Source organism: Sphingobacterium lactis (assembly GCF_051951495.1).
Classification (GTDB): domain Bacteria; phylum Bacteroidota; class Bacteroidia; order Sphingobacteriales; family Sphingobacteriaceae; genus Sphingobacterium; species Sphingobacterium lactis_A.
This window is the reverse complement of the sequence record NZ_JBNHAS010000002.1, coordinates 576714-634384: the sequence shown is the minus strand read 5'-3', so window position 1 is coordinate 634384 and position 57671 is coordinate 576714. Positions and strand designations below refer to the sequence as shown.

Here is a 57671-nt window from a genome sequence, read left to right as displayed (position 1 = left end):
CCACTAAGCTAGGAATAGACAACTACATGTAAGAGACTCTAATTTTAAAAGTTTTATGAAACCTAAACTATTATTTTTCTTAATTTCACTGACTACATTCATTAGTTGCTCAAAGAACGAAGAAGAAGGTTATTATGCTATTGAAACAATGACAAATACGCTAGACGTTCCTGTCAAGGTAGAATTAGGAAGAGTAACCGAAATCTTATCAAAGAACGATCTGGATTTCAATAAGAACTTGAAATTTGGGTTGATATCAATTATTAATCCCAAACAAACAGTTAACATAGATTCTACATTTGTCTGTACTAAAAATTGTAAAGGATTAATTAAGGCAATAAATCCTGAAAGAAGAACTCTTTTTTTAAGGCTATCCTACAACGACAAGGTAAAAATTGACACCAATTGTCAACACCACTATGTTTCCATTGGAATAATTCAAAATTGTCAGGAAGACAAAAAAAATTATTTCAATAAAAATTATTGGGATTCTAAAAAAGACAATTCAGGCAATATCATAAAAAACTTCAGGTTAGATAATAGTTATTTAACGAACGCTGAATAAATACAAAATAGGCTAAAAATGGTTAATTCAATTTAAATGGTCAGTTAGAGAAAGGAAAATAGAATAACTATATTTATTATGTATTATAGATTGAACAGACTCAAACAATCTTAATCAGAATCTAACTAAATTATGATCATGGGATTACCGAAATTTAAATTCAGTCCGAATGCCTATAATCTTAATATTTTTGTCGAGGAAGTGGGGATTTGCTCTGCATGCAATGAAGAAAGGCATCTAAAGTATAACAGTTCGATTTACAGTATTGAAGAGCCAGAATATACCATATTGCTTATTAAAACTCCCGGCTTTGTAATCTTTTATTGTCATAGCTACTCAAATTTACTAAAAATAATTTTAGTCAACGGAAGTCTATTTTCTTTGACTATACCTTTTTATAGTCAAAGATTGTGTTTAATTTTTAACATGGAAAATACAACAAACCGGAATAGGGTCAAGAAACTAAATCCCTAAGGAGAAATCGATCTTTGGAAAAAATGGCTTAACGACATTAAAGAGTAGCTTTTTCAGATAACACTACACAATAGGCTAAAAATATTGTCTGCAAATATCGAATAATAAATGATCCGACTCTAACAGCTTGGGGATCAGTTTAGTGCCATAAAAAAGGAGACTACCATTATCTGGTGTCTCCTTTGTAGCGGGGAGCAGGATCGAACTGCCGACCTCAGGGTTATGAATCCTGCGCTCTAACCATCTGAGCTACCCCGCCGTTTTTCGGTATGCAAAGATAGTAATAAGCAACAACTTTCAAAGAAAATTTAAATAAAAATATGCGCTTTTTAGCCCTGTAACCACCCTCAACTCCCAAACCTATTTATAATCAAAAAGATAGCCTATTGCATCTTAAAGTAAGCTTTGTCCTAAAATGTTCCCTAAAACTGCTTTAGCAGGATGTTAATAAGCCCCCTTGTGTTAAAAAAAAGATGATTACTATTTTTTTAATAACGGAATAAATCATTATTATTACAGAAAGTCGGGTGCGGGGGGCACTCGCAAACCTTGATTACTAACAATATTTTAAAACGATCTACTTAGAAATAATATATGTCAGATAAAACTAAATTAAACCTTGAATATGTATTGAATTCTTCACCAAGGATTTTGTTCCCATATCTACAGGAGCCTAACGAGTTAGCGCAATGGTTTGCTGATGACGTCAACTTCCATGATGGGATATACGAATTTATTTGGGACAACGAATCACATCGTGCTAAACTAATCTCTGTTAAAGAAAACAAGAGTGTGAAGTTTAAGTGGTTGGACGATGAACCTTACTACTTTGAAATTGAAATTATTCAAGATGAATTGACCAATGATGTAGCATTAGCTGTTACAGACTTCGTTAAAGATGATAACCTCGAAGACAGAAAACAAATTTGGAATAACTCCATAGGATATTTACAAAGAGTTATTGGAGCTTAAAGCTTTTCTCATATACCCGATAAGCATAAACCCCTTATCGGGTATATTGTTTCTAAACCGAAACAAACTACATCTAACCGGAGCAAAACCCATCCAATTTCCCCTATCATTAACGCTTTTATAACATTTAAAGCCTGATAAAAAATGTATCTTTGCAAAAATCCACAGCAATTTTATCATTGGAAATAAGGATTAGGCGAACAACAGCATGAAAAAAATTCATTTATTGATATTACAAGCATTCATCAAACCATTCTTGGTGACATTCTTTATTGTGATGTTTGTCTTGCTGATGTTATTTCTCTTCAAATATATCGATGACCTGATTGGTAAAGGTTTCCAATGGTATGTTATTTTAGAGTTGCTGAGTTACCAAAGTGCCGTTCAATTAAGCATGGCCCTTCCCCTATCCATGTTACTATCGTCCATTATGACTTTCGGTAATTTGGGTGAGAGCTATGAGTTGGTCGCTATTAAGGCTGCGGGAGTATCCTTACGTAAAGCAATGACCCCGCTCTTTGTAGTAGTGGGACTTTTCAGTGCTGGATCATTCTTCTTCTCCGATTACATCCTTCCTGTGGTCAACTTGAAAATGGGATCCCTATTATACGATGTTCGCAAGAAAAAAGCCGATTTCTTAGTAAAACCAGGTGTATTCAACAGTACTATCCCTGGCTATTCTATTCGTGCTAAAAGCAAAAACGAAGATGGAACAATCCTATATGACTTGATGATCTATGAGCACCCTTCAGGAGGAACGGCAAATAATGTCATCTTCGCAAAAGAAGGCTATATCCAGAACTCAGCTGACAACAAATACATGTTGCTGGAGTTAATAGATGGTGTTCGATATGAGGATAAAAATGTCGAAAACGCTAAACGATACGATCCTAGACAACAATTCACGCGTTTTCGATTCAAAGAAACGACCAAGAAGTTTGACATGGAGAGCTTTGCCTTCAATCAGACAGACAAGGACTTGTTTAAAGATCACCATCAGATGTTGAACCTAAGGCAATTGAAGCATTACTCCGATTCCAATAGGGTTGCATTAGATAGTATCTCAAAAGTAAATTATCTGGAAGGAAAGCGCTATATCAATTTCTTCTCACCATATTATCACGAGAATAAATCGAAATTAGTACCTGCTAAGGTTAACCTTACTGACCTGGAGAAAATGACAGACCGTAGATCGGCTATCAGTAATGCTATAGGACAAGCAAGACAAATCAAAGAGAATGCGGAGATAAGGAAACAGGATTACTTGCCTTATGCCGATAAGGATATTAAATACGATATTGAGTGGCATAGGAAATTTACGCTCGCTGTATCTTGTCTTCTGTTATTTGGTATTGGAGCACCTTTAGGCGCCATCATCCGTAAGGGTGGTTTAGGGCTCCCAGTCGTCATGGCAATTATTTTCTTCCTGATCTACCACGTCATAGCAACAGTGTCTGAGAAAGCCGCAAAAGACGCTAGCTTGGCTCCTATGTGGGGCATGTGGATGGCAATTATTGTCCTTACCCCATTAGCCATATTCTTGACGTATAAATCGACAACAGATTCTAAACTATTTGATGCCGATCAATATAAAATGAAGTTAGAGGCTCTCTGGAAAAAGATAGTCGCCTTCTTCAACAAAAAGAAACAAAATAATGAGTTAAGCAAGTCTTAACTCATTATCCTGCTTTTATATTTATTTAAGACCCTCCTCGAACTCGGCTTTGCTCTTCCGAAGGTCTCTTATCTTTACTAGACCCTTTCAATTCCTTTCCAAGACGTAGGCTTAAGGAGAAGATAAACGTCCGTGAATCCAAATTAAAATGCTGATTCATTCTTACAGAACCCACATTGGATGTGGTTCGATATTGCATGGTTTTAAACAAATCATTTCCAACTAATTTTAAAGTCAGCTTATCGTTCATTAATTTTTTCTGCACACCCAAGGATACAAATCCAGTAGGTTTTCTTTCAAATACCCCATCTGACTCTGCCGAATTAAACTGTCCATTCAACTCTACTGTCCACTGCTTGGGCAAGGCAAAGCTATTATTCGATTGCACACTCATGCTCCAACCCCGATTATCAATGACATCCTGATTATAGGCTCCGAAATAATAATTCTCATACAAACTCAAATTGTTAATGCTCGTCCATAGATTAAAAGGCTTAAAAGAGTGATTCAAATTCATCCCCTTATTCTTAAAACCCTTAACATTGGCAACAGTACGAATAGTCAAGTTCTCCTCTGGTACCTGTGTTAAAACAGAAGTCATTACATCCTTCACATCGGTATAAAAGAAGGAAAGGTGTAAATTATTTTTAAAACTATAGTTCAACTCATAGGCATTCGCCAATTCGGGTTGTAACAAAGGGTTTCCCACGAAATAGACAAAGGCATCCACATAATATCGAAAGGGATTCAAATTATCGTAATCTGGTCTGTTAATCCTCCTACTATAAGAAAGTTGCAGCTGATGCTGATCGCTTATTTTTTTACCAAGACTTAAACTCGGAAACCAATTTGTATATTTTTTAGGATTTTTTAATTGACTGGTCAATTGATTCCCTAATGCATCGGTATGCTCCATACGCAAACCTGCTTGCAGACTCCAATCAAGTGCCTCCATACCATAGTTCAAATAAGCAGCATGCAATTGTTCCTCATACAAGAAGTGATTGCTTGTCTGTAGATCTTTCACCCACTCATTCGCCCGCAATGTATCATTGATTGCATTATTATCTGCATCTACGAAACTACTCTTCACACCAAGTTCCAGTTGATGCTTATTGGATAGGTGCATCAAATAATCTGCCTTTGCCACAAGTAGTCTAGTTGTTGAGGGAGTTTTATTCCTTCGTTTGGACAGATAAGGATTTTGCGTAGCGGTTTTTTGAAAGTCAGCTATCAACAATTGATCAGCATCAAAGTCAGCTTTCATCACATCGATATCAACACTTAACTGATCATCCTTACTGTTCATGCGCTGTTGATAGCCTAGACTTAGGTTATGATTGTCCCATTTACTTAGATTAGCATTATCTGTCAAAGAATTGGAAGTCATTTGCCCAGTATTCAACAAAATGTTATTATAACCATGATTGAAGTTATTATAAGTTCCAAACCCAGCAGACCAAAGGAAATATAGATTGGTCCTTTCATTCGGCATAAAATCAACACCAACCTTGAGGTTGTTGGTTTTTAGTGGTTCCGTTGTTTTGGAGTATTGCTCAGACCTTCGCGACTCAAAAAAGCGATCAAAAGTTCGATATTCTTCTTCACCTCTATAGGCATGCTCATAAGAGCCTTGAAAATTCCATGAATTTACTTGTGCATTCATATTGACTCCAGCGCCATAGCGTTCCTTTCTTCCAGCACCTCCAAAACCATTCAATGAAAGGTTAAACCCCTTTCTCTTCTCGGTCTTCATCACGATATTGATGATCCCACCTAAGCCTTGTGCATCAAACTTTGCTGAAGGATTGGTGATCAACTCCACGCTCTGTAAGGAGGAAGATGATGTTCCCCGCAATAAGGTCACTAATTCCTTCTGCGATAAGTAGGACAGTTTGCCATTGATCATGACCGCAACATCGGATTTCCCACGCATGATGATGTTGCCATCATCATCCACATTGAGGCCAGGTGAGCGTTGTAATATTTCCAAGGCAGTCAACCCATCTGATAGCACCGAATTAGCCACATTGATGACCATACGATCTGTCTTCTGTTCAATTAGCGGCTTCTTAGCCTTAATGGTGATCGCATCTATCACCTGTAAATCTGGATACAAAGTAACTTGAAATAAATCCGTCCATTTATTTTCCGCTACAATTCCATTTAGCGTTGTATCCTCATAACCCAGGTAACTTAATCTGAGCAAGTAATTTCCACTTGGTAAATTGATTGAAAACGAACCATCCGTATCGGTTGAAAGCTCTTTTACGAGTTGACTTTTATTATTTTGAACTTGAATACTTACTTGAGCCATTGGCTTATTGTCCTCATTGACAACCTGTGCTTTTATTCCCGATTGCGCATAAGTCAAGCTGGATAAAAACATAAAAAACAAGAATAATTTCTGATGTAATAGCATAGTTTAATTAGTTTTGGCATAATAAAATCTTGTTTTTTCATAGTATAGTTGTTAATTCGGTACAGGTCTTTTTTTCTTCTTTCTTCTCCCCCACCAGATTTAGAAACCTGTGATTGGCAATGATGTCCCGATAATTCCTGCAAGAAAGGTAGACAGCTTCCCAATTGCCCCCAGGATTGGCCCATGTGCAGTTGCCAAATGGTATTCTCCAGGGAAGCTTTCAATGTAAAAATTTCATACCATACTTATTTAGAATTATTATAAACAACTGCGCAAAAGTATTATTTTTGATTCCGTTGAAATAACAGATAAGGGATAAACGATAACAAATGCAGGATAATTTAAAGCGCGTAGTACTAGAAGATCTATTTGGAAAAACCATCCAAACGGACATGTACCAGCAAGATGATCCTAAGAACAACCTGCATGGATGGAAGAAAATACAGGTGGAAAATTCATGTTTCGATGGTCAGGTCTGGTCCTCCCAATATTCGGATTTACATATTCTCTATTTTGAATGGAACCTGGATAATCCCTTTCAACTATTAGTTCAGCATGGCAAACCTCTTATAAAAGTGCAGTTTGAACTCGAAGGTCACTCCTATTTTCACAATTACCATGGTGAACCTATTGAAATACCGGCAAAGCATTTCCAATTCATCTTCTTGGAGAACACGAAAGGCGAGTTAACTTATACACAATCCAGAAAAGTATTGGAGTTGTATTTTAAGGAAGAGTTCCTACTTGCCTTGCTGCATTCTCAAGGATATGATAAAGACCAATTGATCAATCATTTCAAGTTGAGCAATTGTACGCTTTTCCGAAAGGCAAACCTTATTCAACCTCAACAAGAGATAATCATTCACCAATTACTGAACCATAACTATAGGTCTGATTTCGCCATTGATTTCATTAAATCCAAAGCTATTGAACTACTGCTATCTGTTTTCTGTGGTGCTTGCAATCGTATAAAAATTGTGGAATGGCCTGAACAAGATCTGCGTATTCTGGAGGAAATAAAATCCTTCTTAAACATCAATTTTGCGCAGGACTTACACTTAGCTCAAATTTCCCGACAATTCGGAATCAATGAATTCAAACTTAAAAAGGCCTTTAAGGACCTCTACTCGGAGACGGTATTTGCTTATATCCGAAGGCAGCGGATGGAATATGCACAAGGTCTTTTATGGAAAACCAATCTAGAAATCAAAGAAATAGCTTTCCTTGCTGGATTCAAGTATCCACATCATTTCAGCAAGCTATATTTTGAACATTTCGGTATTCGCCCTAAGGAGATGCGTAATGCAACAAATAGCAGCTGCAAAAATAGCTAAGAGGCGTTCAATAAGCACATTTATGACAACTTACTTATAAATAAGTCCCAATTTACCGTTACCTTTGTACACTTATTTGAAACAGATGGATATCAAATTGAACACGATTGAAGAAGCAATCGAAGATATAAGAGCAGGAAAAGTAATTATCGTAGTTGATGATGAAGACCGCGAGAATGAGGGTGATTTCGTTACTGCCGCTCGTAATGCTACCCCTGAAATCATCAATTTCATGGCTACTCATGGCCGTGGTCTTGTATGTGCTCCATTAACTGAAGAACGTTGTCGTGAGCTGAACTTAGGCCTGATGGTCAACCAGAACACAGCAGTCTATGAAACAAACTTTACGGTTTCTGTAGATTTACAAGGTTATGGTTGTACTACTGGTATTTCCGCATCTGACCGTTCCAAAACGATCAAAGCCTTAATTGACCCTAATATCCGTCCTGAAGAATTAGGACGCCCAGGACATATTTTCCCTTTAATTGCTAAAGATGGTGGTGTATTGCGCCGTACCGGTCATACAGAAGCATCGGTCGACTTAGCTCGCTTAGCAGGATTTGAACCTGCTGGGGTATTGGTGGAAATCTTGAAAGATGATGGTGAAATGGCTCGACTTCCCGACTTAATTAAAGTTGCGGAACGCTTTGACCTGAAAATCATCAGTATCGAAGACCTTATCGAATACCGCTTAAAACACGACACCTTAATCCAAGAAGAGGTTGCTGTAGATATGCCAACGCTATGGGGCGACTTTAAAATGAAAGCTTTTACACAGAAAAACACTGGTGAACAACATTTAGCTCTTTACAAAGGCGAATGGAAAGAAGATGAACCGGTATTAGTACGTGTGCACAGCTCTTGTGTTACAGGAGATATCTTTGGATCTTGCCGTTGCGATTGTGGACCACAATTGCATAAAGCAATGGAAATGATCCAACAAGAAGGAAAAGGTATTATCGTCTATATGAATCAAGAAGGTAGAGGTATCGGTCTGATCAACAAATTGCACGCATACAAATTGCAAGAGCAAGGTGTTGATACCGTAGATGCAAACCTTCAATTAGGATTCAAAGCAGATTTACGTGATTATGGTGTTGGAGCTCAAATCTTACGCTATATGGGAGTTACCAAAATGCGCTTGATGTCCAACAACCCGACTAAACGTGCCGGATTAATTGGTTATGGTCTTGAAATCGTAGACAATGTGCCTATTGAAATCCAACCCAACCAATACAACGAAGAATACTTGAAAACTAAAAGAGATCGCATGGGTCATACCCTAAGCAATCTGTAAACATATAAAATGGAGGTCGAAAGCCTCCATTTTTATTTAATTCAATTGTGACTTACTGGTCACTATTTTAGAAAAACATTCCTTCTCAAAGGATGTTCTCATTAAAAATACAGTATCATGAAAAACTCCCTTCTTATAGAGAAAGCTTACCACAATGGCGCTTTTGTGGATTCAGACAAAACTTTCGAAGTCATTAACCCTTCTACACTCAAATCCATTGGTTCTTTGCCCGATCTAACGGTAAAGGATTGTCAGAAATATATTAAAACCGCACATAAGGCTTTTAAGAGCTGGAGCACAACCCCAGTTGGAGAACGCTGTAAGATCGTTCGTAAGCTCTTCAATTTGATTAATGAACATAGAGATGAAATGGCGGAGATCATGACCTTAGAGAGCGGGAAACCCATCAATGAGTCACAAACTGAAGTAGACTATGCTAACTCCTTTATGGAATGGTTTGCCGAAGAAGGAAAAAGAGCCTATGGAGAGACCATACCATCATTAGCTGGAAATGCTCATCTACAGACCATCAAACAAGCAGTTGGAGTGGTAGCTGCGATTACACCATGGAATTTCCCTTTGGCGATGATCACCAGAAAAGTAGCTCCTGCATTAGTAGCTGGATGTACCGTGGTATTAAAACCTGCTTCTCAAACTCCTTTTTCTGCTATTGCGCTAGCTAAACTGGCGGATATGGCCGGGCTACCTAAAGGCGTTCTAAATGTCATTACCTCCAAGGATAGTAAGGGAATAGGAAAGGAATTAGCTACTAGCGAACTGATTCGTAAAATATCGTTCACCGGATCTACCGAGGTCGGAAGAACTTTAATGGAACAAGCGGCATCTACCATCAAAAGAATATCCTTAGAACTTGGTGGAAATGCACCTTTCCTGGTGTTTAACGATGCAGATATCGACAAAGCGGTTACTGGTGCTATTGCCGGGAAATTCAGAAATACCGGTCAAACATGTGTTTCCATCAATAGATTTTATATACAGGAAGCAGTATATGACGAATTCTGCTCCAAATTAACCGCTGCCGTTAAGAAATTACAAGTAGGCGATGGTTTAAAGAAAACTACCCAAGTAGGGCCATTGATTAATCAGGCAGGCCTGGATAAAGTAATGGAGCATGTGGAAGATGCTATAGCCAAAGGAGCAAAAGTAGAAACCGGTGGAAAAGCAATAAAAGGATTGTTCTATGAACCTACTGTTTTATCCAATGTTAGCCCGGACAGCTTGGTGGCAGAGGAAGAAACTTTCGGACCAATCTGTGCCTTGTTTAAATTTAAGACGGAAGAGGAAGGTATAGCTTTAGCGAACGATACTCCATTTGGATTGGCAGCCTATTTCTTCAGTGAAAATGTAAGACAATGTTTCCGAGTTGCCGATCAGTTAGAGGCTGGAATGATTGGAATAAATGCTGGACTGATTTCCAATGCTTCTGCCCCATTCGGAGGAGTAAAGCAATCTGGATTAGGTAGAGAAGGGTCGAAATATGGCTTGGAGGAATACCTGGAAATAAAATATCTATGTTTTGGAGATTAATGTAAATCTCCAAAACATTACCAAATATGATATCTTACACCGAACATCAAGTAATTGGGTTCGGTTTTTTCATTTTTAAATTGATATTTCAATTTGTATCCCGCGTAAATAGAAAGATCGACTTCGGGGAAGTAATAACTTAATCCTGCTTGACCTACAGCCTTGGTAAAGTTTTCCTTACGACGTATCGGTCCCTCAACTTCACCATCTTTCGTGAACTCATAAGTATAAAAATCCTGACTGATACCAGGCCCTAAGAAAATATTGAACTTTGATTTTTCTTTGTTGAAGATTTGAACCAGGTAATCTGCTCCCAAAGCGATATAATCACCGCGACCATGGACTTGAGCTTGCAGCGACTGCCTGACATCCAGATCATAGCGCCCTTGAACACCAAAACTGGCATCGTAAGCAGCATCTTCCAATTGCACATCACCATAAAAACCAAATGCCCATTTATGGTCCTGCGCCTTTGCCGATGCCAAAAAACATAGGCCAATACAGAGTGTTAAAAGCTTCTTCATATAATTTTCTTATTAAACAGCTAACTAGTCAACTTGTTCACCTTTGGATTTTCTATATCGTTTATAGAGTTTTACCAAAATCATTAATACTACGGCCAATCCTACCAATCCCGCTACAGCAACGACCCACCCTAAGGCAGATTTTAACACCACTAGGAAGACTATTGCAAAAAGTATGATGGTAGAAACCTCATTCCAAAGTCTTAACTGGGTAGATGTCCATGTGGAAACACCATCCCGAAGTTTATGCATAATTTTTTGAGATATAAAGTGGTAAATGATCAATAAGACAACAAAGCTCAATTTCACATGCATCCAACCCATACTCAATAAACCCGGACTAACATACAGCATAACCAATGCAGAAAGAATCACCAAGTACATGGAAGGCGTGGTAATAACCCACCACAAACGATTTTCCATAATGATGAATTGCTTATGCAATACCTGATATTCCAAATCAGATTTCTGCTTGGCCTCTGTATGATAAACAAATAAACGAGGCATATAAAACAATCCAGCCATCCAGCAAACTACAAAGATAATATGGATCGATTTCGCGTATAAATAAAGCATTTTATGGTAATAAACTTCAAAAATAGGAATATTATATCCAAAAATGGTTAAGTGACACAAGTTTTGAAAATCTAATGATATACTAGAAAACTCCAAGGAAAGCATATACATAATCGTAGAATCAACATGTTTATTAAATAGAATTGAAGAGCTAATCCTTACAGGTTTTGTCTCACTTCTAAAATCTAATAGCGAAGCGGTCTCCCATCTATTTTTAAATCGGGCAGACATTCCGCTGCGCTCAGTGCTGCCCCTACGCGTGGCGGGCTATTAGTTGGTTAGATAACTGTATAGGTAGCACGTTAGGTAGGGGCAGTACTGAGCGAGTTTGAAGAGGGGGTTTAACCACGATGAAAACGAGCGGAATGTCTGCCCGTAATTTGTTTTGAAAGACAATAGACAACAGAATTCAGATATCAGACAACAGAAACAGATTGGAGGGTGTACTTGATGGCGGGCGATGCATGCATCGCCCCTACAAACAATCGTGATTTTATTATCCCTTACAACTAAAACCGTAGGGTCGAAGCATGCTTCGACCGCTTTTTCATTACTACCCTACTGATAGAGCCTTTCTTTTTCTGTTGTCTTTTGTCTGTAGTCTCATCGTCTCTCACAGGGGTTTTATTCGTCACTTATTCGGATCTCCTTCGGAACTTGTTCGGAACTCCTTCGGATCTCGTTCGGTTCCGACCGAACGAGATCCGAACAAGATCCATACTAGATCCGTGGAAATTCCTTGAGAGTCACGAAGCAAACTGGAGGAAAACACGAGGTTGAAAGGACCTCAAGTAGAAGGAATTTTAAAGGAATAGAAGACTATAAAATTCTTTCGGAGGAATTGGGTTCTATGAAAGAAATGCAGTTGAAAAAAGTGGTCAAGGTTTTGGGGAAATGTATTTTGGGGGAATCCCTTATTTTGCTGGAAAAGCAAGAAAGCTGAACCAGTTGGGGTTCAGCTTTCTTTTATTTTAGTAGCGGAAATCTTTGATGACCTCTACGGCATATTTTACATTATCAAATGGGATGTCTGGCATAATTCCATGTCCCAAGTTGAAGATAAATCCTTCTTCACCACGCATACGTTCAAAAAGATCAAGGATTTTCTTTTTGATAACTGCCTTATCTGCATATAATACGAAAGGATCTAAGTTACCTTGAACAGCCATTCCTTTTGGCAAGGATTTTTTAATGTTCAACAAATCAGCATTCCAATCTACGGATACAACATCCGGTTTTGTTTCCGCCATCAAAGGTGCAAACACCGAGCTTCCTTTACAGAAAGAGATGACAGGCACATTTTGACGATTTAAGTTTTCAATGATGTACTTATTGTATTTGTGAGCGAATTCTTGGTAATCATTCCAGGATAATGCCAAAGCCCAGCTATCGAATAATTGCAGGGCATTTACACCGGCCTCAATCTGCATATTCAAATAAGCGATGGTTACATCGGCAATTTTCTGAAGGATATAATGTGCTAATTCAGGCTCATTGTTCAACAAGGTTTTGGTTAATTTGAAATCCTTAGAAGAACCTCCCTCAACTAAATAGCTCAAAATAGTGAAAGGAGCGCCGGCAAAACCGATCAAAGGCACTTTTCCATCTAAGCGTTGTTGAATAACTTGAATAGCATCGCCTACGTATTGTAATTTATCCAAACAATCTACGGAAAGGTTTTCAGCATCCTTTAAGTTTCTAACCGGGTTAGCAAAACGCGGCCCTACACCTTGCTCGAAGGAAAGGTCACCTCCCATTGCCTCTGCTGTTACTAAAATGTCTGAGAACAAAATGGCAGCATCAACACCCAATAGATCAATCGGCAACATGGTTACATCTGCCGCAATCTCTGGTGTTTTGCACATTTCCAAGAAAGAATATTTGTTCTTAATTTCCCAATATTCTTTCATAAACCGTCCTGCTTGACGCATCATCCATACAGGAGGTCTTTCCGTAGGCTGCGATAATGCAGCATGGATCAGTAGATCATTCTTTAAATTGTTCACTATATATGTTTATTTACTTCGTTTCTAATTTTTTCAATAATGGATACTTGTCTGGCAGTTAGTTTTAGCTTCTCTGCTAAATCCAGGTAGGCGACTACACGTTCGTAATCTTGCTTACGCAGATTAATATTTGCCAAATTGATTAAGACCATTCCCTTTTCGTTATCCTTGCGCCAAGGCAATCTGGACGCTAATTGAAAATGGTATTCCGCCTCTTCAATGCGTTCCTCTTTCAAGGCGATATTGCCCATCATAAATTCATAAAAATTACGGCGCCCTTTACGCAATTGATCCGGATTCTTGATCTCGGCCAATAGCGATTTTGTCCTTTCGTAATCTTGCTTATGGAATGCCTGGGTTGCTAGGTAAACAGTACCTTCCTTGAGGTAACTCCATACCAAATAAGCAATCCCTCCAAAGATATATACGGCAATGTTGTAATGCTTAGAATAGATCGCATACAATAGAAAAGCAATCGCTATGGCGATTACTATTTTACGAGCATTGTTCGTCATCGTCCTTAAATCTTTCCCTTAGTGTTGGTTATCTGTAAACTTATACCCTACACCACGGATAGAATGGAAATAGATCGGATGTTTCTGATCAGGCTCAAAATACTTACGGAAAGTAAGGATAAAGTTGTCGATCGTACGTGTTGATGGATAAACATCGTAGTTCCAAACTGTTTCTAAGATCTGCTCACGCGAAACCGCTTCATTTCTACGTTCAATCAACAGCTTCAACAACATGGTTTCTTTCTTGGTTAAAGAGGAAATCGTTCCGTCAGCATGATGCAATTCGAAAGAATTGAAGTAGATGGTTTTATCACCGATGGTGTAAGAGTTTAATTCCTTTAAATCATCACCCTTCATTCCTCTACGGATAAGGTTGCTCACACGAAGGATTAACTCTTCCAGATTGAAAGGTTTAACTAAATAATCATCAGCTCCCTTTTTCAAACCAGTAATACGGTCTTCTGAGCTATTCTTGGCAGTCAAGAACATGATCGGAACTTCAGAATTCTGTAAACGAATGGTTTCAGCCACTTGGAATCCGTCAATCTCAGGGATCATCACATCCAAGACAATCAGGTTAAAGCGTTCTTCTTTGAACAGCTTTAAGGCTTTCTTGCCGTCAGTAGCTGTCGTTACACGGTAGCCTTCAAGCTCCAAATTTAATTTGATGGCTTCCAAAAGATGCTCTTCATCTTCAACTAATAGTATACGTTGTTTAGCTTGCATAGTTTTCAAATGTTACTTCAAAGATACTTCCAGAAGGTTTATTATCCTTAACGCGAATGGAAGCACGGTGTTTTTGTAATACTGTCTTCACGATATATAACCCTAATCCAGTACCTTTAGTTTTACGGGTAGCTTCGCTTCCTACTCGGTAAAACTTATTAAATATAAGTTTTTTTTCTTCATCAGGAATCCCCTCACCATGATCTTCTACCGAAAAAAGCAGGTTTGCACCCTCCTCTTTTAGCTTGACAAAGACTGTTGCACATGGTGGTGAATATTTTACGGCATTCTCGATGAGATTGGTGATCACATTGGTGATAGCAAATTTATCGGCCTTAATTTCAATATCCGGTTGAATATCGAATTTGATAACCTGCGATTTGCAAGCATTCTTCTGCAATCGGTCAACTACCTGCGTAATCAATTCAGACACATTGAACACTTCTTTGGGAAGTTGATAGGCACGATTCTCCAATTTGGTGGTTAATAATACATTCTCCACTAAATCATCCAAACGCTCTATATCTTTCAAAGAATTTGCTAAAAACACCTTTTGTTGCTCACGATCCAAATCACGTTTTAGAATAGTTTGGATATAAAGCTTCACCGAAGCCAATGGCGACTTCAGCTCATGGGTGATGGCTAATAGAAAATTCTGCTGTTGTTGATTGTATTCATGTTCTTGTTTGACATGTTTTTTCAAACGGAATGCCCCCCAGATGAAAATTAGAAAGAAGATTAAGCCCTCTCCTATAATCATACCTTTACGATCTGGTTCAAATTTGATCAATACAAATCCCCACCAAAGCAATTGGGTAATGGCGTAAAAGAACAAGAAATAAAATAGGAATAAAGCCTTTTTCATACGTATTATTTCAACCGCAAATGTACTTAAATACTGATGGATAAGAAAACAACCAAAATAATATGACAGTAGCCTTAGAATAGCTTTTGAGCTTGCTACACAAAGCCCGTATATTTGTGCATGTTTAAGGACAAACAACATCTATTTTTCGATCTAGACCACACAATTTGGGATTTTGACCGCAATGCCGAGGAGACCTTACACGAGCTCTATGGTAAATATAGTTTCAACGAACTTTTTCAACAAGAGTCTTCGGATTCTTTTATCGAAACTTATACGGCCAATAATCACCGTCTTTGGAACTTGTATCACCACGGTAAAATCGACAAAGCAACCCTGCGTAAAGCACGCTTTGCAGATACTTTTAGTCAATTGGGTGTAGATCCTTATATGTTTCCTGAAGCCTTTGAAGAGGAATACTTGGAGATTTGTCCAACTAAGACAAACCTCTTTCCCAATGCGCATGAGACTCTATCCTACTTGCAAGACAGGTATCAGCTGCACTTGATATCAAACGGATTCAAGGAAGCCTGCGAGAAGAAATTGGCACACAGCAACCTATCTCCTTATTTCAAAACTATTGTCATATCGGAGATTGTAGGTATCAACAAACCTGATCCCCGTATTTTTCAACATGCACTGCAAAACGGTGAAGCGAAGAAAGAGGAGGCGGTCATGATTGGTGATAATTTGGATGCCGATGTTAGAGGCGCGATGAACGCCGGCCTGGAAGCGATTTTCTTTAACCCCCTACAACAAGAAAAACCCGAGGATGTGAAACATATGATTCAGGATCTTGGGGAATTGCAGCGGATATTTTAGGGGAGACATCAGACGATAGATAATAGATAAAAGACATCAGACGACAGACATCAGACGAGAGACGACAGACATATATGGGGATATGGGTGGGGAGTTCTAATTTAGATAGAGAGGATTGAAGTAGAATTTTCCTGTTGTATTTCAGGCAAAAGTTAATTTTAAGGTAATATGGAATGGTTAGATTTATAAAAAGCTAACCATTTTTATGTCTGGAGAATTACCTTTTAGAAAATCAGCAAGAGCGAAGTGGTGGGATTATGATAATATGGCAAGTTATTTTATAACCATTAATATCAGGGATGCTCATCAAGTTTTTGGGATGATCAAAAATGAACAAATGATATTATCCGAAATAGGATTACTAGCTGAACGATATTGGAAAGAGATTGATCAACATAATAAGAATGTACGTGTAGACTTATTGCAGATTATGCCAAATCATCTGCATGGAATTTTATGGTTAAATAAATGTGATAGTGGTTTGAATACGCGGTCGATGCATGCATCGACCCTACATAAAACCTTAAAATCCCAACATCAAATGATCTCCCCTCCAAAAGAGTCAATCTCTACTGCGATTCGATCGTATAAATCTGCTGTCTCTAAGAATGCAAAGATTTATTGTCCAGATTTTAAATGGCAAAGAGGCTTTTTTGACAGAATAATTAGGAATAGTACAGAATATGAACAGATTAAAGAATATATTTTAAATAATCCAAAAAAATGGAAAACTATATGATTGATGGTGCTAAGACCATCGATTAACTGTAGGGTCGATGCATGCATCGACCGCTTAATCTACCATCTACAATCCTTCATCTGTCGTCTACTTAATCACCTTCTTCAACAACTTCGTGTACACATCTGCCAGCTTTTGCATTCCAATGTCATTTGGGTGAGTATAATCAACCGTACTATTGATATCCATACCGATGTCTTGTGAGCTCACCCAATAAAGGTTTTTATCGCCTTTTTTGATGAGGCCTTTGATGGTTTTTTCGGCAACAGCTGAGCTTGCGGCAAATTCCTCGTTGGTATGTTGGTTTAGAACATCCTTTAGCTGGCTGGAGCTGTGTGCTGTCATGATGATTGGTGTGTTGGGGTGATCCTTACGGAGTGTCCTTACGGCATTTTCAATCAAATTGGTTAAAGTATCTGCTGTTCGAGCACCTTTTAAGGCAAGGTTAGGAATACAATCCAATATATATACAGCAGGGTCCATTCGATTGATTAAGTCCAAAATGGGTTGTTCCAATCGACCGTTTCCTGAGAATGCTAAATTAATAACGGGTTGATCAAAGTTCCGTCCTAACATGTTTGTCCAACCTAGTCCTGGTCGGGTGGCACATGCTCCCTGCGCTATGGATGTTCCATACACCACAATGGGTTTCTTTTCGTTGGACTTAAAACTGATCGCTTCTCCAGTCTTGGTTCCTATTTCCATCCATTTCACATGGTTGTAAAGTGGCAGATACAGTCTGTATTGGTATTCAGGGTGTGAACCTATGTTCAAGAAGTTATAGGTGATGGTATCCTTAAAGCTGAATTTTCCATGTGCCCATTTCCAGGATTTATTCTTAGGATCTTGAGCATATAGATCCAATCCACTCACACCAGTTGCTGGCATGTGGCCCATTTCCAATTTATCTTTTACCGTATAGCGAACGTAGATGTTCTCTGCTGGCGTACTAAACTCCACATACACTCCTGCATCTTGTTGGCCAAGATACCATACAGGTTCTCTTACATCTTGCTTTAATGCTGCGGGTAGACGATTGTAGCCATCGGACTCTTTAAGCTCCTTAGAGCGCCCTAAAACAACTTGCTCAGTAAGCGGGTTTCTCCAGGTAATTTCTTGTGCTGAAGAAATAAAAAAGCTTAGAAAAAAAAGAGAGCCCATCAAGCTCTCCTTACTGTATTTCTTTAGTTTAATCATTACAATACTTTTACTGTGATATTTTTCAACCATACATCGTCACCATGATCTTGAAATCCAATGACTCCTGATTTACTTTTACCACCAACATTATTTAATAACTCAAATGCTAAAGGCCATTTTGCTTGCGAGAACTTGCTTGCTTGTAATAGTTGTGTCCATTCAGGAGTCCACAACTCATATTCTACAACCTTCTCGTCATTTTGAAAATGTGTTACCTTGCCTTTATTCACTACAATCTTTGCACGGTTCCATTCACCTGCAGGAAAAGAGTTCTGCGGTTTCGCAGGAATCATATCGTATAATGATGCCGATTTTCTGTTTCCATCAACGCCCATTTTAGCATCGGGGTGATTTTGGTTATCTAGCAATTGATACTCAGGACTGGAAACATAAATAGGTTGACCTTTTACCTCCTTAGCTAAGAAAAACACACCTGAATTACCAGCCTTAGAGATTCTCCATTCAAACTCTAATTCAAAGTTTTTAAAGTCATGAGCGAAGATAAGGTCTCCACCTTCTGCTTTTTGAGTACCTCCAGGGTTCTTGCTGAATTTCAACATACCCTTATCAATAGACCATTTGCTAGGTACGTGGTCTTTATTATAGCCACGCCATCCTTTCAGCGATGATCCATCAAATAGAACATAAGCTCCTTGGGAGTTTTTCTTAAACTCCTTGATGTTTACTTTGGATAAATTGTTGAGCTCGTAAGCCGGACTTGTTTGTTTAGATACTGTTGAATTTTTACTTGCACATGCCGAAAAGGTTAGACCTATCGCGCCTATTAAAATAAATGCAAAGTTTCTTTTCATAGTTATAGTTGATTTATTTGTAGCGCTAAATTTAGGCAAACAAATCGTAATATCAAGAATTAAAATTGTTGGCCTCCCATATCATCCATGTCGTTATTTTCTGAACGCTTGCGTTTGCTAACATCCTGAATTCCGAAACGATATGAAAATGAAAGAGTAAACATTCTACGCATCCAACGGTGTGAAAAGTCAATTTTCTTATCTACCAAGTAGTTCTCCATTTCAAACTTACGAGTATTGAAAGCATCCCTAACATTCAACATGATATTGGCTTTATTGTTAAATAAGTCCTTTCTCAATGCTAAATCTACTCCTGCCATTGGTTTCATTTCACCCTGTAAGGTTTTCATACCACTGCGGTAGTCACCTCTCACTTGTGCAGAGAATGTTGGGGTGAATTTCACATTGGTAGTTAAGTTACCATGATAGTTAAAACTGGATGCTGAACGAACTTCAAAATCTGCCTTAGGTGTGATATTCATGTAGAACAAGTTGGCATTCGCTGTAACATCCCACCAAGAGAATACATTCACCTTGGAGATCAATTCAAATCCCATGGAATTATTGTCCGCCACATTTTCCCATTTCGAATAGGTGATATTACTACGGTCACCAACGATATCTCCGATCAACTCGGAAGGATAAATGAAAGGTTGGAACATGTCGTTAACACGACGATAGTATGCAGAGGATACAAAATTCCATTTTTGATAGAACTTAGAGAAGCTCAACTCCAAAGCATGAATATCCTGAGGCATTAAATTCGGATTACCTTGGCGGTAATTCTGCTCATCAGAAATATCCAGGAATGGATTTACCTGCCACCCTCTTGGACGTTCTACGCGGCGCGTATAACTTAATTGAACCTTATCTCCTTGCCCCTGACCTACATCATAGCTTAAGAATACACTTGGATAGACTCTAAAGTAATCCAAATTACCATCTGTAGCACGTTTTTCTGCTGGAACTGATGGGTCTAAAGAATAGTAGGTAGAATTTAAATAGGCCTGTTCAGCACGTAGTCCTACCTGTGCACCAAATTTAGAGGTCAATTTCTTTTGGTAATTGGCATAGAGTGCATGTACCGTACTGGTCATATCGAAATCATTCGATACTTTATAATCGGGAAGAAAAGCATTGCTCAACGTATCGAACAATTCGGAATACTGATGATCGTTAGAAGTACGAACCATCGTTCTATAACCTGCTTCAAACTTATGATCTTCAGCAAATGGAAGTGTATAGTCTAATTGGACATTCCAATTTCTACCACGCTCTGATGTTGTGTTTTCACGAAGTAAGTCCTTGCGGTTACTGGCGTAAGTCTGATGGAAATTGTTTGTGCCATCCTCACGATCATCACCAAAGGAGATGTTTCCTAATAATTCCTCGCCTTCTCTTTTAAATTGCTGACGGTAATCAAATGTTAAGTCCACTCCAAAGTCTTTCTCCTCTTGGGCAGACTTACGGAAGCTATTTTCACCAAAAGCAGGAATATTCCAGTAGGAATAATTGATGTCCTGCGTACGGTTATTATCACGGAAACTTAGGTTTCCACCTAAGCTAAAGGTAGTCTTGTCCGTGGCATAGATATCCGTTCCTAGACGTATGGTATGGTTATATCCTTGACGTCTGCTATCATCTGTAGAATAAGTTCTAGGACTAGCTGGGGAAATACTACCATTGATATAATCGGTGTTATCGGTATAACCACCACCTAACATGTTGCGTCTGCTGAAGTTATAACTACCGAAATAATTTACTTTTCCAGGTCTATAATTTAAAGTAACTCCGGCATTTGCATTCTCATAAGATCCACCCGAAGCATTTACAGAACCATTTAATCCGGTACGGATGTTTTTCTTTAAGATGATATTGACAATTCCAGACTGACCTTCGGCATCGTGTTTTGCGGATGGGTTAGTCATAATTTCTACTTTAGCAATCGCATCTGCTGGTAGTGACTGCAGGAAGGCATTGATATCTGAACCTGCCATAGCAGATTCTTTACCATCTACCAAAATGCGGACATTGGAAGAGCCTCGTAAGCTAATGGATCCATCGCTCTGTACCTGTAGAGTAGGAACATTGCCTAATAAATCTTGTGCAGAACCTCCTACAGAGACCATACTTTGGGATACATCAAATACTTTCTTGTCAATCCCGATTTGCAGATCTGGGATTCTTCCTTGTACCACAACCTCGGAAATCTGCTGTCCTTGTTCTGTCAAGGCAATCTTTCCTAGATTGATGGGCTCATTGGCTTTAACAACAAAATTCTCTCGAGAATAGGTTTGAAAACCTACATAACTAACTTGTAAGATATACGTTCCGGCTTGAACATTTTCTATCGTGAATTGACCTTGAGCATTGGTTTGCTGCCCACGTAAATAAGCACGAGTCGTCGTTGATAATAGACTCACACTCGCACCTGAAGCAGGGCTTACACTATCTTGTTTAACAATGGAACCTGTAATATTTGCTTGCTGTGCAAAAACGAATAAAGGGAGTAAAAAAATAAGGGAAAAAGATACTTTCTTAAATAACATACGAATGTAGGATTGTGACATACATCCGCAAAAGTGCAGATTAAAAAAGTAATAGAACCTAACGTAACCGCATTATTACGAGGATTTAAGGGTTTTTTACTCAATAGAGACAGTTAGTCCTTCCGACTTGAGAATCTTCCGATAGACTTCCATTTCGGTATAGGATCCTTCCAAAATGGTACACTTGCCTTTGGTATGAACAGTCCAAGCAATTTTAGAAGCTTCCTCTTCGGTATATTGTAAATAATGCATCAAACAGAAGATCACATGATCGAATGTATTGATCTCATCATTCCATAAAATTAACTTATTGGATTCCTTAGTGGCCGCTAAAATCTCCTCTAGGGTAAATGTTTCCTGTTCAACCTCTACGCTCATAAGGCAAAAATAGCTTATTTTTCAAATAATTCTTTAATTTAGCTGAATTGTTTACTTAAAATAACCCTATGTTTCAATCAAAAATAGCAGGTTTGGGATACTATGTCCCAAAAAACGTATATACCAATAATGACCTTACTCGTTTTATGGAAACGAGCGATGAGTGGATCCAAGAACGTACAGGAATCAAAGAACGTCGATATGCTGACCGCATTGGTGAGACCACAACAAGTATGGGTGTTGAAGCCGCTAAGATTGCCATAGAAAGAGCAAATACAACCGCAGAGGAGATTGACTTCGTGATATTCGCTACTTTGTCTCCAGATTATTATTTCCCTGGTTGTGGTGTCTTATTACAACGTGAGATGGGGATGAAAGAAGTAGGTGCATTAGATGTTCGTAATCAATGTTCCGGTTTTGTATATGCTTTATCCATTGCTGACCAATTTATCAAAACCGGCATGTACAAAAACATCTTGGTAGTGGGTTCTGAAAAACATTCATTTGCTTTAGATTTCTCTACTCGTGGCCGTGCAGTATCAGTCATCTTTGGTGATGGTGCTGGCGCTGTTGTGCTACAACCAACAACTGAAGAAGGAAAAGGTATCTTGAGTACGCATTTGCATTCTGATGGTGCTGATGCAGAGAAATTAGCCATGTATTACCCTGGTGCTTCTGCTGGTTATTACTTGGACGAAATTCCTGAATGGCCAGATGTAGAATTGGGTCAAATGTTGATGACCAAAGAAATGTTGGAGGATGGCTCTGCATTTCCTTATATGGATGGTCAAGCGGTATTTAAAAAGGCAGTTGTAAAATTCCCAGAGGTAATTGGGGAAGCTCTAGCTAAAAACAACTTGAAATCTACAGATATTAATATGCTAATTCCTCATCAGGCGAATTTGCGTATTTCGCAATTCGTTCAAAAGACCTTAGGTCTTAGCGATGACCAAGTATTTAATAACATCCAAAAATATGGAAATACAACGGCTGCATCAGTGCCAATTGCACTTTGTGAAGCTTGGGAAGAAGGTAAAATTAAGGATGGTGATCTGGTGTGTTTAGCTGCATTTGGTGCAGGCTTTACATGGGGTTCTGCCCTGATCAGATGGTAAGATATTAAATTCTCCATAAAAAGAAAGAACCCTAGCTCTTGAGAAAGGGTTCTTTCTTTTTATGGACTTATGATGGTTGTTCAATCTTTGCAGATTTAACCACATTGGTCTTATTTGATTTCTTTTTATTAAAGCCTGATCCAAATACCTTATCCCATATGGCAGAGCTTACACCAAATCCTCGATCAGGTTCAGCATAATGATGTAGCATATGGTGATCCTTAATCTTCTTAAACCATCCTGATTTAAAGTTTGCATGGTGCATAGCATAATGGCTCTCGTCATAAATTAAATAACCAAATAGAAAACCTCCAAAGAAAGCTGCTAAGGTAAAGGTTCCAAAAAACCAGCTGAAGATAAAGTATATGATAGCCGCCATGGGGATACTTGCCGAAAGCGGCATCACCAAACGTAATCTATCTTTTGGAAAATCATGGTGAACTCCATGGAATATAAAATGGATCCTTTGTCCAAATTTAGAGCTAGGTACATAATGGAATACCCAACGGTGAAGAACATATTCGGCCAATGTCCAAAATGCTAATCCAAATAAGAAATACCCTATTACGGTCTCCACAGACAGTGCTCCTGGGACCAATGCTCTCCATTCAAAATAAATGATAACCGGTATCCAAAATATCAATGGAACGGACCAGTGTACTTTTGTCAATGACTCTAAAAAGTCATTCTTAAACATCCGAGATGACTCGGTAGAATTCGATACGTATAACTTCTTTGCCATACTCAAAAAACCTTACGATGATTAAATAGTAGCTATTAGACAAACCAAATAAGGGTACTAATAGTTTGTTTGGTGATTACAAATGTAATAATTAGCGATATCTAGACAATAATAAAACTAATAATTTGACAAATAATGGATAATAGTCAAGAATATAGGTCGAGTCAAATAAAAAAGCCGTGATAAATCACGGCTTTCCTTATACTATTTAAATTCTTAATTATCCATTGGATAGTGCAGCTGCACCGGAAACAATCTCTGTTAACTCGGTTGTAATTGCAGCTTGGCGCGCTTGGTTGTACGATAGTTTTAACTGACGTAATAAGTCGCCTGCATTCTCAGTTGCTTTATCCATGGCAGTCATACGAGCACCATGCTCAGAAGCATTAGAATCCAATACAGCTTTGTATAATTGGATTTTGATTGCTTTAGGGATAAGCTCCTCAATGATTTTTTCTTTGGATGGTTCGATGATATAATCCAATTCTGCTACATCTTCATTTTTTTCCTCAGGCAAAAGAGGTAAGATTTGCTCTGAAGTCAAAATTTGAACTGCTGCATTGCGGAATTGGTTATAAACCACCTCAACACGGTCAATATTACCTTCTTTAAACTGTTCCATCACGTAGTCAGTAACTTTAGAAACATTTTCAAAATCAAGATTATTGAAAAGATCGTTATGATTACCAATTACGGAGAAATTGCGCTTAGTGAAGAAATCATGACCACGTTTACCGATAGCAATAATGCTTACATCGCCACGTGCAAATTGATCAGCATATTTATTAGCGATCAAATTATTTGCAGTCTTAATGGCGTTAGCATTAAAAGCACCCGCCAATCCTCTGTTCGAGGTAACCACAACGATCAATACCTTTGTAGGGATACGATCTTCGGTAAAAGGCGAGTTATTTCCCTCAACTGATGCTGAAACTTGTGCCAAGATATCTCTCAATTTGTTTGCGTATGGACGCAATTGAACGATTGCATTGGTAGCACGTTTCAACTTCGCAGCCGATACCATTTTCATCGCTTTGGTAATCTGTTGCGTAGAGGATACGGAGGTAATCCGGTTTCTAACTTCTTTTAAGTTTGCCATATGTTCTTTCTAGATAAGAGACGTCAGACAATAGATAATAGACTTTATTTCACTGAAGAGCTTTTGTCTATTATCTCTTGTCTAATATCTAATGTCTAATTAATATTTTGACGCTAATTCCTTAGCTACTTTTTCTAATACGTCTGTTAAATCATCAGAGAATTTACCTGCTTTTAAAGCTGATAATACTTCTGGATGACGTTGCTCCAATTGCGTTAAGTATTCTTCTTCGAAGTCTTTAACCTTGTTTACTGGAACATTACGGAACAATCCTTTAGTACCTGCATAGATAATAGCAACTTGCTTTTCTACCGCTACTGGAGAGTATTGTCCTTGTTTAAGAATCTGCACGTTACGGATACCTTTATCTAATACCGCTTTAGTAGCAGCATCTAGATCAGAACCAAACTTCGCGAATGCTTCTAGTTCACGGTATTGTGCTTGATCTAATTTCAAAGTACCAGCAACTTTCTTCATGGATTTAATCTGCGCATTACCACCTACACGTGATACCGAGATACCTACGTTGATCGCTGGACGAATACCTGCGTTGAATAAGTTAGACTCCAAGAAGATCTGTCCATCAGTGATGGAAATAACGTTTGTAGGGATATATGCCGAAACGTCACCTGCTTGAGTTTCAATGATTGGAAGTGCTGTTAATGAACCACCACCTTTTACCAAATGCTTGATAGATTCAGGTAAGTCGTTCATGTTACGAGCGATATCATCAGAAGAGTTGATTTTCGCAGCACGCTCTAATAAACGAGAGTGAAGATAGAATACGTCTCCTGGATATGCTTCACGGCCTGGAGGACGCTTCAATAATAAAGACACCTCACGGTAAGCAACCGCTTGTTTTGACAAGTCATCATAAACGATCAATGCTGGACGACCTGTATCACGGAAGAACTCTCCGATAGCAGCACCCGCCATTGGCGCATAGAACTGCATTGGTGCAGGATCTGCAGCAGATGCAGAAACGATAACTGTGTAAGGCATTGCTCCTCTTTCTTCTAACACGCGAACGATGTTAGCTACAGTAGAGTTTTTCTGACCTACAGCAACATATATACAGAATACTGGCTGACCAGCATCATAAAATTCTTTTTGATTTAAAATGGTGTCAATACAAACAGCAGTTTTACCTGTTTGACGGTCACCAATTACCAACTCACGCTGTCCACGACCTACAGGGATCATCGCATCAATCGCTTTGATACCAGTTTGTAATGGCTCAGTTACTGGTTGACGGTAGATAACACCAGGAGCTTTACGTTCAATTGGCATTTCATATGTCTCACCAACGATAGGTCCTTTACCATCGATTGGCTGACCTAAAGTGTTTACAACACGTCCTAACATACCTTCACCTACTTTAATAGATGCGATACGGTTTGTACGTTTAATTGTATCTCCTTCTTTGATCTCATCAGATGCACCTAAAAGTACAACACCCACGTTGTCTTCTTCTAAGTTCATCACAATACCTTGTAATCCGTTAGGGAACTCAACCAACTCTCCTGATTGAACTTTTGTTAAGCCGTAAATACGAGCGATACCATCACCTACTTGAAGCACGGTACCCACTTCTTCTAATTCGGCCGCTGACTTAAAGCCTGACAATTGCTCTCTAAGAATTGCCGAAACTTCATCTGGTCTTACCTCTATCATTGTTTAAATTCGTATAAGGGGTTTTTATTCTATTTTATCTTCATGCGCTAATACAAAGCTTAAATGCCTTGTACTGCAAAATGTCTTTCTAACTTATTCAATTTACCTTGAATACTTTCATCCAACTGTCTGTCACCTACTTTAACGATGAAACCTCCAATTAAGGAAGCATCAACTTTATTAATAAGTTTTACATCAGCATTGATCTGCTGACCGATGGTTTGACTTAAAGCTTGAAGGTTAGCCTCCGAAAGTGGAGCAGCAGAAATTACTTCTGCCTTCACTATACCTTTTACTTCGTTATATTCACGGATAAATTCCTGTGCCGTAGCATAGATTAATTCAGCACGACCTTTTTTAGCCATAATTTGGAAGAACGCTAAAATCTCTGGTTTAACTTTATCGTTAAATAAAGATTTCAAGATAGCCGTTTTACGGTCTGTCTTGATAATAGGGTTATTCAATACAGCTTGTAATTCCGTACTTCCTTTAATCACACTTACTACACCTTCCATGTCCGCTTTAACCTGATCCAAATTGTTGTTTTCTTTGGATAGATCAATTAAGGATTTGGCGTATCTGGAGGCTACTTTAAAAACTGACATAGTTTAATGCTTAAAATTCGTTAACCAATTAGTTTAATTTAACATCTTTCAACAAATCAGAAACTAATGCTTCTTGTTTGTTTTGGTCTTCAAATTCTTTAGTCAATACTTTACGTGCGATATCCAAAGATAAAGCAGAAACTTGATTCTTAACTTCAGCTAATGCTTTAAGCTTTTGATCTTCGATTTGGCGTCTAGCCTCTTCGATCATTTTGCTTCCTTCAGCATGTGCTACAGTTTTCGCTTCAGCAACGATTTTATCCTTAAGCTCTTTTGCTTCTTTTAAGATCAAATCACGTTCTTCGCGAGCTTCTTTTAATAGCTGTTCGTTCTCATTAGTCAAACGAGCCATCTCTAGTTTTGCCTTCTCAGCAGAAGCTAATGCATCAGCAATTCCTTTCTCACGCTCCTCTAAAGCATTTACGATAGGCTTCCAAGCAAATTTTCCTAGCAAAAAGATAACAATCAATAAGATAATCGCTTGCCAGAAGAACAAACCTAGGGAAAAATCATGTATTAACGCGTCCATTTATTTAATGCTATATGTGTAATTTTTTTATTTTTTGTCTTTTTTCAGAAACATAACTTGCAACCAACCGTTGCAAGCCATGTTCATTTCTTTTAATCAGATTGGCTTATTTACCTAAAAGTAAAGCACCGAATGCTAAACCTTCCAATAACGCACCAATGATGATCATTGCAGTTTGAATTTTAGATGCTGCCTCTGGTTGACGAGCGATAGCTTCCATTGCGGAACCACCGATTTTACCTAAACCTAAACCTGCACCGATAACGATTAAACCTGCACCAATTAAATTGTACATAATGAAATTTATTTATAAATATTTAACAAAAAAATTCTAATTAATGATGAGCGTGCTCTTCAACCGCCATACCAATGAATAGGGATGACAACATAGTGAAGATAAACGCCTGCAAGAAAGCAACCAATAACTCTAAGAAGAATAACAACAAGGTAAGTACCATTGATACACCGATTGAACCTGGAACAGTTAATTGATGTTGCAATAAGTAAACTACGGCTATTAATCCCATTACTACGGTGTGACCTGCTGTAATGTTAGCAAACAAACGAACCATTAAGGAGAAAGGCTTTGTAAACAAACCTAAAACCTCAATTGGAGCTAATACAAACTTGAATGGAACTGGCACACCAGGCATCCAAAAAATGTGTTTCCAATAATCTTTATTTGCTTTGAAATTCGTAATGATAAAAGTAAACAAGGCTAAACACAATGTTACCGAGATATTACCAGTAACGTTTAAACCTAGTGGTGTTAAACCTAAAATGTTCAACAAGAAAATCAAGAAGAATACCGACAATAGGTACGGCATAAATTCTTTGTAACGATGTCCGATGTTAGGGATAGCCATCTCATCACGTACATAAAGTACAAGTGGCTCTAATACACGACCAATTCCTTTAGGAATTGCATTGGACCCATTTTTGTACGTTTTTGCTAAACTAGTGAAACCTAAGAACAATAGAATTGCAGCTAAAATTAAACCTACAACAGCTTTTGTAATCGAGAAATCTAATGGTTTCTTGTTTGACGGAAAGCCTTTTTCATCATAAGTGATGGTACCTGCCGCATCAGTTTTGTAGATCTTGCTGTGGTAATATTTGTAGTAATTTCCTCCTTTTTCCACAACTTTCTCTCCATGACCAAACTCCGAAGCGGAGAATACATGTAATCCATTATCAATTAAAATAACTGGAAGTGGGAAACCAAAGCTCTCACCAGTTTTTGAATTGTGGAAGAAGTTAAAGAAATAATCGTCTTTTAAGTGGTGTTGGATATGAGCATTAACCTCCTCTGCGGTAGAGGGTTTTCCTGCTGTGTGACCTTCTGCATGTGATTCTTCAGCAGCTAAACGAAAAGGATTAACAGCGAATAAAACGACTGTAAATAATAAAAGTACTTTCTTAAGACTCACCATTTTAAAGATGTTGAATTATGACAAATTTTGCGCAAAATTACAATTTATTTTCGCATTAGTCCACAAATGTTCAAACTTTTTGAAAATTTACTTGGACGGTTCTGGTTCTTGCTGATTTACAAGGTAATACGCCACGAAGGCATCAAACAGTAAATACACGAAAAATACAACCAAAAAATTCAGTTCAATGAAATCATTCTCAAGGATATTAATCCCATTGTGAATGAAAATATAACTACCGATTGCTTTCAAGGTCATACCCACCAAAAAAGCAAATCCGACCTGAGTGGGCATCGCATAGTCAATACCTCCCAATATGGCCAACATCACCATGGATGATATGGCACCAAAAACATACATTCCCGTTAAACTATAACCCGTCCCTATCCACCAATGATCGTGATCATTACTCTGCAATACAACATGGTGTATTCCAAAACTAACTCCTGTAAGTAGCAGTAGCACTAGGATAAACAATACGTATTTATTCATTTTTGTTGATGTAGTTTACTTGCCTGATAAATTGATATAGTGAGATAACAACGCCTAACATAGTCAATCCCTTCATCCACCACTCCCCTTCAACCTGGTACTTTTTATCCATAAAAGTACCGAGCCAATAGAAAACATAGATGGTTATCCCCATTTGAAAGGGCATGGAGGTAAATACCAACCACTTATTAACCTTCTTTTTTTCTGGCTTTTGGTCTTTCAATCGCGTCTATTTCTTAGGTAATTGAGGCAAATATAATTAAATAACATGAGGTTTAGCATCTTGCTCTTTCCTAAATTCCAACTCTTTTCTTGCAATGCTGATCTCTGTATATTCCACACGCTGATCCATTCGTTGTCTAATCTCCGAGGATGACGCATCAGGATGCTGTGCTATGGTATTAATTACTTCTTCCAATAGCTTTGAATCCATTAAATCAGAGGCTTCAATATCCTGCCCAATAAAATTGACCAAATGCCCAATAATCGTCCCTTTCACCATGCTTCGCTTATCCGCAATTTCCTCAATATCCAAGCCTTCCAAATACATTTCTAAGGTTATTTGTTTGGTATCTTTCTCCTTTTCATCATCTGAACTTTTCAGGTCACCATCCTTTGGTCGCTCCCAATTCAACAGTTCATCTGAAAGATCAGAATTCGACTTAGTAAGCTCTTCTGCAATAGTTTGACTATGCTTTAGCTGCTCAAATTTGCGTTTAAAATCCAGTAGCAATTCCTTTAAATTACTAATATATTTTTTCGTTCTTTTCTTGACATGCCAAGCATCAATATGAGCTTCTAAAGGTTCCAGACAGTCCTTTTGAAAGTTTGGTAAAAACCAACTTACCGCAGCCTTTGACCGTTCGCATATCTTCTCATAATCTGTATCCTCTTTTTGGGATAATAACTGATGTAATTGGGTAATAAACTTATTGGCTACCTGTTCTTGTCCTTTCAGTTTTTCCAGCATTTGTTGCAATACTTCTAAGGCCTCCTCCTTCTGTTCTATTTTCTTTCCTTCGAGGTCTACTAACAAAAGATTTAATGCTTCCGTTAAAGTATGCCAACGGAAACTATGTAACAAAATTTGTCCCAAATAGCGACGACGACTTTCTTGTAGGATTGGAGATAGGTCACCAATTGCCTCCATACGCTGCATAAAATTCAGTACCTGATAATCCGTACGTATCGCATGACTCGCAATCTTTGAACGCAGTACCAAGCCCTCTAAACCTGTCAGCCTACTCAAAGCCACATATACTTGACCAGCAGCAAAGGAGGTCCCCGCATCAATAATAGCCTTTTCAAAGGTTAAACCTTGACTCTTATGGATGGTGATTGCCCAAGCCAATCGCAATGGGAATTGAGAAAAAGTACCTAATACCTCTTCCTCAATTTTATCCTCTCCCTTATTGTAAGAATACCGAATGTTTTCCCAAGTCTCTCTTTTCACTTCCACATCATCTTCCCCATTTGGAAAAGAAACAATAACCTTATGTTTATCAATATTGATTTCCTTAACTGTTCCGATTTTTCCATTATAATATCTGCGATCTTCACCAATATCGTTCTTGATAAACATAACCTGCGCTCCTTCACGAAGACTTAATAGCTCATCAACTGGATAAAGACTGTTCTGAAAATCATCGGTAATGATGGATTTAATTTGGTAAAGCTTAGAATCCAAACTTTCCAACTGCTCCTGATTTATCTGATCAGCCAGACGATTATGAGAAGTCAAAGTAATGTATTGTTCTCCTTCAGGCACTTTAAAATCAGGCTTAAAATGACTGTTTAAACTTTCCAAATCATCCGCCGTGCTCTGATTATTACGGATCTTATTCAATAGATTGATAAATCGATCATCTTGCTGACGATATATTTTCTTTAATTCTATAAGCACTGGTGGTTGTTGTTTAAAGACCTTAGCTTCAAAGAAAAACGGACTTTGATAATAGTTCCTTAAAACTTGCCATTCTCTATCCTGCACCACAGGAGGTAATTGATAAAGATCACCAATAAAAAGCACTTGAACTCCACCAAAAGGACGCATATCCCGACGCACACTTTTCAAGATGACATCAATAGCATCAAGGGTATCTGCTCTAACCATGGAAACCTCATCGATGACTAACAATTCCAATTCTTGAAGAATTGCTCGCCTATTCTTTGTCAATTTAATGGTACTGAACAAACGATGCTTATTGTAAATATTTTGGTCTTGATCACCCCATTGCAAAGGATAATCCTCAACAAATGTCCCGAAAGGCAACCAAAACAAAGCGTGTAAGGTTGTACCACCAGCATTCATTGCTGCCACACCGGTAGGTGCTGTAATTGCCATTTTCTTATAACTATGCTCGCGTATATATTTTAAAAAAGTGGTTTTACCAGTCCCAGCTTTACCCGTAAGGAATATCGGTTGTTGAGTTTGGTTAACAAAGGCTACAGCTTGTGCAAAGATTTCGTTCTGCTTATCTAGGGGTGTTGACATATCAATTTTCTATTCCTACAAATATAGGGTTATTAGCCTGAAACCCTTTTTGAAATCCTTGTATTAATACAAAAGTTATATTATCTTCACGAAAGAAAACTTAATAACCATGACATATATTGATAAAAGCGATTTATTCCAAGAAATTGAAACAAAATTAACGGATAAGGGCTTCAAGATTGAAAATGTTGACCAAAACAGACCTTGGGGCGGATTTTTTGTAATTAATGAAGATCAAGCACAAGAATTTGCAAATGCTTATTTTGAAGGCTTAGATGTACAGGATTTAAAGATATCCGGAAAACTAAGTCCAAAAGTACTAATCGTAGGACCTAACAAACGTCTTTCTTGGCAATACCACCACCGTAGAGCAGAAATCTGGAGAGTAATCCGTGGAGAAGTAGGTGTTGTAACTAGTCCTGATGATCAAGAACATGAGTTAAAGATATTAAAAGAAGGAGATACCATTCGTTTAAGCCAAGGTGAAAGACACCGTCTTGTAGGCCTAGGAAACTATGGTGTAGTAGCAGAAATCTGGCAACATACCGATGCTTCTAACCCTTCCGATGAAAGCGATATCGTACGTGTACAAGACGACTTCGGACGCGGCGAATAAGCTTTTTATCCTCTTAGGATATATTAAGGCCAACCGAAGGGTTGGCCTTATTTTTTAACTCATTAAACCTATATTGACTCCTAAATCGAAATGTTCAAATAAGAAGTAAAATCCTTAAAAAATTGCTTATTTATATCAAAAATGTAAAAATAAGCACTATAGACAATGCTTATTTAGTACAATTTTGTAATAATAAGCATTTTTTTCACTAAAAACACCCTTATTTTTACAGCGCATAAACCTGTTTTTAAAGGTTTATTAGTTACATTAAATAACAATATATGTTATAATTAGCACCTAAAGGCAAATTAATAAGCGGTTGTTTTAGTCATTAGTGTATAATCCCCAATATTATAAGCATAAACTGATGCGGGTAAAAAAGTAAAATTAATACCCTCATGGATTTTGGTACCTGACATATCGATGGTCGTAACTATCGTGCTTTTCAGTTGATTACTTTTGCAGAAAGTGATTAAGCTCTTCAAATCCCAAGGTGAGTTAAAATATCTGTTACTCCATTTTATCTCAACTCCCCATTTGGGTTTAAACATCTTATCATCCAACAACACCAAATCAACTTCACCTTCCAGTCTACCCTCTTTCCATCGCGCATAAGTTAAATCAAGATTCTCCCTATGCATCCATTGAGATAATATAGCTGTTTCAACCAAATTACCTAACTCCTTATCTTTCTCCTTAACTGGGGAAAATAAAGCGGTCCTTAAAGAAGGGTTGGTCAGATACACCTTAAATCTTGTGATGCGCTTTAAGCGTTTTGCGTTAATGTCGACTTTGTTGAGGACTTTTATCAAAAATGCAGACTCCAAATACTCCAAATAGCGTTTTAAAGTTTCTTTTTGAATAGCACCCTCTTTAGACATAGTCTCGTAAGAAAACTCATTTCCAGAATTGTAAGCTAGATAGGTAAAAAACCGATTAAGTTCCTGAACATCTTTAATTCCATACAAACTCGGAAGATCCCTTAGAAGTACTTTATCTACAATATCATTCTTCACATATCGCCCCATATCCTTTTGAATAGTTTCAGACAATACGACTTCAGGATAGCCACCAAAGTTCAGGTAGTGCAAGAATTCCTTATTAAATTCAGAAATATTTGGCGCCACCCAGTAAGCAATCGATTCGCCATCATATTCAATGACACTTTGTTGTACTAGATGATTCTTATTTTTCAAATGAATAAATTCTTGAAAAGTGAGTGGTGGTAACATAAAATCAGTAAATCTTCCAGCACCACTTTCGGTACTATACCACTTTAATGCAGCCGCTGCTGAACCTGAAACAATGAACTTTACGTTCGGGTAACTATCCACCAAAACCTTTAAATGTCTTTCCCAATCCTTTAAATATTGAATCTCATCAAAGAAAACATAGAAACCATCCAAATCCTTTGCTCCAACCGCGCGCTGACTTAAAACCAAAATATCTTCTAAGCTCCGCTGTATATAAATAGGGTTATCAATGCCAACAAACAAAATCTTTTGGGCATCTACTCCATCTGCTAAAAGCTGGTCAATACAGTGAAACATCATCACTGTTTTCCCAACCCGCCTTGGCCCCATGAGTACAACAGCTCGACGAACTTCCTTTTCTGCAACAAAAGGATAGAACAAATCAAAATACAAACGCCTTAACATGTTTTTATAAATCAAGGGGATCTCTTTACTAACCCACCATGGATTCTCATATTGAAGTCGTTCAATAATTATTTCTGTAGGAATAAGACGAGAATTTTTCATAAAACTTCTTATTTATACATAAACATACAAAATAAGCACTATACATAATGCTTATTTTTACATTTTTGTACCAAATAAACATTATAAATAAAGCTTACTATGTTTTTCAATATTCTGTCCGATCAAGACTTTTTTGTCGTTTCACAACCAAATCCCTAACCCTTACCCTACCCAATTCACAGTTGTTAATATTGTATCTTAAAAAATCGAATAAGTTTTTTATATTTTTGCGATGGTTGTAAAAAAGTAACTGACAATTTATGACAGCATATAACGAAGACAGCATACGGTCTCTGGACTGGAAGGAACACATCCGACTACGTCCAGGTATGTACATTGGTAAGCTAGGGGATGGTTCTGCTTATGATGATGGTATCTACGTACTTTTAAAGGAAGTCGTGGATAACTCGATTGACGAGTTTGTCATGGGAGCAGGAAAAATCATCGACATTACTGTCAATGAAAACCGTGTAACTGTACGCGATTACGGTAGAGGTATTCCTATTGGATCTGTTGTGGATGTTGTTTCAAAGATAAACACAGGTGGTAAATACGATAGTAAAGCCTTCCAAAAGTCAGTGGGTTTGAACGGTGTGGGTACAAAAGCTGTTAACGCGCTTTCTAACCAATTCTCTGTTCAATCTTATCGTCAAGGAGTAACCCGTATTGCTCAGTTCAGCAAAGGAGAGCTATTAACAGATGAACAAAAGGACACTACCCAACGTAATGGTACTTCCGTAACCTTTTATCCGGACGATTCCATCTTCCGGAATTATAAATACCGTTTAGAGTTTGTAGAAAACATGATTTGGAACTATGTGTTCCTGAACTCAGGTTTAACCATAAACTTCAATGGCGAGAAATTCATCTCTGAAAACGGTTTAAAAGACCTACTTGAAAGAAATGTAGAAACTGAAAGCATGCGCTATCCGATCATCCACTTAAAAGGTGATGATATAGAAATAGCCATGAGCCACGGTCAGCAATATGGCGAAGAATATTATTCTTTTGTCAACGGACAACACACGACGCAAGGTGGTACACACCAAGCGGCATTTCGTGAAGCTATTGTAAAGACCATTCGCGAATTTTATAAAAAAGAATTTGATGCTTCGGACATCCGTTCTTCTATTATTGGTGCTATTGCCATCAAAGTACAGGAACCTGTATTTGAGTCGCAAACAAAAACAAAACTCGGTTCTCAAAGCGTTGGACCAGAAGGTCCTACCGTACGTACCTTTATACATGATTTTGTAAAGAAAGCATTAGACGATTATTTACATAAAAACCCCGCTACTGCAGATGCCTTGCAAAAAAGAATCTTACAGTCCGAAAGAGAACGTAAGGATATTGCCGGAATCAAGAAGTTGGCGAATGAGCGTGCTAAAAAAGCATCTCTACACAATCGAAAACTTAGAGACTGTAAAATTCACTTCAGTGATAAGCATGAACGTAATCTAGAGACTACCCTATTCATTACCGAGGGTGATTCTGCCAGTGGATCCATCACAAAATCTCGTGATGTACAGACACAAGCCGTTTTCAGCTTAAAGGGTAAACCTTTAAATTCTTATGGTTTGACCAAAAAGATCGTATATGAGAATGAGGAGTTCAACTTATTGCAACACGCATTAAATATTGAAGACGGAATTGAAGGTCTGCGCTATAACAACATTGTCATTGCTACCGATGCCGATGTGGATGGTATGCACATTCGTTTATTGTTGATGACCTTTTTCTTGCAATTCTTCCCAGACTTGGTAAAAGCAGGACATGTATCTATCCTACAAACACCGCTTTTCCGCGTGCGTAATAAAAAGGAAACCATCTATTGTTACTCGGATGAGGAAAGAATTCGCGCTATCGATAAACTAGGTGGTAAACCTGAAATCACGCGATTCAAAGGATTAGGTGAAATCTCCCCTTCAGAATTTGGATTATTTATTGGTGAAGACATGCGTTTAGAACCGGTAATCCTTTCAAAGGATAATAAATTATCGCAGTTACTGGAATATTATATGGGAAAAAACACCCCAAATAGACAGCAACATATTGTGAATAACCTTCGGGTAGAACTAGACACAGAAGCAGTACTCACCAAAGAGGCTGTATAGCACATATTAAAGCCCGCTGATGCGGGCTTTTCCTTTCAATATACACTTAAGCGCTCCGAAAAAATCAAGTTCTTAAAGACGCTTAAAGTGACCAACATCATTTTTCATTACTTCTTTTTATTACTTTTTATTTGCGGCTTAATGTGCTATTTGCATTCGTATTTTAAACGCAAATGAATCATTCCTTTCATATCCCTGTTTTAGGCCTGGCATATTCAGTCGATACTCCTATAAAAGTTGCCAAATATGGTATTTCTTCCGTTATTTCCATCGTTGATGATGAATTATTGGAACGCCTTAGGGCATATTATAGTGAATCGGGGGGCTTAGTCTATCAAGAGATAAAGGAACAGGAAGAAGATGCACGAGCAAGAAGGATAACCGCCTATTTGAACCTGGCTCAATTGCTTGTCAATGAGCAAATCGATGAACTGCGTCAAGCAGATTTCTCCGAAAACAAAACCATTCAACAATATTTCGATCTACTTCCAGATTTACATCCTTTAAGGCAACAATACGCTTTATGGGAGAGTATGCCAAGTGGACACAATAAGGATATTCTGAAAGAGAAAATCCGAGAAATGATTTTACCCGGATCCATTGATGTCAACATCATGTCCAAGGTTGATAAGATAAACCATGGCAAGGATGGAGAAGCATTATCAGAGATCTACTCCGATGCATCAGCTGCAGTACGCGGATTTGCCAACAGTGGATTACAATCTTCTTTGATACTTTCTGCTGGGATGAACCCCAGATTATATGCTTATATAGCAGAACTGCCAGCATTTTTACCAGATTCTCAGGGAAGTTTTGAGAAGAAAATTACACTTAAGGTTTCCGATTATCGGTCAGCCTTAATTCAAGCGAAGTATTTAGCAAAAAGAGGTATTTGGATATCCGAATACCGCATCGAATCGGGCCTAAATTGCGGAGGTCATGCGTTTGCCACCGATGGCTTTTTATTGGGTCCGATTCTTGAAGAATTTAAAGCCAACAAACAAGTTTTAATGGATGATGTATTTCCATTATACAAGTTGGCCTTACAGGATATAGGTCTAGAAATTGAACAAGTTCCTGCTGTTCGTCTTACCGTACAAGGGGGTGTGGGTACAACACAGGAACATCAATTTCTCTTAGACTATTACGACATGGATGCTGTGGGTTGGGGTTCTCCTTTTCTACTGGTTCCAGAGGCAACCACAGTCGATGAGGAAACCCTTCAAAACCTTGCCCAAGCAGATGCAGATGATTTCTACATCAGTAATGCTTCTCCTTTAGGCGTGCCTTTCAATAATTTCCGAAAAAGCACTGCCGAAAAGGCTCGCTTGCAAAGGATAGCACAAGGAAGACCAGGATTTCCTTGTACCAAGAAATACCTGATTTCAGATAGCACCTTTTCCGATGAACCACAATGTACTGCAAGTCGAGCCTATCAAGTCAACAAGATCAATGCACTAAAAGCAGAGAATCTAAATCCAGAAGATTATCAGAAGGCCTATGATCGCATTGTTGAAAAACAATGCTTATGTGAAGGCTTGGCTACACCAGCTTACCTGAAGTACCAAATCTTGAAACCAAGAGAACGATCAGCAGCAGCTATTTGCCCCGGTCCTAACACGGCTTACTTCAATAAAGTTTATAGCTTAAAAGAAATGGTAGACCACATCTATGGCCGCATCAATGTACTTCAAGGTGTAAAACGCCCCTCTATGTTCATTAATGAACTGGAGTTGTACGTGAAACATTTATCGAATTACATACAGGAAAACCTACCGGATATAGACAGTAAAAAGAAAAAGTATATTCATAAATTTCAGCAACAGTTGGTTGATGGCATTAATTACTATCGGTCTTTACAAGATCGGGTAAACCAAGTTTTTGGAGAGTCTAAGGCAGCTTTCCTTGAACAGTTGACCAACTATGAAAATCAACTTAAACCACTCATTGTGTAATATTTAAATGCCTACTGTGAAAAATGTGAAAAGTAGTCGTCGTGATGACGGCTGCTTTTTTTATTTGCATCACTTCACCTTTCTTTGAAATCATGATATTTCCAGTTCCATTCTGAAATACCAATATATTCCTTCGAGTCAAGCAGCATAATCCCTCTAGTTTCATTCGACACTCTCCCGCATTTTTTAAGGATTTTACTCGGATCTTTTTCGGATCTCGTTCGCTTCTAACCGAACAAGATCCGAAGGAGTTCCGAACAAGTTCCGAAGGAGATCCGAAAGAGTGGCGATGAAAACCTCTTTAAATAGATGTGAGATATGAGACCGCTACGCTATTAGATACGAGAAAAAACACTACATACCACAGAGGATAGACAAAGGAAATAGGTTGTACATTTAGCAAATATGGAGCATAAAAAAACAGCCATTAAAAATGGCTGTCTCCAAATTTGAATCATCATATTTTTATTTGGCAAACTTTCTGAACTTTCCAAAAACACCAAGAGGCAGTTTCGGGCCAGCAGTTGCCTGCAAGAACAACTCTCCTATTTCCAGGTTTTCCACCTGAGGAAAAGAGGTCTTAATTAAATTTTCTACAATAACGGAAGAGAAACCTAATGAATAGGTATTCAAGATTAGGAAATGCTCCTTAGGATCTAATAGTTTCACTACGTCCTGCATCATTTCCATAATATGGTCTTCCAATTTCCATTTCTCACCTTTGGGGCCATGTCCATATGCTGGTGGATCGAGGATGATACCATTGTAGGTATTTCCACGCTTTAATTCGCGTTTTACAAATTTCAGTGCATCTTCTACTACCCAACGGATATCACTAATTCCAGAGATTTCTTGGTTTTCATTAGCCCAAGTCACCACCTGTTTAATGGAATCCACGTGTGTTGTATCCGCACCTGCTGCTTTCGCAATGAGTGAAGCACCACCTGTATAAGCAAAAAGATTCAAAACCTTTGGTTTTGCTGTTTTAAAGCCTTTTACAGATTCTGAGATATAATCCCAGTTCACAGCCTGCTCCGGGAATATTCCAACATGTTTAAAGGATGTTAGTCCTAATCGGAATTTTATGGCAACATCCTGATTCTTGTATTGAATATGCCAACGGTCAGGAGTTTTCGGGTTCTTCTTCATCCAATCGCCACTAGTTGCCGAGCGACCTTTGAACTTGATATGGTAACGTTTGTTCCATTCCGCATCGCCAAGTGCTTTAGGCCATACCGCCTGCGGCTCTGGACGAATTAAAATCAACTCGCCAAATCGTTCTAATTTTTCGAAATCACCACAGTCGATCAACTCGTAATCTTTCCAATGTTGTGGTGTAAGTAATTGTATAGGGGAAATTGTGTTCAAGCTACTGTATTTTGTGCAAAGATAGCAAATTACCTAAATAAACATCCTGTTGCTTAGCGCTTCATGGTATCACGGGCAGCTTTCATTAACGGGCTTGCAAATACAAACTCGTTCAATTCTTTATTATCCGACTTTAACATATCTTGATTTGACCCTTCCCAATATTTCTGTCCCTTGAATAAAAACAAGATATAAGCCCCAATTCCCATCACTGAGTTCATATCGTGAGTTACAACGATGGTAGTGGAGTTATACTCCTCTGTCAGGTCTTGAATCAGCTCATCAATTAAAATGGAAGTTGCTGGATCGAGTCCCGAGTTGGGCTCATCACAGAATAGGTATTTCGGGCTCATGGCAATCGCACGAGCAATTCCCACCCTCTTTTTCATACCGCCGGACAATTCCGAAGGAAACAATTTATTCTTGCCAGCTAGATTCACCCTTTCAAGACAAAAATTAGCACGATCAATTTTCTCTGACTTACTCATTTCGGTGAACATATCTAATGTAAAAATGAGATTTTGTTCTACTGTCATGGAGTCAAACAGCGCTGAGTTTTGAAAAAGCATACCAATCTCTTTACGAATAGGTACCTTTTCCTCAAAATCCATACGTGTAAATTCCTGACCATCAAAAAATACTTTTCCTTCATTAGGTTGGTGCAAACCTACAATACACTTAAGAAGCGTACTTTTTCCAGAGCCAGAACCGCCAATAATTAGACTTACTTTACCAGGTTCAAAGGTAGCATCTATACCATCAAGCACCAGGTTATCACCAAAAGATTTATGAATATTTGTTATTTCAATCATGAGTTTATTACAACATTAATGCGGTGATCAAATAATCACATGCCAAGATGGTAATACATCCTATTACCACCGCTTTCGTTCCTGCTTGACCTACCTCTAAAGCACCTCCACGCACATTGAATCCTTTATATGCAGGTACCGACGTAATGATAAAACCAAAGACAAAAGCTTTAACCATCGCCACAGAAACGGTAAAACCATTAAATCCAGAGCGAATACCTTCTGTATAATCATCCACACTAACAGCTCCAGAAAGCGATCCGCCGATCATACCACCAATAATAGCACAGAAAATAGCTACAGTAACCAATACGGGCACCATGATGACACCTGCAATGATTTTTGGAAGGATAAGATAGCCTGCAGCATTAATCCCCATGATCTCCAGGGCATCAATCTGTTCAGTGACACGCATGGAACCAATTTGGGAAGAAATAGAAGATCCCACTTTTCCCATCAATACCAGAGCAGAGATGGTTGGGCCCAATTCTAGGATGTTGGAGTCACGGTTAATCTGACCAATTACCGAAGTAGGAATTAAATCCGAAACCAACTGAAAAGCGATTTGCATCGTCATTACCGCCCCGATAAAGGTGGAAATAATAACAATTAATCCAAGCGATCCAACGCCTACATCACTCATTTCATGAAGAACTTCTCTCCAATAAATTTTCCACTTCTCCGGTTTGCGAAAAACCTTTTTCAACAATAAAATGTAATCGCCGATATAATAGAATAGCATATATAGATATGATTTCGATTTTTTGAACCATTTAAGAGTACTACATCAACCCCTATATTGCTCAAAATGTTTATATGTGTTCAAGATAACAATTCCTAACGAATTAATTCACCGACAAATCTAATTGATTTACCGAAAATTTAGGCATCATAGCCTATTTATCCTAATTAAATTTGTAATATCGTATTAGTTTTGAACTCAACAAAACAACAAAACAATGAACAACAAAATTGCAACAGGTATCTGGTTATTATTCATAGGAACAGTTGTTCTCTTGCATAATCTACATATTATCAACTTTAACTTCTTTGCTGCCTTAAAATTATGGCCTTTATTCTTGGTTTCCATAGGTATTGGTTTCTTGTTTCAAAACCGCAAGAATGGTGCTTGGATAATAGCAATAAGTAACATCGTCATCTGTTCCATCTTTTTTTACAAAGGGGTTACGGGTGATGAAACCATGTTTGGCAACATCAGCATAGTAAATGATGAAGATGATTCTGAATTTATACCGGCGAATGCAGTTGGACTGATAAAAGCAGGCAATGAAGATAAAGTTCGTTTAACAATTAATGGCGGGGCGGCTAAATTTGTAATGAATGACAAAATTTCTCCCGACTCTTTAATGAGAGCAAGCACCAAAAGCCAAAACTCTTCAATTTCATTAGTAAATAGTGGGGATAAGAATCAAAATTTGACATTGAATAATAAAGTTCGATCCAGCAAATCGGGCAACAATTCCATATTAGTGAACTTGAACAATTCAGCGATTTGGGATTTGGAATACAATGTTGGAGCGGCAAATATAGATGCTGATTTTAGAAACCTTAAAATTGGATCCTTAGAAATAAACTCCGGTGCTATGAGCATGGACATGCACCTTCCTGCCCCAATAGAAGGCACCAACAATATAGAGATTAGCACTGCGGCATCTAAAATCATTTTATATCTTCCAAAAGGTGCAGCATGTCGAGTAGAAACAGAATCCTTTTTATCAAACAACAAGTTTGAAGGTGTTGATTTAAAGATGGAAGACTATCGACAAACGGCAAATTATGAGCAAGCTTCGAGTCGTTATCATATCAAAGTCGAGGGAGCTGCAAATTCGTTAAGCATTTTACGTTATTAACTTTTAAAAATAGCTAACTTTGTCTTGTATGGACAGTTTGAAACTAACAGGACTAGCAGGAGGATATTGCAATTCGAAAACGACATATAGTCGATTTTTAACTCGAGAGGTACAGATTGGGGATATTCCTATGGGTGGACATCAACCCATTCGTATTCAGAGCATGACGACCGTGGACACCATGGATACCATGGGATCCGTTGAGCAAACCATCAAAATGGTGGATGCCGGATGTGAATACGTCCGTATCACTGCTCCAAGCATAAAAGAAGCCGAGAACCTAGCGAACATCAAGAATGAATTGCGCAAGCGAGGGTACAATGTTCCTTTGGTAGCAGATATTCACTTTACCCCAAATGCAGCTGAAGTAGCAGCAAGGATTGTGGAAAAAGTTCGTGTGAATCCTGGAAACTATGCCGATAAAAAGAAGTTTGATCAAATCGACTATACCGACCAAGCCTATCAAGCTGAGTTAGATCGTATTTACAAGAAGTTCGCCCCATTGGTGAATATCTGTAAGGAATACGGCACAGCCATGCGTATTGGTACCAACCATGGTTCATTATCAGACCGCATCATGAGCCGATATGGCGATACGCCTGAAGGCATGGTGGAATCAGCATTGGAATTTATCCGCATCTGTGAAGACCTGTATTATTATAATTTAGTGGTATCGATGAAGTCTTCGAATCCGCAGGTGATGGTTCAAGCCTATCGCCTATTGGTGGAAAAGATGGTTGCTGAAAACATGAATTATCCTTTGCACTTAGGTGTTACAGAGGCTGGTGATGGAGAAGATGGCCGTATTAAATCGGCAGTGGGCATCGGTACGCTATTAGAAGATGGATTAGGAGATACAGTTCGTGTTTCTTTAACCGAAGAACCAGAAAAAGAAGCTCCTGTCGCAATTGCTTTAGTGAATCGATACAGTAATAGAGCTAAGAAATTGGTGGAGGAACCTACTCGAGAAATCATACAATTAATCGAAACAGTAGAAACCAAACCTTACACTTCAAAAGAGGTCAATGCCTTTATTGGTGGCTTTTTAGTTCCTAGAATTATTGTTGACCTATCTGAAAAGAATTTAAAGGATCCTTTCATCCTATCGGATGTAGGCTATAAATACGATGCCTTATTGGACAAATACCATATGGGGGATCAATCGGTGGACTTTGTTTTCTTGGGCGACAGTTTGCCATCCTTTACCATGCCTGGCAATTTAAAACAACTTTATCATTACAAGACCTGGTTAGGTTTAGCGAATAAAACTAATATACATCCGGTATTTTCTTTACAGGAATTTGTTGATGCCGAACAAAAGGACAAATCCATGAACTTGGTCTATGTTTCCAATGATGATTTGACCAGTGATTTGTTTGGTCAATTGCAAATGGATTCCACAACAGTCTTTATTTTAGAGACGGATCATACACATGGTATGGCAGATCAGCGTCAATTCTTTGCCAATTTGCAAGAAATAGGTATTGATTGTCCAGTTATCATCAAAAGAAGCTATGCCGCTGCTGAGTTTTCTGGGCCAATTGGGGATATTATGAATCCTGAAGAACCCATATCGAAGATTCAATTGTATGCTGCCACAGACTTGGGCGCATTGCTGATTGATGGATTAGGATCAGGAATTTGGGTAGATAGCCCTGCAACACCGACAGATAAATTGGCATCTATATCCTTTGGAATTCTACAAGCTACACGTTCAAGAATATCAAAGACAGAATACATATCCTGCCCGAGTTGTGGAAGGACTTTATTTGATTTACAAGAGACTACGCAAATGATCCGTAGTCGGACAAACCATTTGAAAGGGTTGAAGATTGGTATTATGGGTTGTATAGTAAATGGTCCTGGTGAGATGGCAGATGCCGATTACGGCTATGTTGGTGCTGGTCCGGACAAAATAACCTTGTATAGAGGAAAAGAAGTAGTAAAACGAAATGTCTCCTCTGCCAAAGCATTGGATGAACTCATTGAGATTATTAAATCCGACGGCCTTTGGGTCGAAGAAGGATTAAATTAAAAGTACTATTCAAATAAAACAAAAAGGCTCGAATGCAATATGCACTCGAGCCTTTTTTATATTTTAATAAGAGTCTTATTTCTTTTTAAAGCTCAAAATATCACGATTCTTAAAGGACATCCTTAAGGTATCACCGGACACCGTAATCTTGTCAACTGATGCTAGTTTTTGAAAGTATAATCCTTCTCCTTGTCCAGGGCATGCCATCTTGGTTGAGAAGATATCACTAAAATTCACTTCATCACCTTTGATTTCTAGGTTACCGCCATAGTTATTACAACCACCATTTCCAGAAATCTTGTTTGAACCAGCTTCAAAAGTAATAGTTGCTTTTTTTTCAGGGAACAAAGTAATTAACGGAAGTCTCGTATCGGCCATAAAACTCAATTCCCAAGTTCCTGCTAATTCAGTATCATTTGCTACTTCCTTAAATTTTGCCAACGGAGCACGACGACCAACGTTCAATGAAAGAACACCATCGTGTAGGGTGTAGTTATCTGTTAACTTAAAAACCTCGGCCAAGGCTCTGTCAGATTCCATATCTGGACAAGCCATCATAGTAGAAATTCCACCTGTGAAACGAAGACGTAGACCTTTATCAAATTTATATCCACCATTCATGGTATTACAACCACCGGTAGCAGAGTAACGAGATTCGCTCGTATGGAATTGCAAATAAGGCATTTTCCCATTGATCATACCCGCAATAGGTTTCCCTGCTAACTCAATTAATTGCCATTTTTTACCGGTGATTTTAGCAATGTCAGCTGTGTCATCAGCAGTAATTTGTTTTGATCCTCCGCAACTAGCGAAAATCAAGGTTGCTACAGCTAGCATACTAAAGATTACTTTTTTCATAGTTGTACTTCTTATTTTCTTTTATAAATACCATTAATTAGACGTATTGTTTGTCAATAATGCTACTTCTTGTCATTATATTGGGAAAAATAGGTTTATATAACCCAAATACTTAATTAGTTAGCGTTAGAAAACTTATTGAATTTCATTAAATAGTAGCGTTTTGAATTGGTAAACTAAGCTACAAACTTAGGTTGTTATGTCAAAAATAGATCTTATTATCACAAAATAAGCAGCAAAAGGAGGCATTGAAAATAATAATCTACTAAACTAGTATATTTTCTATTTTTTCTGCTTAATTCATGTGTTTTCCTTATGTTTGTAGCCATTAAGAATTAATCTAAAGAGAAGATTGGGATCCATATTTATCCATATCCTTACACCGGTTGCAATATTTTTATTTATTGCTTTATTCACGCTTTTTGCTGTATATGCAGAGCGTAAAATCGCCGGTTTTGTTCAGGATAGATTAGGTCCTATGGAGACTGGTAAGTTTGGTTTATTACAGACCTTTGCCGATATTCTTAAATTACTCCAAAAAGAATTTATATCTCCAGCTGCTGCAGATAAAATATTATTTGCCTTAGCCCCTATTTTGATCTTTACGGCAGTATTTGTCGGTTTTTCTGTAGTGCCTTGGTCAGCAGATTTTGTACCAGCAAATACACATACAGGACTTTTCTTTATCATGGCTGTGGTTTCCATTGATGCCATAGGCATTTTGATGGCAGGTTGGGGTTCCAACAATAAATATTCACTTTTAGGCTCTATCCGTGCTATTGCACAAATGATATCTTATGAATTACCAGTAGGGTTATCATTAATCGCAGCCGTAATGATTACCCAGACCTTAAACCTGAATGACATCGCCTATGCTCAAGGAGTATTGTCCACACAGGATATCTACTTCTTTGGGATATGGAATGTCACGGATATTGGGGGTATCTTTGGATGGCATATTTTTCAGGCGCCTCATTTAATCGTGAGTTATTTGATTTTCTTTATTTCTTCGTTAGCAGAATGTAATCGAGCCCCTTTTGATATTCCAGAAGCAGAATCAGAGTTAATCGGTGGTTTTCATACAGAATATGGAGGTATCCGATTTGCCTTTATCTTTTTGGCGGAATATGCCATGATGTTTTTAGTTGCCATGCTTGGTGTGGTAATTTTCTTAGGCGCATGGAATAGCCCATTACCTAATATTGGCGTAGTTCGATTGGCAGATTGGACGACGGGTCTTTATTGGGGTATATTTTGGACTTTGATCAAATCACTGCTCATAGTAGCAGTTCAGATATGGATCCGTTGGACCTTACCAAGGTTCCGGGCGGATCAGTTAATGGTTTTATGTTGGAAAATCCTTATCCCTTTGGCATTCGTTTGTATGGCCATATCAGGAATTTGGAGAATAACCGTTATGATTTAATGATTTTAAGGACGACCATACAAGGCTTGGCGACAGCCATTAAAGGGCTTACTTTAACAGTGAAGCACCTTTTCTCTGCGCGTAAAGCTAGGAAGACCTTGGATATTAAAGAGGAGGCTTATTTTGACAATCAAGGAGGTGTGACCACTGTACAGTTCCCAAAGGTCAAAATGCCTATTCCTGAAGTTGCCAGATACCAACTGGATGTGGAAATTGACGATTGCATTGTATGTGATCTTTGCGCTAAAGCCTGCCCTGTGGATTGTATTGCTATTGAGGCGATCAAATCTCCAGATGCTATTGGTAAAACTTCTGATGGTAGTGTAAAAAGACTGTATGCAGCCAAATTCGAAATAGATATGGCTAAATGCATGTACTGCGGACTATGTACCGTTGTATGCCCAACAGAATGTATAACCATGACCGATCAATATGATCGTAGCACGCCTAATTTAGCTGATCTTAACTATTCTTTTTCAGATATGAATGAGCAGGAGATCGCTAAACGCAAAGAAGAATGGACACGCTTTCAAGCTGAAAAGGAGGCAGCCAAAAAGAAATAATGGAATTAGCCATATTTTATGCCTTCGCTGTATTAGCAATTGGGTCCGCCTTATTAGTGGTCAGTCTAAAGAATACTGCCAGAGCCTTATTCTTGTTCTTTGTGGTGCTGTTCGCAATGGCGGGACTCTTTATTTTTGCATTAGCAGATTTTGTTGCCATAACTCAGATTATGGTTTATGTTGGTGGAGTCTTGATCTTAATGATTTTTGCCTTTATGCTTTCGAATAAGGAGTTATTGGCTGATTTGCAAAACACCTCCAGTAAATTTCTATCCATGCCTCAGTGGCAGTCCCTGCTTTTGACATTGGCTTTCTTTGGATTGATGGTTTATGGAATTATCGAATGGCAAGACAACACACCTCGATGGATTACCGAGAACTTAAATAAGGGGCAGGTCATTCAGGCTAGTGATAATAACATTCAACAATTGGGCATTAAGTTTATGACACAATACTTATTGCCTTTTGAAGTCATATCGATATTCTTGTTGTTGGCTCTGATTGGTGCCGCACATTTATCCAGAAAGGAGGATGAATCATGATTACACTAACGCATTTCTTAGTTGTTTCAGCTTGCCTATTTTGCATTGGTTTATATGCTATCCTAGCGAAGCGTAATGCCATCATGATCTTGGTAGGCATCGAGTTTATAATCAATGCTGCTATATTAAATCTGGTAGCTTTCGGTCGTTATGACAAACTAAACTATGGCGGACAAGTATTTGCTTTATTTGCCATTGTTTTGGCGGCAGCAGCCGTGGCTGTAGGCTTGGCCATTATATTGAATGTCTACAGAAAATACAAAACTATTAACCCTGAAAAAATCACTGACTTAAGAGATTAATGCCATCCACGGGAACTATATCAGCTACTGCAGCAAGTTTACTTGTTGTGGCATTGCCATTCCTAGCTTTTCTTATCCAAGCTATTTTGGGAAGAAAATCCCAATCTGGTTGGGTTTCCATTCTAGCGATCTCCTTAAGCACAATCATTTCAGGTATTTGTGTATTTGCACAGGTATGGAATCAGCCATCTCAACACAGTAGCATTACCTGGTTTACCATAGGCGAGCATTCCTTTCAAGTTGGGGTTCTTTTGAATAACCTAACGGTTTTGATGCAATTATTAGTTTGTATAATTGCTCTTCCGGTACATATCTATTCCAGAGCCTATATGAAGGGAGATCCTGGCATACATCGTTATTGGATGTATCTGAGTCTTTTCTGTTTTGCCATGTTGGGTTTAACCATTGCCGACAACCTCTTGATGATGTATATCTTTTGGGAATTGGTTGGTTTTGCTTCCTACTTACTTATTGGTTTTTGGTTTCAGAAGGAATCCGCAGCACAAGCTAATAAGAAAGCTTTTATTATTAACCGAATTGGAGATTTAGGCTTTTTATTGGGAATAGCCAGTATCTATAGTCTATACGGCAGTTTAAATTTAGTGGAGCTATTTTCACAAGACGGACTGTTTTATAGTCTTCCTGCAGGATCTACAGGATGGATGACTTTTACAGGGTTTTGTTTCTTCCTAGGAGCTATGGCTAAATCTGCACAATTTCCTTTGCACGTGTGGTTACCAGATGCCATGGAAGGCCCTACTGCAGTATCGTCCATTATTCATGCCGCTACAATGGTAGCAGCAGGGGTATTCTTATTAAGCACGGTATTTCCAATATTTAATGATACAGTATTGTTGATGATTGCCAGCATAGGTACCATCACAGCTGTTATATCTGGATATTTCGCGTTAGCGCAACGAGATATTAAGCGCATATTAGCTTTTTCTACCATATCGCAGTTGGGTTTTATGATGGTTGCTATTGGTGTTGGAGCTTGGGATGCCGCTATTTTTCATTTGGTGACACATGCTTTCTTTAAATGTTTGTTATTCTTGGCTGCAGGTGCTGTAATCCATGAAATGGTTCATTTCAAAGAAAAGCATCAATTGAATATTGATCCGCAGGATATTCAGCAGATGGGGGGCTTGAGAAAATACATGCCTAAAACCTTTGTCTTGATGACGATTGCATCCTTGGCATTAGCAGGATTCCCATTAAGCTCTGGATTCTTATCAAAAGATGCCATATTGATCTCCACCTTTGAATGGGGAATTCAGCATGGAGGTATGTATCTATTAATTCCGATCGGGTTGGTATTCGCCAGTTTGATGACTGCATTTTATATTGGACGTTTAATATTTAAGGTTTTCTTTGGTGAACTTAGACAGGATGTTTCTTCCGTTGAGATTCATGAGGCTAGTTCAAGTATGCTTTGGCCAATGATATTCTTAGGACTATGCTCCTTGTTCTTTGTTTTCAGCTGGAATCCTATCGCCTACCATCATTCTTTTGTATTGGAAGGCTTCCAATTGAAATATGAGTTCGCAGAAATCCACAGCTTGCATTTGATTTTACCAATCGGCATGACAATGTGCAGCATTCTCTTATGGATTTTGGGGTATCAGTGGTATGTCAAACAGAAATATCCATTGCAGGAAAACAGCTTTTTAAATCGACTTTCCTTCAATCAAGGATACTTGAATGAAATATATCAGCGTGTAATTATTCAACCCGTAGTAAGTTTCAGTAATGGCCTTTATTGGTTCGACCGGAATATTATTGATGGGATTATCAATGCTTCTGGGTCTGTTGTTCGAGGACTCGGACAGGCAAGCGCCTGGATAGATCGGAATATAGTTGACGGCTTTGTAAATGGAATTGCTGGATCAACTTATTACCTAGGACATTTATTGCGCTGGGTGCAAAATGGAAGGCTACAGAATTATTTAGGATTCGCCTTCACGGTTTTATTAATTGGATTACTTTATTTGATATTAAAATAAGATGGGTTTACTTTCCTTACTTATCTTTTTACCCTTGCTTGCCGTTGCATTGACATTGGTTCTACCCAATCGAATCAATGGAACATTCAAGTATATTGCTCTGGGGACGACTTTATTGCAATTGGGGTTAGCTGGTTTTTTATATGCGAATTACCAGCCAAGTACCGCTGCATTTAACGATGTTGCGGCTTATCAGTATGTAGAGCAGTTACCTTGGATTAGAATGGACTTAGGTTCGCTAGGTAAGTTGGAAATAGATTATTTCTTGGGTGTCGATGGGTTCTCCCTTCCCCTACTACTTTTGAGTTCTCTTGTGATGCTTATGGCGGTAGGTGCATCTTGGAATGTTGAAAAAAGCAGAAAAGGCTACTTTTCCTTGTTAATGCTTTTAAACACCGCTGTAATGGGTATTTTCTGTGCATTGGATTTCTTCTTATTTTATGTCTTTTATGAAGTTATGCTCTTGCCTTTGTATTTCCTTATCGGGATATGGGGTGGAGCGCGTAGGGAATATGCAGCTATAAAATTCTTCATTTATACCCTATTCGGTTCGGTATTTATGTTGTTAATTATCGTAGGCTTATACTTTTCAGTTCAGAATCCGCAAACAGGCGCCCATACCTTCAACATGCTGTACATGATGAATCCGGCAAATTATGTTGATGGTGCATTCTTCGGCTTCCTAGACAATGTCAATGAAGTATTTGGTATACCGGCCAGAATGATCGGTTTTATTGTATTGTTTGTTGCCTTTGCTATTAAGGTACCTATCGTGCCGCTTCATACTTGGTTACCTGATGCGCACGTGGAAGCACCTACTCCGATTTCAATTATCCTAGCAGGTATTTTGTTAAAAATCGGAGGATACGGTATCATCCGTATATGCTTAGGGATATTCCCTGATGCAGCAGCAGATGCCAATTGGTGGTTAGGGTTAATCGGTATTGTCTCCATTCTATACGGGGCATTTAATGCTTTAGCACAAACCGATTTAAAACGATTGATCGCTTATTCTTCCGTATCGCATATGGGATTTGTCCTTTTGGGTATTGCATCCATGACAGCAGAGGGTATTTCGGGTGCAGTATTTCAGATGTTAAGCCATGGATTCCTATCTGCTGCTCTATTCTTCTTAGTAGGTGTCTTATACGATCGAGTTCATGACCGTTATATCTATAACTTCCGTGGTTTAGCGACTTTGATGCCAAAATACACAGCCTATGTAGCCATCGCATTTTTTGCTTCTTTAGGATTACCAGGATTCTCGGCATTTATTGGGGAAGCCTTTGTCATCATTGGAACATTCAATGCGGAAAGTATGGCAACAGGAATACCACGTTGGATGGCCATATTCGGATCATTGGGTATACTTTTAAGTGCAGCATACTTTTTATGGACCTTACAACGCATGTTCTTCGGCCAAACACGTCTAAGAGGGGGTGAAGAATGGGCAGTTTCCTTAAAAGATCTAAGCATTCGGGAGCAAATTATCCTATTCCCTACTTTAGCATTGGCGTTAATCTTAGGTATTATGCCGGCTTTGGTATTTAGCGTGTTGAATGATTCAGTTTTGAGTCTTTTGAATTTAATTAATCCCTATTTGTAAGAAAGGCACATGGAGTTCAGTCAACAGGTAAGCAGCAGTATCGATCAGGTTATACAATCTGTACCTTTGATCAAGGTAGAGCTTGTATTGGCATTGGGTTTTCTGATGAGTATTGCAGGGACACTCTTCTTTGACAAGATATGGAAACAAAGTTCCTTTTACATTTGCCTAGCAAGTATATTGGGTGCTTTTGTAGTATTGTTCTCTCAACAATTCAGCACGGAGCAGGGTTTCTTCGGCATGCTCAGTTTAGGGAAGATCAGCTATTTTGGACGTATGCTGATCATGTTCAGTTTATTTATTTCCAGCATTTATATTCAGCAGCATTTTGAGCATAAAACCTTTAAGAAGCGTAAAGGCGATATATACAGTATCCTATTAGCGGCAGGTATAGGCATGAACTTCCTGACGATGACTGAGCATTGGCTCATGGTCTTTATCGCTATAGAAATGATTTCCATTTCATCCTACATTCTTGTAGGTTATTTTTCGGAGAATAAAGCACAATCAGAAGCGGCTATGAAATATGCTCTTTTTGGTTCGGCTTGTTCTGCTGTCATGTTATATGGATTGTCCTTGATTTATGGTCTTACCGGAAATTTGAATTTCTTAAGTCCCCAACATATGCAGGGATTGACTGCTGCTCCAGAAATGATGGTCAGCATATCTCTGTTATTTATTTTTACAGGAATTGGCTTTAAGCTAAGTTTTATCCCATTCCATCTATGGGCACCAGATGTATATGAAGGTGCACCTACTCCAGTCACAGCCTTTTTATCAACAGTCCCTAAGATAGCTGTGCTTATATTCTTTGCAAAGCTTGCATCTACTTGGCTTAGCTCGCCATTCTATTTTGGCGAATTGACTTTTCTATTTCTAGGAATCGTCAGTATGGTGACCATGCTTGCTGGTAATTTAATTGCCTTACGACAAACGGATATCAAAAGAATGATGGCCTATTCTTCCATAGGACATACTGGCTTTCTTTTGATGGCAATTATTGGCTATAGCCATGAACACATGGATATTCTGTTGTTTTATCTATTGGCCTATACCATCATGAATTTAGCTTTCTTTGCTTTCATTGATGTGCTGGAACAAAAGCTTGGAAGTACTGCAATGAGTGCTTATGCAGGTCTTGGAAAACAGCTTCCTATTTTATTTACTTGTTTTTCATTTGTAGGTATATCCCTTATCGGAATTCCTCCTACGGCAGGATTTGTTGCTAAACTTTTGGTGTTTAGTAGTATTTTTGAACAGTATCAAATACTAAATGAGCCGATGTATCTGGGTTTGCTCATTGTTGGAGCATTGACATCGGTTATTTCGTTATTTTATTATTTCAAAATTCCATTACAGGCTTTTCTAAGAAACAATACAGAAGTGCAGATTCAAATTGCTCCTTCCAGTAAAGCCATGCTTTATATCGGCATTATACTGACTATTATGTTACTTGTGTTTGGGATATTCCCATCACTGGTATTGGATTTTTTCACCAGTTAAGCTTTAATTTTTAAGATTCTTTATTGCTAAGATGCAATTCCCATCGAATACCCACGTTTAGTAGGGTAAAAGCGTATATTTGTATATGATTAGTGCTACAGCAAACAACATTTTTAAACAGGTAATTGATGATTACCATCAGTTTGATCAAATTGATCAGCCCATCAACAATCCATACGATAAGGAAAGCCTTGAGCACTTGTTGTATATGAAATGCTGGATTGACACAGCTCAATGGCATATGGAGGACGTAGTTCGAAATCCAGATATCGATCCTCGTGAAGGTCTTTATTGGAAAAGACGCATCGACCGTCAGAATCAAGAAAGGACTGATACGGTGGAGTTTATCGACAGCTATTACCTTCAAAAATTCAAAGATGTATCTTCTTTAGCCGATGCGAAGATCAATACAGAAAGTCCTGCATGGGCTATTGATCGTCTTTCCATATTGGCACTTAAAATCTACCATATGGAACAGGAAACATTGCGTTCTGATGTTTCCAATTCGCATCTGCAATCTTGTACTGAAAAGTTAAACATCTTATTGGAACAGCGTAAGGATCTTTCTCAAAGTATTGATGAGTTATTGGCAGATATTGAGGCTGGTCGTAAATACATGAAGGTGTACAAGCAAATGAAGATGTACAATGACCCTAATCTAAATCCGGTTTTATACGGATCACAAAAATAAGCAGAGATGAAACGCATTATTGTAACCCGCTTTTCAGCCATGGGTGACGTGGCTATGGTTGCTACAGTTCTCAAAGCGTTTCAGGAACAACATAGCGATACGGAAATCATCATGGTTTCCAGATCTCTATTTGCTGCATTTTTCCAAAATATCCCTCGCCTTAAGTTTCACCCTATCCAACCTAAAGGAAAGCATAAAGGACTGTTTGGCTTGTTTAGTCTTTTCAATGAATTAAAGGCTTATAAACCTGATGCCATTGCTGACTTGCACAACAATCTTCGCTCTAGAGTGATAGACGGACTCTTTAAAAGCATTCGAGTTAAAGTACGCTTACTGGATAAGGGAAGAAAAGAAAAGAAGGAATTAACCCGCACTAAAAACAAGGTTTTCAAGCAGCTTAAACTAACTACAGAACGTTATGCCGATGTGTTTCGTCAATTAGGCTTCCAATTGCAATTGGATCATCAGCTGCAAAAAGAATATCGTTTGATACCTCCAGGCATGATGCCTATCCTTGCATCCGATAAAAAGAAAATTGGTATAGCTGCCTTTGCACAGCATGTTTACAAAGTATTGCCTTATGCTAAGATGGAATTGATTATCCAAACCTTGGCCAACAAGGGCTATGAGGTATTACTTTTTGGAGGTGGAGAACAGGAAAAACAAATCACCGAAAATTGGGCTGAAAACTACGATAATGTACATTCTTTGGTTGGGCGTTATAAATTAACGGAGGAATTGGATATTATTTCCCATTTGGATCTGATGATCAGTATGGACAGCTCTGGCATGCACATGGCATCATTAGTTGGCACAAGGTGCTTGTCCTTATGGGGAGCAACACATCCTTTTGCTGGCTTTATTGGCTATGGTCAATCCTATTCAGATTGTATACAGGTAGATCATCCTAATCGACCTAGTTCTGTTTATGGCAATAAATCCTGTCTTTGCGATGGTGTAGAAGCTATCGACTTAATAAGTCCTTCGATGGTCCTATCGAAGGTAGAGGAAATATTTTCTCCAAAATAAGTGAAATAATCAAGTATAATTTCATGAAGTAAATTATCTTTATGATAAGAATGCCTGATTCGATTCAAGGTAAATTTTTACCTTTGTCGCCATTGGGCTCCTATAAGGATTCTTAACAAGAAACAACAAAACAAATTATCTATGCTTACCATTGGCTTTGATGCTAAAAGATACTTTCTTAACCGGACGGGACTTGGTAATTATAGTCGTGATCTAATCCGCATTCTGGAAACCCAATTTCCGGAAAACAAATACATCAAATACACGCCAAAACTAGCTAAATCTTCTACGGAACCACCTCAAAGCATTAAGTTACCACAGGGAAAAATAAACAGTTTATTACCTGGTCTTTGGCGAAACAGACGTATTGTAGACGATTTAAAAAGAGATTCTGTTGACATCTTTCATGGTTTATCGGGAGAAATCCCTTCAGGTTTGAAGCAAGCAGGAATCAAATCTGTTGTAACCATACATGACCTCATCTTCTTGAGATTTCCCGAATTGTACAAGCCATTGGATCGTTGGATTTATAATAAAAAAGCCCAACATGCCGTAGCACATGCGGATAAAATTATCGCGATAAGTGAGCAAACAAAAAGGGATATTTTACATTATTACCCCTGCGACCCATCCAAAATTGAGGTAATTTACCAAGTATGTCATCCTGCGTTCAAAGTAGAGCACACAGAAGCCCAAAAAGAAGCGCTAAGAAAGGAATATAATCTACCTAAAGAGTTTTTATTGAATGTAGGATCAATTGAACCTAGAAAGAATGCATTTCAACTAGTCAAAGCAATTGAGGGATTAACTATTCCATTAATCATCATTGGGAAACCTACTGCATATGCTGCAGAGATTAAGACCTATGTAAAAGAAAAAGGAATGGAAAATCAAGTACGTTTCTTGGAGGGATTCTGTATGGAAGAACTGGCTACTATCTATAGTATGGCTAGTATTTTCCTTTACCCTTCCCGATTTGAAGGATTCGGTATCCCAATTATAGAGGCTTTATATTCAGAAACGCCTGTAATCACCAATAAATCGGGAGTATTTCCTGAAGCTGCAGGTCCTGACTCGGTATATATATCCCCAGAAAGCACCACAGAGATCAAAGATGCTATCTTATCTTTATGGAATGATGAGGCTAAAAGGAAAGCAATGGCAAAGGCAGGAATACAATATGCTCAACGATTTAATGATGATCAAATTGCCGAGCAACTCATGAATTGCTACCGTAGTCTTTAATCTTCTTCTTTAACCACAGAAATACGTTGCTGTAATTTCTTCCAATGATTTTTCCGATCACGATAGATCAGTAATTTGCCTAATCGGTATTTGAACTGCATCATACCTTTGTAATCTGGTGCTACGACACGATGAGGGGTATCTGGATTCTCGGCTAACTCATCATTAATAGCCTTGGTATATATCGAAGGACCTGTTGTTTTATGCACATCATGCGGGTATCGATTTTGCTCAATATTATCCACTGCATAATCGATTGTTCGTTTAAGAAAAGGATGGCCTTTATCATAAATCAAAGCCCATTGTGCAAAGTATTCAGGATGGTTCTTCTCAGGCGATATAACCGCAACATCATCATTTTCCAAATGCTTATCTAAGGAAACTAAAAGATCAGAATCTAAATCAAGGTAAACACCCCCATGTATATACAACACCGCATAACGAAAGAAATCAGCTTTTGCTGCTCCAATCTGTAACCTAGAATAAGCTTTAAATACTCGACTATCAAAGTTTGTTTTGATAAAATCAGTTACTGCCTGATCATCAAAAAACACATATTTGTAATTGGGATTCTTCTTTCTGAATAGCCAGATATAGCATTTGGTCAACCAGGGAATATCGTTTGTTTTAAAGGTCTGATAGATCGTTTTTGGAATTGCCATAAAGATATTCGTTCAGTTAATAAGCTTTGCTTCAAAGATACAAAATGCACCTTTGTAATTGAAGTTTAGTTTTGGTGTTTGTGCTTCTCATGAATTTCATGAATATACGCCTCCCATTTTTGAGCAACCATAGTTTTATCAAATGCTTGCACATATCGATGCGCTTCTCTCCCCATCTGAATTCTTAAATCCCTATCCGACATAAGTTGATCCAGATAGTTCATAAATTCATTTTTATCTTGTGCTAAAAACCCAGTTTTCTGATGTTGGATCAATTCATTTACACCAGAACAGGTCGTAAAACCTATAGCAGGCAACCCAATGGACATGGCCTCCCCTAATGACAATGGAAATCCTTCATATTTACTTGGGAAGACAAACACATCAGCCTTTCGCAATTCCTCCTCGGGATTAGCGGTATATCCTCTAAAAAACACTCTACTTTCAAGTCCCAATGCAGCAGAACGTTCTTTCAAATAAAGCTCATCCGGTCCTTCTCCTATAAAGATCAAATCCCAATTGGGATAT

Annotated in this window: 52 protein-coding genes and 1 tRNA gene (1 of these 53 only partly in view); 24 read left to right on the top strand and 29 right to left on the bottom strand. The window is 38.3% G+C overall.

Annotated features, from left to right (window positions below; all coding sequences use genetic code 11):
* Nucleotides 1-55 precede the first annotated feature (55 nt).
* Entirely contained in the window at nt 56-565 is a 510-nt protein-coding gene (locus ACP6L2_RS10390; protein WP_440509129.1) for a hypothetical protein, read from the top strand.
* A gap of 659 nt (nt 566-1224) precedes the next feature.
* Here the strand turns inward: ACP6L2_RS10390 and ACP6L2_RS10385 are convergent.
* Nucleotides 1225-1298: transfer RNA gene (locus tag ACP6L2_RS10385), tRNA-Met, on the bottom strand.
* Nucleotides 1299-1633: 335 nt separating this feature from the next.
* Here ACP6L2_RS10385 and ACP6L2_RS10380 point away from each other — a divergent pair.
* Together ACP6L2_RS10380 and ACP6L2_RS10375 are read left to right on the top strand one after the other, a co-directional pair.
* Nucleotides 1634-2011 (top strand): START-like domain-containing protein, encoded by a 378-nt coding sequence (locus ACP6L2_RS10380; protein ID WP_344672912.1) that lies wholly within the window; start codon nt 1634-1636, stop codon nt 2009-2011.
* A gap of 208 nt (nt 2012-2219) precedes the next feature.
* Nucleotides 2220-3686: an LptF/LptG family permease gene (locus tag ACP6L2_RS10375; RefSeq protein ID WP_440509127.1), complete on the top strand. Its 1467-nt coding sequence runs from the start codon at nt 2220-2222 to the stop codon at nt 3684-3686.
* A gap of 25 nt (nt 3687-3711) precedes the next feature.
* On the opposite strand, the gene ACP6L2_RS10370 is transcribed toward ACP6L2_RS10375, so the two are convergent.
* Nucleotides 3712-6108, bottom strand: a complete 2397-nt coding sequence (locus ACP6L2_RS10370) for a TonB-dependent receptor domain-containing protein (protein WP_440509126.1) — start codon at nt 6106-6108, stop codon at nt 3712-3714.
* A 329-nt stretch (nt 6109-6437) separates the two neighbouring features.
* Here ACP6L2_RS10370 and ACP6L2_RS10365 point away from each other — a divergent pair, with 329 nt between their 5' ends.
* The 3 genes from ACP6L2_RS10365 (at nt 6438) to ACP6L2_RS10355 (ending at nt 10287) form a co-directional block, all read left to right on the top strand.
* Complete coding sequence (locus ACP6L2_RS10365; protein WP_440509125.1) at nt 6438-7442, top strand: helix-turn-helix transcriptional regulator; 1005 nt, start codon at nt 6438-6440, stop codon at nt 7440-7442.
* An 85-nt stretch (nt 7443-7527) separates the two neighbouring features.
* Nucleotides 7528-8739: a bifunctional 3,4-dihydroxy-2-butanone-4-phosphate synthase/GTP cyclohydrolase II gene (locus ACP6L2_RS10360; RefSeq protein ID WP_344672918.1), complete on the top strand. Its 1212-nt coding sequence runs from the start codon at nt 7528-7530 to the stop codon at nt 8737-8739.
* Between the two features lie 117 nt (nt 8740-8856).
* Nucleotides 8857-10287, top strand: coding sequence for an NAD-dependent succinate-semialdehyde dehydrogenase (locus ACP6L2_RS10355; protein ID WP_440509124.1), 1431 nt, complete (start codon nt 8857-8859; stop codon nt 10285-10287).
* Between the two features lie 17 nt (nt 10288-10304).
* On the opposite strand, the gene ACP6L2_RS10350 is transcribed toward ACP6L2_RS10355, so the two are convergent.
* From ACP6L2_RS10350 to ACP6L2_RS10325, 6 genes are all read right to left on the bottom strand, one after another.
* The gene (locus ACP6L2_RS10350) at nt 10305-10811 is read right to left on the bottom strand and encodes a hypothetical protein (protein ID WP_440509123.1); all 507 of its coding nucleotides are present in this window, start codon (nt 10809-10811) and stop codon (nt 10305-10307) included.
* Nucleotides 10812-10835: 24 nt separating this feature from the next.
* Entirely contained in the window at nt 10836-11387 is a 552-nt protein-coding gene (gene hemJ, locus ACP6L2_RS10345) for a protoporphyrinogen oxidase HemJ (protein ID WP_440509122.1), read from the bottom strand.
* Nucleotides 11388-12358: 971 nt separating this feature from the next.
* The gene (hemE, locus tag ACP6L2_RS10340; protein ID WP_440509121.1) at nt 12359-13393 is read right to left on the bottom strand and encodes a uroporphyrinogen decarboxylase; all 1035 of its coding nucleotides are present in this window, start codon (nt 13391-13393) and stop codon (nt 12359-12361) included.
* On the bottom strand, nt 13393-13908 hold the full coding sequence (locus ACP6L2_RS10335) for a hypothetical protein (RefSeq protein WP_440509120.1): 516 nt from the start codon (nt 13906-13908) through the stop codon (nt 13393-13395). The genes hemE and ACP6L2_RS10335 overlap by 1 nt, the downstream gene beginning before the upstream one ends.
* Nucleotides 13909-13926: 18 nt before the next feature.
* Nucleotides 13927-14634, bottom strand: a complete 708-nt coding sequence (locus ACP6L2_RS10330) for a response regulator transcription factor (protein ID WP_440509119.1) — start codon at nt 14632-14634, stop codon at nt 13927-13929.
* Nucleotides 14624-15499: a sensor histidine kinase gene (locus ACP6L2_RS10325; protein WP_440509118.1), complete on the bottom strand. Its 876-nt coding sequence runs from the start codon at nt 15497-15499 to the stop codon at nt 14624-14626. Before ACP6L2_RS10325 ends, ACP6L2_RS10330 begins: the two co-directional genes overlap by 11 nt.
* Nucleotides 15500-15619: 120 nt before the next feature.
* Between ACP6L2_RS10325 and ACP6L2_RS10320 the strand changes: the two genes are divergently transcribed.
* Together ACP6L2_RS10320 and ACP6L2_RS10315 are read left to right on the top strand one after the other, a co-directional pair.
* Nucleotides 15620-16321, top strand: a complete 702-nt coding sequence (locus tag ACP6L2_RS10320) for a YjjG family noncanonical pyrimidine nucleotidase (RefSeq protein ID WP_440509117.1) — start codon at nt 15620-15622, stop codon at nt 16319-16321.
* 205 nt (nt 16322-16526) lie between these two features.
* Nucleotides 16527-17060, top strand: coding sequence for a transposase (locus ACP6L2_RS10315; RefSeq protein WP_440509116.1), 534 nt, complete (start codon nt 16527-16529; stop codon nt 17058-17060).
* Nucleotides 17061-17147: 87 nt separating this feature from the next.
* On the opposite strand, the gene ACP6L2_RS10310 is transcribed toward ACP6L2_RS10315, so the two are convergent.
* The 4 genes from ACP6L2_RS10310 to ACP6L2_RS10295 all read right to left on the bottom strand — a co-directional run bounded on the left by ACP6L2_RS10310 (nt 17148) and on the right by ACP6L2_RS10295 (nt 21999).
* Complete coding sequence (locus tag ACP6L2_RS10310) at nt 17148-18257, bottom strand: SGNH/GDSL hydrolase family protein (RefSeq protein WP_440509115.1); 1110 nt, start codon at nt 18255-18257, stop codon at nt 17148-17150.
* A complete protein-coding gene (locus tag ACP6L2_RS10305) occupies nt 18257-19072 on the bottom strand; it encodes a 3-keto-disaccharide hydrolase (RefSeq protein ID WP_440509114.1) in 816 nt (271 codons plus the stop codon). Before ACP6L2_RS10305 ends, ACP6L2_RS10310 begins: the two co-directional genes overlap by 1 nt.
* 59 nt (nt 19073-19131) lie before the next feature.
* Nucleotides 19132-21642, bottom strand: coding sequence for a TonB-dependent receptor domain-containing protein (locus ACP6L2_RS10300; protein WP_440509113.1), 2511 nt, complete (start codon nt 21640-21642; stop codon nt 19132-19134).
* 75 nt (nt 21643-21717) lie between these two features.
* Complete coding sequence (locus ACP6L2_RS10295) at nt 21718-21999, bottom strand: ATP-dependent Clp protease adaptor ClpS (protein ID WP_344672930.1); 282 nt, start codon at nt 21997-21999, stop codon at nt 21718-21720.
* Between the two features lie 68 nt (nt 22000-22067).
* Between ACP6L2_RS10295 and ACP6L2_RS10290 the strand changes: the two genes are divergently transcribed.
* Complete coding sequence (locus ACP6L2_RS10290) at nt 22068-23114, top strand: 3-oxoacyl-ACP synthase III family protein (RefSeq protein ID WP_440509112.1); 1047 nt, start codon at nt 22068-22070, stop codon at nt 23112-23114.
* A gap of 67 nt (nt 23115-23181) precedes the next feature.
* Here ACP6L2_RS10290 and ACP6L2_RS10285 read toward each other — a convergent pair whose 3' ends face one another.
* The 10 genes from ACP6L2_RS10285 to ACP6L2_RS10240 form a co-directional block, all read right to left on the bottom strand.
* On the bottom strand, nt 23182-23856 hold the full coding sequence (locus tag ACP6L2_RS10285; protein ID WP_440509111.1) for a sterol desaturase family protein: 675 nt from the start codon (nt 23854-23856) through the stop codon (nt 23182-23184).
* 220 nt (nt 23857-24076) lie between these two features.
* Nucleotides 24077-24955 carry an ATP synthase F1 subunit gamma gene (gene atpG / locus ACP6L2_RS10280; protein WP_344672933.1) on the bottom strand — a complete coding sequence of 293 codons (879 nt, stop codon included), beginning with the start codon at nt 24953-24955 and terminating at the stop codon, nt 24077-24079.
* A 99-nt stretch (nt 24956-25054) separates the two neighbouring features.
* Nucleotides 25055-26629 (bottom strand): F0F1 ATP synthase subunit alpha, encoded by a 1575-nt coding sequence (gene atpA, locus ACP6L2_RS10275; RefSeq protein WP_344672934.1) that lies wholly within the window; start codon nt 26627-26629, stop codon nt 25055-25057.
* A 59-nt stretch (nt 26630-26688) separates the two neighbouring features.
* Nucleotides 26689-27234: an ATP synthase F1 subunit delta gene (gene atpH, locus ACP6L2_RS10270; protein WP_440509110.1), complete on the bottom strand. Its 546-nt coding sequence runs from the start codon at nt 27232-27234 to the stop codon at nt 26689-26691.
* A 28-nt stretch (nt 27235-27262) separates the two neighbouring features.
* Nucleotides 27263-27763, bottom strand: coding sequence for a F0F1 ATP synthase subunit B (locus tag ACP6L2_RS10265; protein WP_440509109.1), 501 nt, complete (start codon nt 27761-27763; stop codon nt 27263-27265).
* Nucleotides 27764-27869: 106 nt separating this feature from the next.
* Nucleotides 27870-28058 carry an ATP synthase F0 subunit C gene (gene atpE, locus ACP6L2_RS10260; RefSeq protein ID WP_021188666.1) on the bottom strand — a complete coding sequence of 63 codons (189 nt, stop codon included), beginning with the start codon at nt 28056-28058 and terminating at the stop codon, nt 27870-27872.
* A 40-nt stretch (nt 28059-28098) separates the two neighbouring features.
* Nucleotides 28099-29196 carry a F0F1 ATP synthase subunit A gene (gene atpB, locus ACP6L2_RS10255; protein ID WP_440509108.1) on the bottom strand — a complete coding sequence of 366 codons (1098 nt, stop codon included), beginning with the start codon at nt 29194-29196 and terminating at the stop codon, nt 28099-28101.
* Between the two features lie 87 nt (nt 29197-29283).
* A complete protein-coding gene (locus tag ACP6L2_RS10250; RefSeq protein ID WP_440509107.1) occupies nt 29284-29688 on the bottom strand; it encodes a hypothetical protein in 405 nt (134 codons plus the stop codon).
* Complete coding sequence (locus ACP6L2_RS10245; RefSeq protein ID WP_440509106.1) at nt 29681-29911, bottom strand: AtpZ/AtpI family protein; 231 nt, start codon at nt 29909-29911, stop codon at nt 29681-29683. The genes ACP6L2_RS10250 and ACP6L2_RS10245 overlap by 8 nt, the downstream gene beginning before the upstream one ends.
* 36 nt (nt 29912-29947) lie before the next feature.
* A complete protein-coding gene (locus ACP6L2_RS10240) occupies nt 29948-32182 on the bottom strand; it encodes a helix-turn-helix domain-containing protein (protein ID WP_440509105.1) in 2235 nt (744 codons plus the stop codon).
* Between the two features lie 109 nt (nt 32183-32291).
* Here ACP6L2_RS10240 and ACP6L2_RS10235 point away from each other — a divergent pair, with 109 nt between their 5' ends.
* Nucleotides 32292-32798: a phosphoheptose isomerase gene (locus tag ACP6L2_RS10235; protein WP_440509104.1), complete on the top strand. Its 507-nt coding sequence runs from the start codon at nt 32292-32294 to the stop codon at nt 32796-32798.
* 308 nt (nt 32799-33106) lie between these two features.
* Here the strand turns inward: ACP6L2_RS10235 and ACP6L2_RS10230 are convergent, their stop codons facing one another.
* Complete coding sequence (locus tag ACP6L2_RS10230; RefSeq protein ID WP_440509103.1) at nt 33107-34558, bottom strand: ATP-binding protein; 1452 nt, start codon at nt 34556-34558, stop codon at nt 33107-33109.
* Between the two features lie 260 nt (nt 34559-34818).
* On the opposite strand from ACP6L2_RS10230, the gene ACP6L2_RS10225 reads away from it, so the two are divergent.
* Complete coding sequence (locus ACP6L2_RS10225) at nt 34819-36672, top strand: DNA topoisomerase IV subunit B (RefSeq protein ID WP_440509102.1); 1854 nt, start codon at nt 34819-34821, stop codon at nt 36670-36672.
* Between the two features lie 173 nt (nt 36673-36845).
* Complete coding sequence (locus ACP6L2_RS10220; protein ID WP_440509101.1) at nt 36846-38627, top strand: hypothetical protein; 1782 nt, start codon at nt 36846-36848, stop codon at nt 38625-38627.
* Between the two features lie 465 nt (nt 38628-39092).
* Here the strand turns inward: ACP6L2_RS10220 and ACP6L2_RS10215 are convergent, their stop codons facing one another.
* Genes ACP6L2_RS10215 through ACP6L2_RS10205 form a run of 3 tightly spaced genes read right to left on the bottom strand, consistent with a single transcriptional unit; the run spans nt 39093 to nt 41549 of the window.
* Nucleotides 39093-39995, bottom strand: a complete 903-nt coding sequence (locus ACP6L2_RS10215) for a class I SAM-dependent methyltransferase (protein ID WP_440509100.1) — start codon at nt 39993-39995, stop codon at nt 39093-39095.
* 53 nt (nt 39996-40048) lie between these two features.
* Nucleotides 40049-40807: an ABC transporter ATP-binding protein gene (locus tag ACP6L2_RS10210; protein ID WP_344672945.1), complete on the bottom strand. Its 759-nt coding sequence runs from the start codon at nt 40805-40807 to the stop codon at nt 40049-40051.
* A gap of 7 nt (nt 40808-40814) precedes the next feature.
* Nucleotides 40815-41549, bottom strand: a complete 735-nt coding sequence (locus ACP6L2_RS10205; protein WP_440509099.1) for an MlaE family ABC transporter permease — start codon at nt 41547-41549, stop codon at nt 40815-40817.
* Between the two features lie 217 nt (nt 41550-41766).
* Between ACP6L2_RS10205 and ACP6L2_RS10200 the strand changes: the two genes are divergently transcribed.
* Both ACP6L2_RS10200 and ispG read left to right on the top strand, forming a co-directional pair.
* Nucleotides 41767-42678, top strand: a complete 912-nt coding sequence (locus ACP6L2_RS10200; RefSeq protein WP_440509098.1) for a LiaI-LiaF-like domain-containing protein — start codon at nt 41767-41769, stop codon at nt 42676-42678.
* A gap of 28 nt (nt 42679-42706) precedes the next feature.
* Nucleotides 42707-44713 carry a (E)-4-hydroxy-3-methylbut-2-enyl-diphosphate synthase gene (gene ispG / locus ACP6L2_RS10195; RefSeq protein ID WP_440509097.1) on the top strand — a complete coding sequence of 669 codons (2007 nt, stop codon included), beginning with the start codon at nt 42707-42709 and terminating at the stop codon, nt 44711-44713.
* 75 nt (nt 44714-44788) lie between these two features.
* Here ispG and ACP6L2_RS10190 read toward each other — a convergent pair whose 3' ends face one another.
* Nucleotides 44789-45571 carry an META domain-containing protein gene (locus ACP6L2_RS10190; RefSeq protein WP_440509096.1) on the bottom strand — a complete coding sequence of 261 codons (783 nt, stop codon included), beginning with the start codon at nt 45569-45571 and terminating at the stop codon, nt 44789-44791.
* A 352-nt stretch (nt 45572-45923) separates the two neighbouring features.
* Between ACP6L2_RS10190 and nuoH the strand changes: the two genes are divergently transcribed.
* The 10 genes from nuoH (at nt 45924) to ACP6L2_RS10140 (ending at nt 56481) form a co-directional block, all read left to right on the top strand.
* Nucleotides 45924-46997, top strand: coding sequence for an NADH-quinone oxidoreductase subunit NuoH (nuoH, locus tag ACP6L2_RS10185; protein WP_440509095.1), 1074 nt, complete (start codon nt 45924-45926; stop codon nt 46995-46997).
* Complete coding sequence (locus ACP6L2_RS10180) at nt 46997-47560, top strand: 4Fe-4S binding protein (protein ID WP_440509094.1); 564 nt, start codon at nt 46997-46999, stop codon at nt 47558-47560. The genes nuoH and ACP6L2_RS10180 overlap by 1 nt, the downstream gene beginning before the upstream one ends.
* Entirely contained in the window at nt 47560-48102 is a 543-nt protein-coding gene (locus ACP6L2_RS10175; RefSeq protein WP_440509093.1) for an NADH-quinone oxidoreductase subunit J family protein, read from the top strand. The genes ACP6L2_RS10180 and ACP6L2_RS10175 overlap by 1 nt, the downstream gene beginning before the upstream one ends.
* Nucleotides 48099-48404: an NADH-quinone oxidoreductase subunit NuoK gene (gene nuoK / locus ACP6L2_RS10170; protein ID WP_440509092.1), complete on the top strand. Its 306-nt coding sequence runs from the start codon at nt 48099-48101 to the stop codon at nt 48402-48404. The genes ACP6L2_RS10175 and nuoK overlap by 4 nt, the downstream gene beginning before the upstream one ends.
* Nucleotides 48404-50407: an NADH-quinone oxidoreductase subunit L gene (gene nuoL / locus ACP6L2_RS10165; protein ID WP_440509091.1), complete on the top strand. Its 2004-nt coding sequence runs from the start codon at nt 48404-48406 to the stop codon at nt 50405-50407. The genes nuoK and nuoL overlap by 1 nt, the downstream gene beginning before the upstream one ends.
* Nucleotide 50408: 1 nt before the next feature.
* Nucleotides 50409-52013, top strand: coding sequence for a complex I subunit 4 family protein (locus ACP6L2_RS10160; RefSeq protein ID WP_440509090.1), 1605 nt, complete (start codon nt 50409-50411; stop codon nt 52011-52013).
* Nucleotides 52014-52022: 9 nt separating this feature from the next.
* Nucleotides 52023-53516 carry an NADH-quinone oxidoreductase subunit N gene (locus ACP6L2_RS10155; protein ID WP_440509089.1) on the top strand — a complete coding sequence of 498 codons (1494 nt, stop codon included), beginning with the start codon at nt 52023-52025 and terminating at the stop codon, nt 53514-53516.
* An 85-nt stretch (nt 53517-53601) separates the two neighbouring features.
* Nucleotides 53602-54207, top strand: coding sequence for a DUF4254 domain-containing protein (locus ACP6L2_RS10150; protein ID WP_440509088.1), 606 nt, complete (start codon nt 53602-53604; stop codon nt 54205-54207).
* A gap of 6 nt (nt 54208-54213) precedes the next feature.
* Nucleotides 54214-55236: a glycosyltransferase family 9 protein gene (locus ACP6L2_RS10145; RefSeq protein ID WP_440509087.1), complete on the top strand. Its 1023-nt coding sequence runs from the start codon at nt 54214-54216 to the stop codon at nt 55234-55236.
* A gap of 141 nt (nt 55237-55377) precedes the next feature.
* The gene (locus ACP6L2_RS10140) at nt 55378-56481 is read left to right on the top strand and encodes a glycosyltransferase family 4 protein (RefSeq protein WP_440509086.1); all 1104 of its coding nucleotides are present in this window, start codon (nt 55378-55380) and stop codon (nt 56479-56481) included.
* On the opposite strand, the gene ACP6L2_RS10135 is transcribed toward ACP6L2_RS10140, so the two are convergent.
* Both ACP6L2_RS10135 and ACP6L2_RS10130 read right to left on the bottom strand, forming a co-directional pair.
* Nucleotides 56478-57143: a glycosyltransferase family 32 protein gene (locus ACP6L2_RS10135; RefSeq protein WP_440509085.1), complete on the bottom strand. Its 666-nt coding sequence runs from the start codon at nt 57141-57143 to the stop codon at nt 56478-56480. The two genes, ACP6L2_RS10140 and ACP6L2_RS10135, sit on opposite strands and share 4 nt — an antisense overlap.
* 65 nt (nt 57144-57208) lie before the next feature.
* Nucleotides 57209-57671: the 3' end of a glycosyltransferase gene (locus ACP6L2_RS10130; RefSeq protein WP_440509084.1), read on the bottom strand. 803 nt of this gene lie beyond the right edge of the window; 463 of the gene's 1266 nt are visible here — the last part of the coding sequence; the start codon falls outside the window, past its right edge; the stop codon is at nt 57209-57211.

Coding starts and splice junctions, on each gene's coding strand:
- atpG (WP_344672933.1), bottom strand. CDS start 24,955: ATGGCAAACTTAAAAGAAGTTAGAAACCGGATTACCTCCGTATCCTCT.
- ACP6L2_RS10225 (WP_440509102.1), top strand. CDS start 34,819: ATGACAGCATATAACGAAGACAGCATACGGTCTCTGGACTGGAAGGAA.
- ACP6L2_RS10230 (WP_440509103.1), bottom strand. CDS start 34,558: ATGAAAAATTCTCGTCTTATTCCTACAGAAATAATTATTGAACGACTT.
- ACP6L2_RS10145 (WP_440509087.1), top strand. CDS start 54,214: ATGAAACGCATTATTGTAACCCGCTTTTCAGCCATGGGTGACGTGGCT.
- atpH (WP_440509110.1), bottom strand. CDS start 27,234: ATGTCAGTTTTTAAAGTAGCCTCCAGATACGCCAAATCCTTAATTGAT.
- ACP6L2_RS10375 (WP_440509127.1), top strand. CDS start 2,220: ATGAAAAAAATTCATTTATTGATATTACAAGCATTCATCAAACCATTC.
- ACP6L2_RS10390 (WP_440509129.1), top strand. CDS start 56: ATGAAACCTAAACTATTATTTTTCTTAATTTCACTGACTACATTCATT.
- ACP6L2_RS10285 (WP_440509111.1), bottom strand. CDS start 23,856: ATGGCAAAGAAGTTATACGTATCGAATTCTACCGAGTCATCTCGGATG.
- ACP6L2_RS10250 (WP_440509107.1), bottom strand. CDS start 29,688: ATGAATAAATACGTATTGTTTATCCTAGTGCTACTGCTACTTACAGGA.
- ACP6L2_RS10365 (WP_440509125.1), top strand. CDS start 6,438: ATGCAGGATAATTTAAAGCGCGTAGTACTAGAAGATCTATTTGGAAAA.
- atpE (WP_021188666.1), bottom strand. CDS start 28,058: ATGTACAATTTAATTGGTGCAGGTTTAATCGTTATCGGTGCAGGTTTA.
- ACP6L2_RS10155 (WP_440509089.1), top strand. CDS start 52,023: ATGGAGTTCAGTCAACAGGTAAGCAGCAGTATCGATCAGGTTATACAA.
- ACP6L2_RS10220 (WP_440509101.1), top strand. CDS start 36,846: ATGAATCATTCCTTTCATATCCCTGTTTTAGGCCTGGCATATTCAGTC.
- ACP6L2_RS10180 (WP_440509094.1), top strand. CDS start 46,997: ATGATTTTAAGGACGACCATACAAGGCTTGGCGACAGCCATTAAAGGG.
- ACP6L2_RS10135 (WP_440509085.1), bottom strand. CDS start 57,143: ATGGCAATTCCAAAAACGATCTATCAGACCTTTAAAACAAACGATATT.
- ACP6L2_RS10235 (WP_440509104.1), top strand. CDS start 32,292: ATGACATATATTGATAAAAGCGATTTATTCCAAGAAATTGAAACAAAA.
- ACP6L2_RS10380 (WP_344672912.1), top strand. CDS start 1,634: ATGTCAGATAAAACTAAATTAAACCTTGAATATGTATTGAATTCTTCA.
- ACP6L2_RS10370 (WP_440509126.1), bottom strand. CDS start 6,108: ATGCTATTACATCAGAAATTATTCTTGTTTTTTATGTTTTTATCCAGC.
- hemJ (WP_440509122.1), bottom strand. CDS start 11,387: ATGCTTTATTTATACGCGAAATCGATCCATATTATCTTTGTAGTTTGC.
- ACP6L2_RS10160 (WP_440509090.1), top strand. CDS start 50,409: ATGGGTTTACTTTCCTTACTTATCTTTTTACCCTTGCTTGCCGTTGCA.
- ACP6L2_RS10200 (WP_440509098.1), top strand. CDS start 41,767: ATGAACAACAAAATTGCAACAGGTATCTGGTTATTATTCATAGGAACA.
- ACP6L2_RS10210 (WP_344672945.1), bottom strand. CDS start 40,807: ATGATTGAAATAACAAATATTCATAAATCTTTTGGTGATAACCTGGTG.
- ACP6L2_RS10325 (WP_440509118.1), bottom strand. CDS start 15,499: ATGAAAAAGGCTTTATTCCTATTTTATTTCTTGTTCTTTTACGCCATT.
- ACP6L2_RS10175 (WP_440509093.1), top strand. CDS start 47,560: ATGGAATTAGCCATATTTTATGCCTTCGCTGTATTAGCAATTGGGTCC.
- ACP6L2_RS10290 (WP_440509112.1), top strand. CDS start 22,068: ATGTTTCAATCAAAAATAGCAGGTTTGGGATACTATGTCCCAAAAAAC.
- ACP6L2_RS10265 (WP_440509109.1), bottom strand. CDS start 27,763: ATGGACGCGTTAATACATGATTTTTCCCTAGGTTTGTTCTTCTGGCAA.
- atpB (WP_440509108.1), bottom strand. CDS start 29,196: ATGGTGAGTCTTAAGAAAGTACTTTTATTATTTACAGTCGTTTTATTC.
- ACP6L2_RS10355 (WP_440509124.1), top strand. CDS start 8,857: ATGAAAAACTCCCTTCTTATAGAGAAAGCTTACCACAATGGCGCTTTT.
- ACP6L2_RS10330 (WP_440509119.1), bottom strand. CDS start 14,634: ATGCAAGCTAAACAACGTATACTATTAGTTGAAGATGAAGAGCATCTT.
- ACP6L2_RS10350 (WP_440509123.1), bottom strand. CDS start 10,811: ATGAAGAAGCTTTTAACACTCTGTATTGGCCTATGTTTTTTGGCATCG.
- ACP6L2_RS10335 (WP_440509120.1), bottom strand. CDS start 13,908: ATGACGAACAATGCTCGTAAAATAGTAATCGCCATAGCGATTGCTTTT.
- ACP6L2_RS10205 (WP_440509099.1), bottom strand. CDS start 41,549: ATGCTATTCTATTATATCGGCGATTACATTTTATTGTTGAAAAAGGTT.
- ACP6L2_RS10315 (WP_440509116.1), top strand. CDS start 16,527: ATGTCTGGAGAATTACCTTTTAGAAAATCAGCAAGAGCGAAGTGGTGG.
- ACP6L2_RS10320 (WP_440509117.1), top strand. CDS start 15,620: ATGTTTAAGGACAAACAACATCTATTTTTCGATCTAGACCACACAATT.
- ACP6L2_RS10295 (WP_344672930.1), bottom strand. CDS start 21,999: ATGAGCGTAGAGGTTGAACAGGAAACATTTACCCTAGAGGAGATTTTA.
- atpA (WP_344672934.1), bottom strand. CDS start 26,629: ATGATAGAGGTAAGACCAGATGAAGTTTCGGCAATTCTTAGAGAGCAA.
- ACP6L2_RS10190 (WP_440509096.1), bottom strand. CDS start 45,571: ATGAAAAAAGTAATCTTTAGTATGCTAGCTGTAGCAACCTTGATTTTC.
- nuoL (WP_440509091.1), top strand. CDS start 48,404: ATGCCATCCACGGGAACTATATCAGCTACTGCAGCAAGTTTACTTGTT.
- ACP6L2_RS10310 (WP_440509115.1), bottom strand. CDS start 18,257: ATGATTAAACTAAAGAAATACAGTAAGGAGAGCTTGATGGGCTCTCTT.
- nuoK (WP_440509092.1), top strand. CDS start 48,099: ATGATTACACTAACGCATTTCTTAGTTGTTTCAGCTTGCCTATTTTGC.
- ACP6L2_RS10300 (WP_440509113.1), bottom strand. CDS start 21,642: ATGTCACAATCCTACATTCGTATGTTATTTAAGAAAGTATCTTTTTCC.
- ACP6L2_RS10150 (WP_440509088.1), top strand. CDS start 53,602: ATGATTAGTGCTACAGCAAACAACATTTTTAAACAGGTAATTGATGAT.
- ispG (WP_440509097.1), top strand. CDS start 42,707: ATGGACAGTTTGAAACTAACAGGACTAGCAGGAGGATATTGCAATTCG.
- ACP6L2_RS10240 (WP_440509105.1), bottom strand. CDS start 32,182: ATGTCAACACCCCTAGATAAGCAGAACGAAATCTTTGCACAAGCTGTA.
- ACP6L2_RS10140 (WP_440509086.1), top strand. CDS start 55,378: ATGCTTACCATTGGCTTTGATGCTAAAAGATACTTTCTTAACCGGACG.
- ACP6L2_RS10360 (WP_344672918.1), top strand. CDS start 7,528: ATGGATATCAAATTGAACACGATTGAAGAAGCAATCGAAGATATAAGA.
- ACP6L2_RS10305 (WP_440509114.1), bottom strand. CDS start 19,072: ATGAAAAGAAACTTTGCATTTATTTTAATAGGCGCGATAGGTCTAACC.